Source organism: Janibacter sp. LM (assembly GCF_039631275.1).
GTDB classification, from domain to species: Bacteria; Actinomycetota; Actinomycetes; order Actinomycetales; family Dermatophilaceae; genus Janibacter; species Janibacter terrae.
Map to the genome: position 1 here is coordinate 54,567 of NZ_JBDIVG010000011.1, position 56,737 is coordinate 111,303.

Below are 56,737 nucleotides of genomic sequence, written 5' to 3' on the forward strand. Positions count from 1 at the left end.
GGCAGGTCGTAGCAGCTCGCGTTGTCGATGGTCCGCGGGTGGGCGGCACCCTCCGGGTAGTCGGGGCTGGAGTCGTCGAAGGTGACATTGGCCAGGTCCTCCGCGGAGTTGCCGAGGGCACCGACCATCGTGACGTCCTTGGAGTGCGCGTACCGCAGGGCCCGGGACATCGACTCGATGATCATGTCCTGCTCGGCGGCCTCCTCCGGCGTGTCCTCCGGGGCACCGCCCACGCAGTTGTACGCCCACGGGTCGACGTAGAAGCTCATGTTGACCACGTCGAGCCCTGCGTCGGCCGAGTAGGTGAGGGCGTTGACGGTCGGGCCGACGAAGAAGTAGCCCGAGTCCTGGCCGGCACGCGCGTTGACGATCGAGACGTCGGGGGCGACGCCCGAGACGCCGATGCCGTTCTTCGCGGCCGCGACGGTGCCGGCGACGTGCGTGCCGTGGCCACCGTTGTCGACGTCGGCCGGGTCGACACAGGACTCGACCTCGCAGGGACCGTCGACGTCGGGCATGTCTGTGGTGAAGTTGCGCGAGAGCTTGTGGTCGAAGTTCGGCGCGATGTCCGGGTGGCTCGCGTCGACGCCGGTGTCGATGATGCCGACCTTGACGCGGTTGTCGCCGGACTCGATCGCCTGCGCCTGCGGCGCCTGGATCATGTCCATGCCCCACAGCTTGTCGTCGAGCGGGTCCGGGCCGCCCTTGGCGTCGGCCTTGGTAGCCCCACCCTTGGCCTTGACCCGGTCGGGGCGCTCGACACCGTCCTTCTTCTTCGGCTGCGGTGAGCGACCGACGACGCCCTCGTCCGCGGCGCCGAAGACACCGCTCATGCCACGGGCCTTGGCCGCGAACCGGGTGTCGGTCGAGGTGAGCGTGACCATGCCGACGGCTTCGTTGACCGAGGTGATCTTCGCTCCCTTCGCCTTGAGACGGGCGGCGAGCGCCTTGGCGCTGCCGCCGCGGTCCGCCAGGACCACGTAGTGCTTGGCGGGGCCCGTGGTCGAGCTCACTCCACTGTCCACGGTGGGCGCAGCGGCGGCAGTGGTGGTCGCCGCCAATCCGGTCAGCCCGAGCGCGCAGGCGCCCAGGGCCGAGACCATGCGTGTGTGTCGCATGAATTTCCTCCCAGAGTTTGGTCCCGGACGTCAGCCGGGCATGCAGGCCACGATATGACGCGAGTCACACCGATGGGGCCGAAGCAGCGTCCCTTCTCGACCTACCGCCCGGCGGTGCGGCGAGCGGCACGCAGGGCGTGCGCCAGGATCCCGTCGAAGAGCCCCGCGACCTCACGCGCCCCGGAGCCGCGGAAGGCGTGGATCGGGGCGTAGGCGCCCTGGGCGCGCTGCACGGACGTGCGCTCGGGGATGTGCTGGGAGAGCACGAGAGGACCGAAGAGCGAGGTCAGCTCCTCGACGCGGTACTGGTGCTCGCCGATGTGCGCGCGCACGCGGTTGATGACGATGCCGAGCGGCTGCAGCCGCGGCGCGAGGGAGGTGCGCACCTCGTGCACGGCCCGCAGGGCCCGGTCGGCGGCCGCGATCGCGAAGACACCGGGCTCGGTGACGATCACGGCTCGGTCGGCCGCGGCGAGGCCGATGCGCGTCAGGCCACCCAGCGACGGGGGGCAGTCGACGATGACGAGGTCGTACTCGTCGTCGACCTTGTCGAGCACGGTGCGAAGGGAGGTCAGCCCACGGCTGGAGAGGTCGGTCCGGTCGAGCCGGGCCAGGTCCAGGCCGCCGACGACCACGTCGATCGGCGCCGCCGCGCCCTCGCTCCAGTGACTGCGCCGGGTGGCGGCGCGCAGGTTGCGACGGCGCGGCTCCTCGATGACCAGGGCGCTGCTCGAGGTGACCTCGTCCTCGATGTCGAGCCCGGCCGTCGAGTCCCCCTGCGGGTCGAGGTCGACGACGAGGGTGCGCAGCCCGGCCTCACGGGCGGCCGAGGTCATCCCGAGGGTCACGGACGTCTTGCCGACCCCGCCCTTGAGACTGCACACCGCGATGACCACCACGTCCGCATCCTAGGCGCGGCGCGGCCTCGGACTACTTGAGCTCCTTGCTCGAGTACCCGAGGATGCGCCGGGCGACGACGAGCAGCTGGATCTGCTGCGTCCCCTCGAAGATGTCGAGGATCTTGCAGTCGCGGGCCCACTTCTCGAGCAGCTCGGTCTCGGCGTACCCGGTGGCGCCCGCCAGCTCGACGCACGCGAGCGCGACGTCGACGCAGGTGCGGCCCGCCTTGGCCTTCGCCATGGAGGCCTCCATGGAGTTCGGCTTGCCGTTGTCCGCCATCCAGGCCGCACGCAGCGTCAGCAGGTAGGCGCTCTGGTAGTCGGCCTCCATCTCGATGAGATTCGCGGCCGCAGCGGACTGGACGTTGCCCGGGCGGTCCCAGTCGACCGCGACGCCGGCCTCCCGGAGGAGCTCGGTGGTCCGGTCGAGCGAGGCGCGGGTCAGGCCCAGGGCCATCGCCGCGACGAGCGGCCGGGTGTTGTCGAAGGTCTGCATCGCGCCGCCGAAGCCGCCCTCGATCCTGATCTCCGGGTCGCCGAGCAGGTCCTCGGCGGGCACCCGGCAGTCGTCGAGGACGAAGGCCGCGGTGTCGGAGGCCCGGATGCCGAGCTTGTGCTCGAGACGCACGAGCTGCAGCCCGGGGTTCTCCCGGCTGACGACGAAGGACTTGATCGCCGTCTTGCCGAGGCTGCGGTCGAGCGTCGCCCACACGACGACCAGCTCGGCGCGCTCGCCGGAGGTGACGAAGATCTTCTCGCCGTTGAGGACGTACTCGTCGCCGTCCTTGACCGCCGTGGTGCGGATGGCGCCGGAGTCGGAGCCGACGTCGGGCTCGGTGATCGCCATGGCGGCCCACTTGCCCGCGTAGCGCGCCTTCTGCTCGTCGTTGGCGACGGCCGCGATGGCAGCGTTGCCGAGGCCCTGGCGCGGGATCGACAGCGTCAGGCCGACGTCGCCGCGGCAGGTCTCCAGGATGGACAGGACGGAGGAGATGTTGGAGCCGTTGCGGTTGGCGGAGTCCTCACGCGTGCCGGCCCTGCGCCCGGAGCCGACGGCTGCGACGTCGCCCTCCTGGGCACCGCCGTCCTCGGCGCGGGTCGAGGAGGACGCACCGGCCCCCTGGCCGGCGCCACCGTCGGCCATGCCGTCGATGACGGCCGAGACGAGGTCGAGCTCGGCGGGGTACTCGTGCTCCGCTCGGTCGTACTTGCGCGAGATGGGCCAGAAGACCTCCTCGGCCATGCCGCGCGCCTGGGCGACGAGGGGGCGGAACTTCTTCGGAACCTCGAGGTCGATCATGATCGTGTCCTTCGTGTCAGGTCGGGATGAGGAAGGGGGGCGCGCTCAGACGAGCAGCGTGCCCTCGAGGACCCCGGCGCCCCGCAGGTCGCGGTACCAGCGCTCGTTGTCGAACTCCTTGACGAAGCCGTGGCCGCCGAGCAGCTGCACGCCGCTCGAGCCGATCCACGTGGCGTGGCGGCTGACGAGGCTGCGGGCCTGGGCGATCTCGGCGGAGGCGTCCTCACCGCGGTCGAGGCGGGCGGCGGCCTTCCAGACGACGAGGCGCAGGCCGGCCAGCTCGATGGCGATGTCGGAGACGGTGAAAGCGACTGCCTGGCGGTACCCGATGGGCTCGCCGAAGGCCTTGCGCTCCTTGACGTACCCGCTCACGTGGTCCAGGACCGCCTGCGAGGTGCCGACGGCGGCCGCGGCCCACGCCAGACGCGCCCGGCGCACGGCATCGGCGTGGTCCTCGGTGGTGCCGAGCAGGTCGGACCGCGGGACGCGTACGCCCTCCAGGAAGAGGCGCGCGGTAGTGGCGGCGCGGACACCCATGGCGGGGTCGTCCTGCGTCTGCACGCCCTCGGTGCCCGGCGTGACGATGACGAGACGGGGCTCGCCGTCGATCGCCGCGGAGACGACGAAGAGGTCTGCGGCGCTCGCCCCGGGCACGATCGCCTTGATGCCGTCGAGGACGATCTCGTCGCCCTCGACCCGACCGGTGGTCCGCAACGCGAAGGGGTCGAACAGCGGCTGCGGCTCGTGGAGGGCGAGGGCTGCGGTGGGCGGGTCCTCGCTGGTGAACTCGGGCAGGTAGGTGGCCTGCTGGTCGGCGTCGCCGTAGCTGGCGATGGCCGTCGCGACCGCGGCGGGGGCCATGATCGCGGTGGTGATGCCCATGTCCCCGCGGGCGAGCTCCTCCAGCACGATCGCGCCGGTCACGGCGGAGCGCTCCTCGGCGATGCCCTCGAGCTCGGCGGGGACACCGAGGAGGTGCAGGCCCATCTCGGCGGCCGCGGTGCGGACCTCGGCGGGGATGGTGCGCTCGGCGTCCGCCTGCGCCGCCGCCGGCCGGATGACCTCGTCCGCGAGCTCGCGCGCGACGCCCTGGATCATCCGCTGGTCCTCACTGGGCGTGAGGTCGAACAGGGCCCTGGGCTTGGCCGGCGCGACGCGCGCGGGGTCGCCCGCTCCCTGCCGCTCGGCGAAGGCCCGCCCGGCGGCGGTCTGGGCCTTGAACCCGGTGACGGCGCCCTTGTACAGGTACCGCTCGACCTTGGCGCGCACCTCCTTGTCCTTCAGGCCGGGGAGACCGCCGGCCTTGGCGATCAGGCGCAGGCCAAGTCGCTGGCCCTTGTCGGCCAAGGACATCGAGTCGGTGGAAGCCATCTGGGTGATTCCCCTTCGCGCAGGTCGTGGGTGGTGCGGGAAAGTGTGCGGTACCGACGGTACCTGCTACAGGTGGTATCGGTAAACCCGTGGGTCACTACGGGTCGAGGGCGCGTCGGGGGCGTGCGTGAGATCACCCCCCGCCCCGCAGGCCCTCCCCCTCTGCCCGGTCACAGGGCGGTAACCTGCCCGCAACCGGGAGAACCCGCGAGGGACCGCCCGAACACCAGAGCACGTGAGAGGGAAACACAGCATGGTCGACGTCGACGCCGCGCTTGACGCGTCAGGTCTCACCAACGAGGCCGTTCGCGAGTACGTGAAGCACTGGGCCGAGATCACCCAGCCGGACAGGATCGAGGTGGTCAGCGCCGCCGACGACGACCGGCTCATCGCCGAGGCCGTCGAGGCCGGCGAGCTGCTCCCCGCAGGCGAGGGCCGCTACTACTCCCGCTCCTACTCCAAGGACACCGCCCGCTCCGAGGAGCGGACGATCGTCGCGACGAACGACGAGAAGGACAAGGGCGTCTACAACAACTGGCGTCCCGCCTCGGAGATGAAGGCGAAGCTGACCGAGCTCATGCGCGGCCAGTCCAAGGGCAAGACGATGTACGTCCTGCCCTACCTCATGTCCCCCAAGGGCAACGTGCTCGCGCAGTGGGCCACCGGTGTCGAGCTCACCGACTCCCGCCCCGTCGTGCTCCACATGATCCGCATGTCGCGGGTCGGCCTCGAGCACGTCAACGACCTGCCGGTCCAGGACGACTTCGTCCGCGCCGTCCACGTCACCGGCGACCTCGAGAACCTCGGCCAGGGCACGCCCGACGACAAGCGCTACTTCGTGACCGTCGCCGACGAGCGCACGATCCTGCACTTCGGCTCCTCGTACGGCGGCAACGCGCTCCTGGGCAAGATCGCCCACGGGCTGCGCCAGGGCGCGTACGACGGGTGGGCGACGAAGAAGTTCCTCGCCGAGCAGTACATGCTCATCGGCATCTCCGACAAGCAGACCGGCAAGCGCTACCACATCACCGGTGGCTTCCCGAGCGCCTCGGGCAAGACCAACCTGGCGATGATGCTGCCCCCGGACGCACTCGGGGACCGCTACCAGGTCGACTTCTACGGCGACGACATCGCGTGGCTGTGGGTCGACGAGCAGACCGGCAAGCTCATGGGCATGAACCCGGAGTACGGCGTCTTCGGTGTCGCCAAGGACACCAACGAGACGACCAACCCGACCGCGCTGCACTCGGTCGACCCGGGCACGAAGGTCATCTTCACCAACATCGCGTACAACCCGAAGACCGAGGAGGTCTGGTGGGAGGGCCGCACGCCCGAGCCGCCGGCCGACGTCGACGGGTGGCTGGACTGGAAGGGCGAGGCGATCTCCGACCGCGAGCCGGGCGACACCTCGCCGTGGGCGCACCCCAACAGCCGCTTCACGACGACGCTGGCCAATGTCCCGAACGCCGCGCCTGACTTCGACGAGCCCGAGGGCGTCGAGATCGACGCCATCATCTTCGGTGGTCGCACGCGTGACCGCGAGCCGCTGATCCGCGCGATCACCGACCTCGCCGAGGGCGTGTACGACGGCCTGACGCTGGGTGCCGAGGCCACGGCCGCGGCCGAGGGCGTCGAGGGCCAGCTGCGCTACGACCCGATGTCCAACCGGCCCTTCATGGCCTACGGCGAGGGCGACTACGCGCGCCACTACCTCGACATCGTCGGTGCCGCCAAGAACCAGCCGCTCTTCGCGCACGTCAACTGGTTCCAGAAGGACCCGGAGGACGGTCACTACCTGTGGCCCGGCTACCGGGAGAACCTGCGTCCGCTCCTGTGGCTCATGGCTCTCAAGGACGGCGAGGTCAAGGGTCGCCAGACGCCGGTCGGCATCCTCCCGACGCAGGACGAGCTCGAGCTGCTCGGCCTCGACCTGCCGCAGGAGGACCTCGACCGCATCCTCGACATCGACGTGCCGCGCTGGCAGCAGGAGATGGGCTTCCGCGAGGCGCACCTCAAGGCCTTCGAGCGCCTGCCGGAGGAGATCTGGGAGGCCCACCGTCGCGTGGCCTCCGACCTGGACAACGCCCAGGGCTGATCCGCCCCACGCACCGACGAGGCCCCGCTCCCCTGACGAAGGGGGGCGGGGCCTCGTCGTGCACCGGGGACCGGAAACGAGTCAGGCCCTGCCGCGTTTCCGCTGGCAGGGCCTGTTCCGTCTGTCTCAACACAGAGTGCGCCCGAAGGGATTCGAACCCCTAACCTTCTGATCCGTAGTCAGATGCTCTATCCGTTGAGCTACGGGCGCTCTCCGCCGGGCTGTGCTCGGCGACAAGTGAAGAGAGTACCTGCTCGCTGCCGAGCAGCGAAATCGGCGCCACACGGCGCGCTGCTGGCCCCCTTCGTCCACAGCAGATGCACAGCGGACGCATGGCGGGCGTGTGGTCGAGCCCGGTTGGATGGGTCCATGACCGCCCGGACCGCGCCCTCGCTCACCCGACCCGACGGCTCACCCGTCCGGGTGCTCGTCGTCGACGACGAGGTCAACCTCACCGAGCTCATCGCCATGGCTCTGCGGTACGAAGGGTGGGACGTGCGGACCGCGGGCAGCGGCACCGAGGCGGTCCGCGCGGCCCGCGACTTCGGGCCGGACGCGGTCGTGCTCGACATGATGCTCCCGGACTTCGACGGCATGGAGGTCCTGCGGCGCATGCGCGCCGACGAGCCCGAGGTGCCGGTCCTCTTCCTCACGGCCCGCGACTCCGTCGAGGACCGCATCGCCGGGCTCACCGCGGGTGGGGACGACTACGTGACCAAGCCCTTCTCCCTCGAGGAGGTCGTCGCCCGCCTCCGGGCCCTCATGCGCCGCACGGCCGTGAGCACCGACGAGGGCTCGTCCCTGCTCGTCGTCGGTGACCTCACCCTCGACGAGGACAGCCGCGAGGTCGTGCGCGGCGGTGCCGAGATCGAGCTGACGGCGACCGAGTTCGAACTGCTGCGCTACCTCATGCGCAACCCTCGGCGGGTGCTGTCCAAGGCACAGATCCTCGACCGCGTGTGGGACTACGACTTCGGCGGGCAGGCCAACGTCGTCGAGCTGTACATCTCCTACCTGCGCAAGAAGGTCGACGCCGGGCGTGCGCCGATGATCCACACCAAGCGCGGCGCGGGCTACGTCATCAAGCCGGCGTCGTGACGCCCCTTCCGCTCGAGGCGCTGCGCCACCCTTCCGGCTGGACGCTGCGGGCCAAGCTCGTCGCCTCGGTCCTCCTGCTCTTCCTCGCGGTCACCGCCCTCACCGGGGCCCTCACGGGCCTCGCGGCCCGCCAGTACCTCACCCAGCAGGTCGACCAGGACCTGCGCGACGCGTCGGGACGCCTCGTCGGGGCGATCGACGGGACACAACCGCCGCTGCCCACCGGACCCAGCGGCGGGCCCCCCGCAGGCAGCGGAAACGCGGTGCTGCACCTCGTCCTGCGGGACGGCGCCGTCGTCGTCGACGAGCGCGGTGACGAGCTCAACTACGCCGTCAACACGCGCGGGGCCAACGACTCGCTCGACGCCGAGCAGGTGGCCCGGCTCAACGCCGCCGACCTCGGGGCGCGGCCGAGCACCGTGGACCTCGGCGGCGACATCGGCCCCTACCGTCTCGTGTCCGTGCGTACGCGCGACGGGTGGACCGCGGTCACGGGTGTGCCCGTCGGACCCATCGACACGACGGTCCGCGCGATGGTGCTCATGGTCGCCGGCTCGAGCCTCATCGGGCTCGTCGGCGTGTGGGTCGGCGGCACCTACCTCGTGCGCCGCAACCTCCAGCCCCTCGACCGGGTCGCCGGCACCGCCCGGCGGGTCTCCGAGCTCGAGCTCGACGCGGGCGACGTCTCGCTCGCCGAGCGCGTCCCCGACGTCGACCCCCGCACCGAGGTCGGGCAGGTCGGGCTGGCGCTCAACTCCATGCTCGACAACGTCGACGGTGCGCTGCGCGCCCGGCAGGAGTCGGAGACGCGGGCCCGCCAGTTCGTCGCCGACGCGAGCCACGAGCTCCGCACCCCGCTGGCCTCCATCCGCGGCTATGCCGAGCTCTCGCGGCGGGAGCCCGAACCGGTCCCCGAGGGCGTGGTCCACGCGCTGTCGCGGGTCGAGTCGGAGGCGCTGCGCATGCAGGCGCTCGTCGAGGACCTGCTGCTCCTCGCCCGCCTCGACACCGGGCGGCCGCTGGAGCGCGAGAGCGTCGACCTGACGATGCTCGCGCTCGACGTCACCGGGGACGCGCGCGCGGCCTCCCCAGCACACCGCTGGGAGCTCGACCTGCCGTCGGAGCCGGTGGAGATCGTCGGTGACCGGGACCGGCTCCACCAGGTCCTCGCCAACCTGCTCGCCAACGCGCGCACCCACACGCCGCAGGGGACGACGGTGCGGACCTCCCTTCGCCGTGAGGGGGACCGCGTGCTCGTCGCGATCGCCGACGACGGACCCGGGATCCCGGAGGACCTGCGCCCCGACGTCTTCGAGCGGTTCACCCGGGGCGACGACTCGCGCCAGCGGGCGTCCGGGAGCACCGGGCTGGGGCTGTCGATCGTGCGGGCGGTGACCCGCGCCCACGGTGGGTCGGTCGAGGTCGAGTCCCGCCCGGGCCGGACGGTCTTCACCGTCTCGCTGCCCGCAGGCTGAGGGTCAGGGGACGACGCAGCCCCCGCGCCGATGGGCCCGGGGGCTGCGTCTGCTGCGGAGGCGGAGGGATTTGAACCCTCGATGGGCGGTTAGCCCAAACCGCATTAGCAGTGCGGCGCCATAGACCGGACTAGGCGACGCCTCCAGACAACCCGGACAGAGTATCTGCCGGGCGGTCGGGCCTCCAACTCGGGTCCCGGTTCAGGCGCAGATGTCCTCGGACGCCGCCCGGGTCTCGACGGCGGTCGGGGCGGCCGGCGCGCGGACGGTCGCCTCCGGGATCGGTGCGTCGCCGAGGCGGTTCGGGACCTCGCGGGCGTGGCCGGAGCCGGCCCCGAGGACCACCTGGACGCTGCCGCGCTGCTGCCCGGGCTCCACCTTGAGCTTGGCGCCCGGGTACGCGGCGGCGACGGTGCGCGCGGACTCCGTGTCCCCCTTCGCGTGGCGGACGAGGACGCCCGTCGTCCCGGACGTCGGGGCGAGGTCCGCGACGGTCGCGGTGAAGCCCTGCACCTCGAGCGCGGCGACCTCCTGCCGGGCCAGCCCGGACGCCCCGGTGTCGTTGACGACGCTCACGGCCACGGACGAAGGGGGGACCGTGAGCGGACGCTGCTTCGTCGTCCTCTTCTCGGCGCCCGGCAGGGGGGTGTCGTCGCGGACCGCGGCCCACAGCTCGTCCGAGGCCTCCTCGCGCCACTGCACCCGGTTGGGATCGGCGGGGTACGGCTCGGTGGGCACGGTGACGAAGACGAGCTCGTCGGTGCCGAGGTCCTTGAGGCTGGTCGCGATGGACGTGAGGCGGGAAAGCCCGAGGCGGTCGTCTGCGGTCATGGACCGGGTCGCGGCATTCAGGAACCTGTAGAGACGGTCGGGGCGCAGCAGCAGCGAGGTGTCGGTGGCCTCCTGGGCCATCGAGGACATGAAGGCCTGCTGCCGCTTGATGCGCTGCAGGTCGGAGCCGTCGCCGAGGGACTTGCGCATGCGCACGTAGCCCAGCGCCTCCTTGCCCTCCAGGCGCTGGCGGCCGGCCTCGAGATGGATCTGGGCGTCGGGGTCGTCCACCGCCTCCGGCAGGCAGACCTCGACGCCGCCGAGTCCGTCGACCATCGACTGGAAGCCGCTGAAGTCGATGACCGCGACGTGGTCGACGTAGATCCCGGTGAGTCCCTCGAGGGTCTTGACCGTGCACGCCGGTCCGCCCTGGTTGAAGTTGTCGTTCCACCGGCGGACCTCGCCGTCGGCGACGGTCGATGCGGGGTCGTCGCAATCCGTGGGCGCCTTGGTCATCGAGTCGCGCGGGATCGAGATGACGTATGCGGACGAGCGGTCCGCGGAGATGTGCACGAGGAGGTTGGTGTCGGAGCGGGGGCCACCCTCGGCGGTCCCGACCCCGTACTCGGTCGTCCCGAGGCCCTCGCGCGTGTCCGAGCCGATGACGAGCAGGTTGATCGCGCTGTCGACGTCGGCGGGCCGCTGCGCGGACCCCTTGGCGATGTCGACCCGGGTGATGTTGTTGTTCAGCTGCAGGCCGACCGTGAGGCCACCGGCCGCCACCAGTGCGCCGACCGCTCCCGAGGCGACGAGCCCCCTGCGGCGGAAGGTTGCCCGACGAGCCTGGCGTGCCCGGCGCACCTGCGCGCGGGTGGGGTGGGGGCCGTGTCCGTCGGTGCTCATCGCAGCGCCACGATAGCGGCCCCGACGTGCGAAGGGCCCCCACCATCCGGTGAGGGCCCTTCGACGAAGCGGTGTTGTCACCGCATCAGGTCGTGCGTCATCGCGTCGATCAGACGGGGTGAACGCGCTCGGCCTGCGGGCCCTTGGGGCCCTGGGTGATCTCGAACTCGACGCGCTGCGCCTCGTCGAGCGACCGGTAGCCGGTCGTGTCGATCGCGGAGTAGTGAACGAACACGTCGGGGCCTCCGCCGTCCTGGGCGATGAAGCCAAAGCCCTTCTCAGCGTTGAACCACTTAACGGTGCCCTGTGCCATGAGGTGAAACTTCTTTCCTGTTGAACAATCCGGTCCCGCAGGTCGCGGTACCTTGTGCCAGCTGCAAAGCTCCCCTCGGCAGAGGTACACGCCTCTGGTAATACTGTGGGTCCGGCTGGCGGCCGCACCCAAATGCATCGTGCGAGAAGTTCTGTTGTGCAACTACGACATGGACGCTACCAGCAAAAGAGCGCAGGAGCATGTCCTCGGCCACAGGGCATCTGCACGAAGGGTCTCAGGAGCGGTGCCGGACCACCGCGTCGACGGCGTCCACGTACCCCTGGACGCCCCGCCCGACGATGACCTCGTCGGCCACGTCGCTGATGTAGGAGTGGCGGCGGAACTCCTCGCGCGCGTGGACGTCGGAGATGTGCACCTCGATGACCGGGGCCACGACCGCGGCGAGCGCGTCCCGGATCGCGACCGACGTGTGCGTCCAGCCGGCAGCGTTGAGCACGAGCCCGGTGCACGAGCGCCGGACCTCCTGGATCGCGTCGATGAGCACGCCCTCGTGGTTGGTCTGCCGGAAGTCGAGCTCCCAGCCCAGCTCCTCGCAGCGCGCGCGGCACAGGGCCTCGACGTCGGCGAGCGTCTGCGAGCCGTAGATCTCCGGCTCCCGCTCGCCCAGCAGGTTGAGGTTGGGTCCGTTGAGGACGACGAGGACGGGTCGGGCGCTCACGCGCGCAGCCTAGCCCCGGCCTCCTCACCCCATCGCGCAGACGTGGACGTCCCCGCGTGAGCCGAGCGCGCGGAGGGCGTGGGATTCGAACCCACGATGACGTTGCCGCCATAGCGGTTTTCAAGACCGCCGCACTAGGCCACTATGCGAGCCCTCCAGCCGCCGGGGACCCCGGCGAGCGAGACCACGGTAGGCCATGGGCCCAGTGGGTAGTGTCGGTGGTGAAGCCGACCAACAGATCGAAAGGACGTTAGATGTCGAAGATCTCCTTCCTCCTGGGAGCCGCCGTCGGATACGTGCTCGGTGCTCGCGCCGGCCGGGAGCGGTACGAGCAGATCCGCGCCGGGGCGAGCAGGGCGTGGCAGTCGCGGCCCGTGCAGAGCCAGGTGGCCACCGCCAAGCACACCGCCAGGACCAAGGCCGCCCCCGCGGCCCTCGACGCCGTGAGCTCCGCGGCCTCGGTCGCTGGCGACAAGATGCGCGAGGGCGCGGCCAAGATCACCGGCGACCCCCACCGTGATGTCGCGAGCAACCTCGAGGGCCCGTCGACCTACCCGCTCGGCGAGGGGCCGACGCCGTCCTGACGCACGTCCGGGCATGACGAAGGGGGGATCGCACCGGCCGGGTGCGATCCCCCCTTCGTCGTGCTGCGGAGGATCAGATGAAGATCGCCGGGTCCGCGTAGAACAGCTCCTCGGCGCTCGGCCCGCCGGCCTCCAGCTGGGGGAAGCGGTACTGCGCCGGGATGCCCGTCGCGACGGCCCCGGTCGGGACGTCCTTGACGACCACCGAGTTGGCGCCGACCTTGACGTTGCTGCCGACGTGGATGTCACCGAGGATCTTCGCGCCGGCGCCGACCATGACCTTGTCGCCGAGCGTCGGGTGGCGCTTGACCCGCTGGCCGGACGTGCCGCCCAGGGTCACCCCGTGGAAGAGCATGACGTCGTCACCGACGATCGCGGTCTCGCCGATGACGACACCCATCCCGTGGTCGATGAAGAAGCGTCGACCGATGTGCGCACCCGGGTGGATCTCGATCCCGGTCACCGATCGCGACACGTAGGCGAGGAGCCGGGCGGGCCACTTCCAGCCGGGTCGCAGCCACCAGCGGTGGGCGAGGCGGTGCAACCAGATCGCGTGCAGACCGGCAGAGGTGAGGAGCACGACCCACCGCGAGGTCGCGGCGGGGTCGCGCTCCATGGCCGCGACGAGATCCTCACGGATCGTGGCGCGGATCGGCAGGTGGGCGTCCACGGTCAGTCGACGAGACCCTCGAAGAGCGGGGTGGAGAGGTAGCGCTCGCCGAAGCTCGGGATGATGACGACGATCGTCTTGCCGGCGTTCTCCGGGCGGCGGGCCACCTGGTCGGCGGCCGCGAGGGCGGCACCGGAGGAGATGCCGACGAGCAGGCCCTCGTCGGTGGCCGCCTTGCGCGCCCAGTCGATCGCGGTGGGCGCGTCGATGTCGATGACCTCGTTGTAGATCTCGGTGTCGAGGATCTCCGGGACGAAGTTGGCGCCGAGGCCCTGGATCTTGTGCGGGCCGGGGGCGCCACCGTTGAGGATCGCGGACTCGGCCGGCTCGACGGCGATGATCTCGACGTCGGACTTCTTCGAGCGCAGGTAGCGGCCCGCGCCGGTGATGGTGCCGCCCGTGCCGATGCCGGAGATGAGGATGTCGACCTCACCGTCGGTGTCCTCCCAGATCTCCGGGCCTGTCGTCTTCTCGTGGATGGCGGGGTTGGCCGCGTTGGCGAACTGGCGGGCCTGGACCGCGCCGCGCTCGGCGGCGATCTCCTCGGCCTTCTCCACCGCGCCCTTCATGCCCTTGGGGCCCTCGGTGAGGACGAGCTCGGCACCGTAGGCGCGCAGGAGCGCGCGGCGCTCCTTGGACATCGTCTCGGGCATGGCCAGGACGACCTTGTAGCCGCGCGCCGCGCCGACCATCGCCAGGGCGATGCCCGTGTTGCCGGACGTCGCCTCGACGATCGTGCCGCCGGGCTTGAGCTCGCCGGAGGCCTCGGCCGCGTCGATGATCGCGGCGCCGATGCGGTCCTTGACCGAGCTGGCCGGGTTGTAGAACTCGAGCTTCGCGGCGACGGTGGCCTCGGACTCGATGATGCGGTTGATCCGCACCAGGGGGGTCCGGCCGACGAGCTTGGTGGCGTCTTCGTAGATGGGCAACGCGGGTCCTTCCATCGGATGGTCAGTGAGCCGCGGTGACCGCGGCTGCTCGTCCATAAAAACGAACGAGGTGTTATGGATATTCCAACATCGCGTTATCCATGGTCGCAAGGGGGTCTCAGGAAGGGGGTGCGCCCCCTTCCCGCCTCCGAGCCGGGGCCGCGCGAGGTGACGAGGGCCGCACGACCTCGAGGCTTTTGCGGACCGCGCGCGACCTAGACTCCCCCCATGTCTGCCCTCCAGATCGTCGCGATCATCCTCGGGGTCGGGGTCACCATCGTCGGATGGGGCCTGCTCGCTCGAGCCGTCAAGCACTTCTTGTCCGTCTTCAAGCTCGGAGCGCCGACTCCTGCCAAGGAGCGGACGAACCAGCCGGCCACACGCACGGCGACCCTGCTCCGGGAGTTCCTCGGCCACACCCGCATGGCGCGGCTGCCCGTCGTGGCGATCGCCCACTGGGTCACGATGATCTCCTTCGGCGTGCTCTTCCTGACGCTCGTCCAGGCGACGGTCCAGCTCTTCGACCCGCACTTCGTGCTGCCCCTCATCGGCTCGTTCTTCCTCTACGAGTGGATCACCGAGCTCTTCGCCGTGACGGGCATCGTCACGATCGTCATGCTGATGGTCATCCGGCAGAAGAACCACCCGCGCTCCGCCGACGGTGAGGACGGTCGCAGGTCTCGCTTCTTCGGCTCGACGTTCTGGCAGGCCTACTACGTCGAGCTGACGATCCTCGGCGTCGGCATCTGCATCGCGCTGCTGCGCGGCCTCGAGCGGGCGCTGCTGCTCAACACCGGCGAGACCGACCACGCGTCGCTGCTGCACTTCCCGCTCACCGGGTGGCTCGGGTCACTCTTCTCGGGGATGTCCGTCGGCGCCCTCGAGGCCGGCATCGTCGTCGTCGCGCTCATCAAGCTGCTCATCTCGTACGCGTGGATGATCACCATCTCGATCAACCCGACGATGGGCGTCGCGTGGCACCGCTTCCTCGCGTTCTTCAACATCTACTTCAAGCGCCACGCCGATGGCCGCACCTCGCTCGGTGAGCTGCAGCCGATGCTGGTCGAGGGCAAGCCCTTCTCCATGGAGGTCATGGAGGAGATGGAGGAGGAGACCACCCTCGGCGTGGGCAAGGTCGAGGACTTCACCTGGAAGGGCCTGCTGGACTTCTCCACCTGCACCGAGTGCGGGCGCTGCCAGAGCCAGTGCCCGGCGTGGAACACCGAGAAGCCCCTCTCCCCCAAGCTGCTGATGATGACGCTGCGCGACCACGCGCACGCCAAGGCGCCGTACCTGGCCGCCGCCAACGGCACCTCGGGCGTCCTCTCCTCCTCGGGTGGCGCCCGATCGCAGACCGCCCACGGCGCGGTCGCGCTGGCCGGCGCCCCGAGGCAGACCGACGGGTCCGTCGCCACCGCCGAGCCCGACGCGATCAACTGGGCCGAGATGGCCCTCGTCGGCCAGACCGGCTACGACGTCGACCACCCGCTGTCGGCGTACAACCCGCACGGCCCGGACGCCGTCATCGACGAGGACGTCCTGTGGTCCTGCACCACCTGCGGCGCCTGCGTCGAGCAGTGCCCTGTCGACATCGAGCACGTCGACCACATCGTCGACATGCGGCGCTACCAGAACCTCATCGAGTCGGCCTTCCCGAGCGAGCTCGGAGGCCTGTTCAAGAAGCTCGAGTCCAAGGGCAACCCGTGGGGCATGGGCGCCAAGGCGCGCCTGGACTGGGCGAAGGACCTCCCCTTCGCCGTCAAGGTGCTCGGCGAGGACGTCGAGTCCGCCGACGAGGTCGACTACCTCTTCTGGGTCGGCTGCGCCGGCGCCTACGAGGACCGGGCCAAGAAGACGACGCGTGCGGTGGCCGAGCTCTTCGACCACGCCGGCGTGGACTTCGCGGTCCTCGGCAACGGCGAGACCTGCACGGGCGACTCCGCTCGCCGCGCCGGCAACGAGGTGCTCTTCCAGATGCTCGCGGAGCAGAACGTCGAGACGCTCAACGAGGTCGGCGCGACGAAGATCGTCGTCACCTGCGCCCACTGCTTCAACACGATCAAGAACGAGTACCCGCAGCTCGGCGGCAAGTACGAGGTGCTGCACCACACGCAGCTGCTCAACCGCCTCGTCCGCGAGAAGAAGATCGTGCCGGTGAACCGCCCCGAGGGCCCGCGCAAGTCGAGCCTGAAGGACGTCGCCTCGTCGGCGCCGTCGGTGACCTACCACGACCCGTGCTACCTCGGTCGCCACAACAACGTCTACGCGCCGCCGCGTGAGCTCATCTCCGCCCTGCCGGGTGTCGAGCTCAAGGAGATGGAGCGTTCCAAGGAGAAGTCCTTCTGCTGCGGCGCCGGCGGTGCCCGCATGTGGATGGAGGAGCAGCTCGGCTCGCGCATCAACCTCAACCGCACCGAGGAAGCGATCGCGACCGGCGCCGACCGGATCGCCGTCGGCTGCCCCTTCTGCCGCGTGATGCTCAGCGACGGCCTGACGGCCAAGCAGTCGGAGGGCGCGTCCGAGGACATCGAGGTCGTCGACGTCGCGCAGATGCTGCTGGCGTCCATCAAGGAGGCCACCCCGGCCCAGGCCAAGTCCGGCACGACCGAGGCGCAGGAGCAGGCCGAGGCCGAGCCCAAGACCGCCGTCCCGGCTCCGGCCGAGGGCCAGGACGCGAAGGGGGCGACCCCGCAGGCCCCGAGCGAGGCCGAGACGGCCCAGACCGCCGAGGCGGTCGAGGAGGCCGGCGAGGACCCGAAGGCGGTCAGGGGCAACGAGACCGTGGCCGGCAAGAACGCCGCCCCCTCGTGGGAGACCGGCTCGCCAGCCGCCAAGAACGCCGCGCCCTCATGGGAGACCGGCGCCGCTGCCCCTGCGGCCGAGGAGCCCAAGGCCGAGGAGCCCAAGGCCGAGGAGCCCAAGGCCGAGGCCACCGCCGCCGACAAGAACGCCGCCCCTTCGTGGGAGACCGGCTCGGCAGCCGCCAAGAACGCAGCGCCCTCATGGGAGACCGGCGCCACTGCCCCGGCGGCCGAGGAGTCCACGGCCGAGGAGCCCAAGGCCGAGGCCACCGCCGCCGACAAGAACGCCGCCCCTTCGTGGGAGACCGGCTCGGCAGCCGCCAAGAACGCAGCGCCCTCATGGGAGACCGGCGCCACTGCCCCGGCGGCCGAGGAGTCCACGGCCGAGGAGCCCAAGGCCGAGGCCACCGCCGCCGACAAGAACGCCGCCCCTTCGTGGGAGACCGGCTCGGCAGCCGCCAAGAACGCAGCGCCCTCATGGGAGACCGGCGCCACTGCCCCGGCGGCCGAGGAGTCCACGGCCGAGGAGCCCAAGGCCGAGGCCACCGCCGCCGACAAGAACGCCGCCCCTTCGTGGGAGACCGGCTCGGCAGCCGCCAAGAACGCCGCCCCGTCATGGGAGACCGGCGCCGCTGCCCCGGCGGCCGAGGAGCCCACGGCCGAGGAGCCCACGGCCGAGGAGCCGGCGGCGACGGCCCCTGCTGCCGCCGACGACTCCGTCGCAGCCAAGAACGCCGCCCCCTCCTGGGAGACCGGCGCTCCAGCGGCACCGGCGACCGAGCCCGCAGCGGCTGAGGCTCCGGCCGAGCAGCCGCAGGCAGAGGTCACGGAGCCCGACGTCCAGGCCACCGAGGCACCGGCTCCGTCCGCCAGCGACAGCGACCTCGCCGCCAAGAACGCAGCTCCCTCGTGGGAGTCCGGCGGTCCGGCGGCGACCCCGGCGGCTGCGGCCACGGCCACCGAGACCACCGCGCCCGTCGCGGAGGAGGCCCCCGCCGAGGAGCCCAAGGCGGAAGAACCCAAGGCGGAAGAGCCGAAGTCCGAGGCACCGGCTCCGGCTGTCCCGGCCGCCAGCGACAGCGACCTCGCCGCCAAGAACGCAGCTCCCTCGTGGGAGACCAGCGCTCCGGCCGCCGCCCCGGAGACCCCGGAGGCCCCGCAGGCCGAGGCTCCCGTTGGCGAGACCGTCGAGGAGACCCCGGTCGCGGAAGCCACGGTCGACGAGACCGCACCTGCGCAGGACCAGGCCGAGGAGGCCCCCGCACCCACTGCGCCTGCATCGGATGACACGCACATGTCGGACCTGGCGAAGAAGAACGCCAACCCGTCCTGGGAGTGATTCCCGGACGACCCTGCGAAGGGGGCTGCGCACCACGGTGCGCAGCCCCCTTCGTCGTCGGCCCCTCCACTGTCGGCAAACCACCGGATGGACACACACCTCGGCACCCGGCCGCGGATGGCCGGGTGCGGGGCGAGGTCGCTAGACGTGCCAGGTCACGTGCGTGGCGGTGATGGTGGCCGTCAGGTCGTGGGTGTGCACATAGGTGTGGTGCGACTCGCAGAGCAGCGCCCCGTTGCTGATGTCACTGCCCCCACCGCGCGACCACCAGCGCACATGGTGCGCATCGCACCACTGCGGCGGGCGCGTGCACCCCGGGAAGGTGCACCCCTTGTCCCGCAACCAGATCGCCCGCTTCTGCGCCGCGGTGAACCACCGGGCGGCGCGTCCCAGGTCGAGGATCTCGCCCCGGGTGCCGAGCACGGCCGGGATGATGCTGCTGTCGCAAGCCATCCTGCGCACCACGGCCGGCGACAGCACCTGCCCGGAGGCGGTGAGCCCACCGCCGCGCAGCCCGTCGAGCAGGGTCTGCAGATCGACGGTCACGATCACCTGCCCCTTGTCACCACTGGGGCGGTCACCCGGTGCAGCGGTCGCCTGCCGCAACAGCTCCACGAGGGCGTCGGCCCGGCGCCGCGTGGCCGCTCGCTCGTCGCGTCGACCATCCGGTCCCGTGACCGGCCCGGAACGCGTAGCGATCGCGGCATCGACCACTGCTGCGCCCTCGCTGTCCAGCGTCACCCGGTACGTCGACAGACCAGCAGGCCCCTCGCTCTTGGTGAAGGTCCGCCCCGCGCGCGCCGCCCGTTCCTCGTCCTCGAGCTCCTTGCTCGGGCGGAGCATGCGACCGGCGAACGTGATCGCGGCGCCGAGCTCCTTCTCGGTCAGCCCGCGGACCCGCTCGTCGGCACGCCCGTCCGGACCGGCCGGTCGGACCTCGTCGCGCGCCCCGTGGAGGAGCGCCGCGAGATCGTGCTCCAGCGCCTCGGGATCAGCCACCGGCGCGACGGCGGTGTGAAAGCGCACCAGCTGGTCGGCCTTCGCCAGCGGGAGGTCCCCTGCCTCGAAGGCCGCCACGACCGCTGCAGCGGGTGGCTCCCCCACTCCGCTACCCGCCAGACCGGCGTCACCGGCCTCGGCCACCCGGACGACCCTCGCCGAGTGGCGCACGTCGGGGGCCGGGGCGGACCCCCCTTCGCATCGCGCGACCCAGTCCACCGGCGACCACGACGACTCGGCGGGCAGCCCGCGCCCGACGCCCTCGCGCACCAGCGTGACCTCGGCGACCTCCAGGAGCTGCCGCGCTCGACCGACCGCGGCGAGCGCCGCCTCGACCTCTCGATCGGCCAGAGGCCACGACTCGCCCGTGTCCTCGAGCGCACGCGCCGCTGAGAGGACTCCGTCGAGGAGTCCCGCTCGGACCGCCGCATCCTGCGCCATGAACCAACACTAGGTGCGACCACCGACAGCGTTCCGGACATGCGTCAGCCCCGGCCACTCGGCCGGGGCTGACGTCATGCGGGGCTCAGCTCAGAGCAGCGGGCCCGTGACCGTGAGGCCGAGCTCGGGGACCAGCACGAAGAGGGCGAAGAGCGCGAGCGCACCACCGGCGAGCGAGAGGGTCTTGTTGAACTGGACCTGCTCGTTCATGCGGGCCTCGCCCTCGGCCGTCCAGTACTTGTGCATGAGGAAGGCGATCGGCGCGACGGCCACGAGGATCATCAGCGACCCGAGGTCGCCCCACACGCCGAGGATGACCGAGAGGGACCCGACGAGCATGAGCACGCCGGAGACGATGACGCTGAGCTTGGCCGCGGGGACACCCACGGACTTGGCGTAGCCGGCCATCGCCTCGCTCTGGGTCAGGTGCCCGATGCCGGACGCGATGAAGATCGCGGCGAAGAGGATGCGGGCGATGAGGACGATGATGTCCATGGGTGGTGCCTCCGATTTTCGTTGTTGCTTGAACTATCAGAAAGTTGAAGCGTCAACGTCCTCGAAATGTTCCCCACACTGTTCGTGACCTACGTCACCAGACCCGCTGGTCTTCAGTCGAGGCCCTCCTCGGCGAGGAAGTCGGCGGCCACCCGGTCCGGGTCCTCCTTGTCGATGTCGGTCTTCTTGAGCATCTCCTGCAGCTTCTCGGTCGTGAGCTTCGCGGACACCTCGTCGAGGGTCTTCGCCACCTGGTCCTCGACCTCGCCGCGGACGAGCGGCACGACGTTCTGGGAGCCGAAGAGGTTCTTGGGGTCCTCGAGGACCACGAAGTCGTTCTCCACGATGGTCGGATCGGTCGTGAAGATGTTGGCTGCCTGGACCTGCCCGTTCTTCAGGGCGCCGTTGGTCGCCTGGCCCGGCTTGAGCGGCCGGAAGGACTTGAACTCGATGCCGTACTCGTCCTTGAGACCGGGGACGCCCTGGATGCGGGTCTTGAACTCCGACGGCGCGCCGAGGGTCATCTCGCCGGCGACCTCGGACAGGTCCTCGAGGGTCTTGAGGTCCTTGGACTCGGCCGTCTCCTTCGTGACGACGACGGCGTCCTTGTCCTCGGCGGCCGACTTCTCCAGCACGGTGAGGTCCTCGGGCAGCACCTCGGTGAGGGCGTCGTACGCCTTGTCCGGGTCGCTCTCGGAGAAGGTCTTGTCGTAGTACAGGGCGAGCGCACCGGTGTACTCGGGCATGACGTCGACCGAGCCCTCCTCGAGCGCCTTGAGGTAGACCTCGCGAGAGCCGATGCCGGTCTTGGTCGAGGCGTTGACGCCGTCGGCCTTGAGCGCGCCGGCGTAGATGTGCGCGAGCAGGGTCGACTCGGAGAAGTCGGCGGACCCGACCACGACGTCGCCACCGCTCTCGCCTGCGGCGTCGGAGCTCGAGGAGCTGGAGAGCGGGTCGCTGCCGCCCCCGCAGGCGGACAGGCCGAGCGCGCCGACCATGGTCAGGGCGAGCGCGGCGGTGCGCAGCGGACGGCGCGGGGTTCGGACGGGGGTCATGGGGTTCCTCCTGCGGGTGCGGTACGGGTGGGTGACGAGGATCGAAGGGGGCGGGATCGACCGGTGAGTCCCGGCGAGACCACGAGACGCTCGAGCAGCGCGAAGGGGGCGTCGAGGGCCAGCGCGAGCAGCGCCACGAGGATCGCGCCGCCCGCCGTGCTCGCGTAGTCCTGGACGGCGAGACCGTCGATGAGGAAGCGACCGAGACCGCCGAGCCCCACGTAGGCGGCGACGGTGGCGGTCGCGACGACCTGGAGCACGGCGGCGCGCAGGCCGGAGATGAGCAGCGGCAGCGCGATGGGCAGCTCGACCTGCCACAGCACCTGCCGACCGGTCATGCCGATGCCCTTGGCCGCGTCCCGCGCCGCCGGGGGCACGGCCTCGACACCCGCATAGGCGCCCGAGAGGATCGCCGGGATCGCGAGCAGCACGAGGACGATGACGCTCGGCACGAGGAAGGCGGCGTCTCCGGGCAGCCGCGGCAGGAGCACGAGCGTCAACGCGAAGAGCAGACCGAGCGTCGGCACCGCGCGCACCGCGTTGGCCGCGGTGACGAGCCACCGGCCGCGGCCCGTGTGCCCGATCCACAGGCCGACCGGGATCGCGATGGCCGCCGCGATGAGCAGCACGATGAGCGTGTAGCCGGTGTGCTCGAGGAGCCGCGCGCCGATGCCGTCGGCCCCGGACCAGGTGGCGCCGCTCGTCAGCCAGTCGAGGATCGAGGCGATCATGCGGAGCCCCCCTGCCCGGCCCGTCGCCACGGCGTGAGGACCCGTTCGAGGGCCCGGATCGCGAGGTCCAGCACGAGGGCGAGCAGCACGCAGCCGAGGATCCCGGCGGCGAGCTCGCCACCGATGGCGCGGTTGTACCCGTCGACGAGCAGGTCTCCGAGCTGGCTGACGCCGATGAGCGAGGCGATCGACACGATCGACACGTTGCTCACCGCCGCGACCCTCAGGCCGGCGGCGATGACGGGGACGGCGAGCGGCAGGTCGACACCGAAGAACCGCCGGACCGGCGTGTACCCCATCGCCGTGGCCGATCGGGCGACCTCCTCGGGCACCGACCCGAGCCCGTCGACGACCGAGCGCACGAGCAGCGCCACGGTGTAGATCGTCATCGCGACGACGACGTTGACCGGGTCGAGGATGCCGGTGCCGAGCACGAGGGGCATCAGGACGAAGAGCGCCAGCGAGGGCACCGTGTAGAGCAGCCCGGCGGAGACGATGACTGCCCCGCGGATGCGGCGGTGCCGGTTGGCCAGCCACCCGAGCGGAAGGGAGACCAGCAGCCCGACCACGAGCGGCACCCCGGCGAGCCACGTGTGCCGCAACGTCAACGACAGGATGTCGTCGAGGTGGTCGAGGATCCAGCTCATGCGACCGCACCCGGGTCGCGCGGCCGCTCCCGGGACTCGATGACCGAGAGGACCTCGGTCGCCCGGCAGGTGCCGACGAGCGCGCCGTCGCCGTCGACGACCACGCCGCGGCGGCTGGGCGAGGACAGGGCCGCGTCGAGCGCAGCACGGAGCGGCCCGTCGAGCCGGGCGAGCGTGCCACCGAGGGACAGCCCGTCCGCCTCGACGGTGGCGTGCCCGGTGAGGTCGGCCGGTCGGGCCCAGCCTTGCGGGTGCCGCTGCCCGTCCACGACGAGGACCCAGCCGTCGGGGCCGGCCGCGGCGGCGGCCTCTGCGACCGGCGCGCCCAGCACGATCGTCGTCTCGTCGTGCGCGGGGATCCGCGCGTGCTCGAAGCCCAGGGCCCGGTACCCGCGGTCCCGACCGAGGAAGTCGGCGACGAACCCGTCGGCAGGGTGGGCGAGCAGCTCCGCGGGGCGCGCGAGCTGGGCGATCCGACCGCCGACCTGGAGCACCGCGACGTGGTCGCCGAGCTTGATCGCCTCGTCGATGTCGTGGGTGACCATGACGATCGTCTTGCCGAGCTCTGCCTGCAGGCGCAGGAACTCGTCCTGCAGCTGCTCCCGCACGACCGGGTCGACCGCGGAGAAGGGCTCGTCCATGAGCATCACCGGCGGGTCCGCGGCGAGCGCGCGGGCGACGCCGACGCGCTGCTGCTGGCCGCCGGAGAGCTGGGTCGGGTAGCGCCGGCCGAGAGCCGGGTCGAGGCCGACGAGCTCGAGCAGCTCGCGAGCCCGCGAGATCGCCTCGCGCTTGCCGACCCCGAGGAGGAGCGGCACCGCCGCGACATTGCGCTCGATGGTGTGGTGCGGGAAGAGCCCACCGTGCTGGATGACGTACCCGATCCCGCGCCGCAGCTCGGCCGCGTCCATCGCGAGCACGTCCTGCCCGTCGATGGTGACTGACCCGGAGGTCGGCTCGATCATCCGGTTGATCATCCGCAGCGTGGTCGTCTTGCCGCAGCCCGAGGGACCGACCAGGACGGTGATGGCGCGGTCGGGCGCGGTGAGGCTGAGGTCGTCGACGGCGACCGTGCCGTCGGGGTACTGCTTCGTGACGCCGTCGAGCCTGATCATCGGGACTGCCTGTCCTCGGTCCACCGTGGTCTGGATCAACCTAACCCTCGAGCACCGACATCACCTCGCTGCGCGTGACCTCATCCACGTCCGCGTGCTCCCAGCGTGGCTGCCGGTCCTTGTCGACGAGCAGCGCCCGGACCCCCTCGACGAAGTCCGCCCGGGCGAGCAGCCCGCGGCTGATCCGGGTGTCCGCCTCGAGCACCTCGCGCACGGACCCCGCCGTGGCCGCCCTGCGGAGCGCCGCGAGCGTCACAGCCACCGACAGGGGTGAGCGAAGGGAGATCTCCTCGGCCGCCGCACGGGCAGCCGGGTCGGCGTGCTCGCGCAGGCGCGCCAGGATCACCGCGGCGTCGTCGCCGGCGTAGCACTCGTCGACCCAGCCGTGCGAGGAGGCGAGGTCGCCCCCCTTCGTCATGGCACCAGCGGGGACCGGCTCGATCGGCCCTCCCCCGGCGACGGCGGCGATGAGCTCGGGCAGGCGGGTGTGGTCGACGACCGCGTCGGCGAGGCCGACGTGCACGGCGTCGGCACCGGTGACCGTCGCGCCGGTGAGCGCCATGTGCGTCCCGACCTCACCCGGCGCGCGGGAGAGCAGGTAGGTCGCGGCGACGTCGGGGAAGAAGCCGATGATCGTCTCGGGCATGGCGATCCTCGAGCGTTCGGTCGTCCAGCGGGCGGTGGCGAACATGGACAGGCCCAGCCCACCGCCCATGACGATGCCGTCCATGACGGCGACGACCGGCTTGGGGTACTCGGCGATCTGCGCGTCGAGCGCGTACTCGTCGGCCCAGAAGTCCACTCCCCCGGACGTGCCCGTGAGGTGCGCCTCGCGGACCGCCCGCACGTCGCCACCGGCGCAGAACCCCCGCTCGCCGGCGCCCTCGAGGCTGATGGCCGTCACGGCGTCGTCATCCGCCCAGGCGGCGAGGCGCGTCTGCATCGCGACGACCATCTCGCGGGTGAGGGCGTTGATCGCCCGGGGGCGGTTGAGCAGCACCCGCCCCAGTGATCCGTCGACGGCGAAGAGCACCTCGTCGGTGCCGGTGGTCCCGGGGGTGAAGTCAGCCATGGTCGTCACCCAAGCACACGCGGCCACGCCGGCAGGCACGGGCCGAGCTACCCCTGACCGTCGATGCGGGCGAAGGGGGCTGCGGCCTCCAGCTCGAAGGCCAGCTCGAGGAGCAGCCGCTCCTGGCCCGCGCGGGCGGAGAACATGACGCCGATCGGGCGCCCGTCGTCCGTCCGGCCGAGCGGCAGCGAGATCGACGGCTGGCCGTTGGCGTTGTGGATCGGGGTGAACCCGACGTACTCGAGCAGGCGCCCCATGTGCGTGTCGAAGTCCAGGTCGCCGGAGAGGTACCCGATCCGCGGCGTGGTGTGGACCAGGGTCGGCGTGAGGACGACGTCCGCGTCCGCGGGGAAGAGCCGCGCCGACGCCGGACCGGTCAGCGCGAGGCGGGCGAGGTAGAGCGGCGCGCGGTGCAGGCGCCGCTTGGCGCGGGCGGCGAGGCCCCGGGTGAACATGTCGAGGCGCCCGGGGTCGAACCCTTCGCCGTAGAGCTTCGTCCCCCGCGCGGACGAGGCGAGGGCGAGCAGCGCCCAGTAGTCCTGGAAGTCGGTCCTGAAGAACTCCGGCACCGGCACCGGGGTGTCGGGGTCGACGTCGTGGCCGAGGCCGTCGAGCAGGCGGGCGACGCCTGCGACGGCATCGCGGGTCTGCGGGTCGGTCGCCGGGGCGAGCGGGGAGTCCAGCATCATCCCGACGCGCAGGCGGCGCGCGCCCGGCCCCTCGACGAGACCGACGGCGGGGAGCCGGCGTGCCGGCTGGTGGCTCTCGGCGGCCGCGAGGAAGGTCGCGGTGTCGCGGACGGTGCGCGTGAGCACGCCGTTGACGACGATGCCGACCGGCAGCTGGTCGGTCGTCGGGTCGCCGAGGAGGCGGCCGCGGGTGACCTTGAGTCCGACGAGGCCGCACACGGCCGCGGGGATGCGGATCGAGCCGCCACCGTCGTTGCCGTGGGCGATGGGCAGCGCGCCCGAGGCGACGAGCGCGGCCGCGCCACCGGAGGACCCACCCGAGGAGTAGCCGGTCGCCCAGGGGTTGCGGGTGACGCGACCGCCGGGGCGCTCGGTCGTCGCGGTCCAGCCGAAGGGAGGACAGGTCGTCGTCGCGACCGGGATGACGCCGGTGGAGAGGAGCTGGCGCACGAAGGCGCCGTCCGCGGTCCGCGGCGCGGTCGGCAGCGCGTCGGAGCCCTGGCTCATCGGCAGACCCGCGACGTTGACGTTGTCCTTGATGGCCGTCGGCACACCGGCGAAGGGAGCCCGCGTCCCCCGCGGCAGGTGGCCGGCCCGACGGCGGGCCCGCTCGAAGTCGTCCACCGTCGTCGCCCCGAGGACGGGGTCGACCTCCTGCACGCGCGCGATGGCCGCCTCGACGGCCTCGGTGGCGCTGATCTCTCCGTGGCGGATCGCCTCCGCGACGCCCGTCGCGTCCAGGCTCGCGAGCGCGTCGTCGGCGAAGGCGCTGACGCGCCGGGAGTCGTGCTCCTCACGGAGCTCGTCATGGGCGGGGACGCGGCTCTGGGTGCTCATCCCCCGAGGTTACTCACGAGTCACGTGAGGAGGTCGCGCAGCGAGGCCCCCACCGCTCCCTGAGGAGGTCGCGCAGCGAGGCCCCCACCGCTCCCGGAGGAGGTCGCGCAGCGAGGCCCCCACCGCCCCCGGAGGAGGTCGTGCAGCGAGGTTCCACCGCTCCCGGAGGAGGTCGCGCAGCGAGGCCCCCACCGCCCCCTGAGGAGGTCGCGCAGCGAGGCCCCCACCGCTCCCTGAGGAGGTCGCGCAGCGAGGCCCCCACCGCCCCCTGAGGAGGTCGTGCAGCGAGGTTCCACCGCTCCCTGAGGAGGTCGCGCAGCGAGGCCCCCACCGCTCCGTGAGGAGGTCGCGCAGCGAGGCCCCCACCGCCCCCTGAGGAGGGCGGGCAGCGAGGGTCCACCGCTCCCTGAGGAGGTCGCGCCGCGAGGCCCCCACCGCTCCCTGAGGAGGGCGCGCAGCGAGGCCCCCACCGCTCCGTGAGGAGGTCGCGCAGCGAGGCCCCCACCGCTCCCTGAGGAGGTCGCGCAGCGACCGTCTCGAAGGGTCAGATGTCCGTGCGGTGGAAGTTCGCGAAGGACCGGCTCGCCGTCGGCCCCCGCTGCCCCTGGTAGTGCGAGCCGTACGGGCCCGAGCCGTACGGGTGCTCCGCGGGCGAGGAGAGGCGGAAGAAGCACAGCTGGCCGATCTTCATCCCCGGCCACAGCCGGATGGGCAGGGTGGCCACGTTGCTGAGCTCGAGGGTCACGTGCCCGGAGAAGCCGGGGTCGACGAAGCCGGCCGTCGCGTGGGTCAGGAGGCCGAGGCGCCCGAGCGAGGACTTGCCCTCGACACGGGCGGCGAGGTCGTCGGGCAGCGTCACGGTCTCGTAGGTCGAGCCGAGCACGAACTCGCCGGGGTGCAGCACGAAGCCCTCGTCCGGCTCGACCTCGATCAGCCGGGTGAGGTCGGGCTGGTCGGCCGCCGGGTCGATGACCGGGTACTTGTGGTTGTCGAAGAGACGGAAGTACTTGTCCAGCCGCACGTCGACGCTGCTGGGCTGGACCATCGTCGGGTCCCAGGGGTCGAGGACGACCCGCCCGCCGTCGACCTCGGCGCGGATGTCCCTGTCGGAGAGCAGCATGGCCCGACCCTATAGAGGAACGACGACGGCAGCGCCGTCAGCGGTCTCGGACTGCGTCGGCGACCGCGCGCCGCGCAGGCCAGAACCCGAAGCAGTCGATGACCACCGACAGGAGGGGGAAGGTCACCGCGAGCAGCGCCGAGGCGAGCCAGACCTCGCCCTGGTACCCGGGGCCACCGAAGGGCACATCTCCTGACACCCGCGTGGCGAGGACGGCGTACAGGCCTGCCAGCACCAGTCCGATCACGGCCGCAAGGACGGCGGAGGCGAGGCCTCGCACGGGCTGTGCACCGGGCAGAGGCAGAGCCCCCTCGAAGACGTTGAGCACGACGATCGAGCCGAAGATGAAGGGGATGGCGACCCCGACGAGGAAGGTCGGCGGGTCCAGGCCCCCGACACCGGTCCCCAGCCACATCGCGAGGGCACTGACCACCAGGATGACCGCCGTCAGCGCTCCCGCGCGTCGCGCCCCACCCGCGAGCGCCGGGGTGCCGGCGAGCGGCCAGAGGTCCAGGTGCAGCAGGAGCAGCGCCACGGCCATGGTCGTGACGACGAAGGTCATCAGCGCCCAGGCGTCGAAGGGCCCACCGGGGTCGATGGCCGCGACGTAGGCGGGCCCGGCCTTGAAGGAGTCGTAGCTGGCCAGGGCCAGGTAGGCGGCGACGGCGACGAGGTAGGCGGCCAGCTGGAGCGCGAGGCCCGCCAGGACCTGGTGGCCCATCCGCCGGAAGGGCCACCCGTCCCACACCACCGCGAAGAGGAAGGTGAACGGCACCGCCATGATGACGATGTGGGCGACGTTGGGCGAAGGGGGTGTCCGCCCCTCCCCGAGCACGACGTTGACCACGACGGCCACGATGGCCGCGACCACGAGGGCGAGTCCGGTCAGTGCGAGGCCACGCCAGGGCTGCGCCAGGCGGGTGAGCGCCCGCGGGTGCTCTCCCCGCCAGAAGGGCCCGACAACGAAGAGCGTCGGCACCGCGCAGACGAGGTAGTAGGAGACCGAGTCACGGAAGGTCGGCCATTCGAGCGTCGCGATGAGGCCGAGGGAGACGATGACGACGCCCACCAGGACGAGGAGACCGAGGAAAGGCTGCCGCAGCGCGGGTCCCGACCCTCCGTTCGTGCGGGCGGTACCGGTCACGGGTTCGGGTGCTGGCATGGGGCGAAGGTAGGTCGCCCCCGACGTCCACGGGCTCGGTGTTCCTCGGACGGAAACTGCGGTCGGCGGTGTTCGGGATTGTTCGGAGTGGTCGCTCCGGGCGCCGCGTGTGCCGCATCCTCGATCACGGACGGTGAGGGACGCCGATCAGGCACTGCCAGTGACCTCCGGGGGGAGGATCCGTTCGCCGACGCGCGGCGAACGGACGACGTCCGGTGATGACCCGTCCGGAGGACGGGACGGGTCATCACCGCGCCACTCGGGGCCCGCGATCGCGTCGGCCGTCGTCAGCCCGATGAATCCCGAGACCAGCTTGTCGAGGACCGAGGTCAGCAGGTTCATCACGAGCACGGCCGCCGGCAGGCTGTGCAGGCCCAGCCGGACGCGCTCGGTGAGCTCGTCGCCGGAGTGACCGACCGACCCGCCGTAGACCACCAGCAGGGTCGGGGTCGCGACGAGCGTGCAGACGAGCGCCGCGACGAGGTTGAGCACGAAGAACCGGGGCATGGTCCGCGCCATGCCGAACCGGCGCGCGCCGTACCCCCACACCAAGGCGCCCGCGACGTTGACCAGCGTGAAGGCGGACGAGACCCCCGGTGGGGAGCCGGCCTCGCCGAGGACATTGGTGCTCACCCCCACGAGCGCGCCCCACCACGGCCCGAGAGCGAGCGCGGAGACGGCCGTGCCCATCATGTCGAGGTAGAGCGGCAGGTGCAGGGTGTCGACGAGGAGCCGACCCAGCAGGTTGAGCACGACGCATCCCACGAGGACCGCGACCAGCCGGCGCACCGGCAGGGGCAGCCGCGGTCGAGGGGCCGGCGGCTCATCGCCCTTCGCAGCCGCGGGCGCGGCCTCCGCCTCCGGCGCGGGCTCCGGCACGCCCTCCCCCGGCTCCGGCTCCTCCGGGGCGGGCTCGCGCACCGGCGCCGGCTCCACGCTCAGGTCGTGGTGGCGCTGCGTCCACGCCTCGACGTCGTCCTCCGTGCCGCCCAGTGCCCGGACGATGTCGCGCAGGAGGTTCACGTCGAGGCGGCGCCGACCGGACCGGAAGGCGTCGTACACGGTCGTCCGTCCGGGTCGCGCGCTGCCAGCAGGTATCCCGCGCTCGCCTCGTACGCGGTCGATGCGCAGGGCGATCTCTGCGTAGGAGGGGTTCCCTGCGTGATGGCGCAGCTCGCGCAGGTCCGCCGCCAGGGCGTCGAGCCCGCGGGGCGCTGCGTCGTCGCCGACGGGCTCGCCGTCGTCGCCCGGGGCCGCCTCAGTCACGGGGGTCAGGTTAGCCGTCGCAGGACAGGAGAAAAGGGAGAGAAGAGAGCCGGTGACGGGAATCGAACCCGCGTGTCCAGCTTGGGAAGCTGGCGCTCTACCATTGAGCTACACCGGCGCGCGAGGCGCAGCGGCCATGCTAACCCACCGATGCAGGGCTACGGACACCAGTCGTCCCTTCGAGACGTTTGCTGCGCAAGCTCCTCCGGGAGCGGTGGCCGGAGCGGCGGTCGGGTCCGCGCGGACCCGACCTCAGATGACGATCGTCCCGCCCTCGAAGGTGCACGACCACCGACCATCGGAGCGGCGGGTCGTGTCGGAGGTCGGGTAGCCGTAGGGGCCGGAGTGTCCCCCCTTCGCCACCCACGCGTCGAGCATCGCGGTGGTGACGAGGCGAGGCGTGCCCGACCCCAGGCGCCAGAGCTGGCCGCCGGCGAAACGTTGGCGGCTGCCGCGCAGGGTCTTGGCCGCGACGGCCACGGGCAGCACGAGCACGCCGCTCTCCGCGCCGTGCCGGCGCCAGGCCCTGGCGAACTCGCCGGAGACGTGCACCCCCCGGGCGCTGCCACGCTGGCTGATCGCGCCGCGCTGGAAGTGCTGCACCCACCCGGACGAGACCGTCCTGCGGTTGGACGTCGGGTAGCCCAGCTCGCCCGAGGTGCGGCCGGTGTCCTCCCAGATCGTCCAGGCCCCGGCGTACACCGCGTAGAGCGTGCCGAGCGAGGGCCCGGCGACCGCGCCCTTCTCGAACCGCTGGGTCAGTCCCCCGGACTTCGAGAGGTACTCCAGGCCCAACGGGTAGCCGAGGCGCCCCTTGACCGAGCCCTGGGAGACGAGCACGTCCACGACGCCCTTGCGGATCGGGATCGCCCGCTTGACCCGGGTCGAGTGGTAGATGCGACCGTTCGAGTACCGCACGTAGGTGCCGACACCGTCCCCGACGGAGCGCACGGGACCCATGGAGTGGCCGAGGTGGGAGCGCTGCTCCCCCATGGCGTAGTACCGCGAGGAGATCGCGCCCCACTTGGGCAGGAGCGAGGTCGAGTGCTCGGAGGTGCGGTTGTCGACGAGGGAGGTCGTCGTGCAGTTCTCCCACTGATAGGGCGGCGTGCAGCTGACGACGCGGCAGTGGACGCCGCCGCTGCACGAGACGTGCGTGTTGCACTGCCCGTAGCGGAAGGCGTTGCAGCAGATCCGGCGCTGGTCGCACGTCGCGCTCGAGCCGGTGCCGCAGCTGCAGGACCAGCAGCGGGAGTCGCAGATGTGGTCCCGGCAGCCGGTGGTGCACCGCGAGCAGGTCGCGTTGCAGTCGACGATGTACCGGTACCTGCCGCCGCACCACGAGGAGCCGGCGGCCTTCCACCAGCCGGCCGCGAAGCTGCCGGGCGGGCAGGCGTTCGCCCCCTTGTTGATCGTCGCGCAGAAGACCGTCCAGCCGGAGGAGGCCGTGCTGCCGGGGCCGCAGACGGTCGCGTAGGCCGAGACGGGGCGAAGGGCGTAGGCCTTGGGGTCGACGACGAGGGCCGACCCGGCGACCGCGGAGCCGACGAGGACGTCGCGCCGGGACACCTCCGGCAGGCGTCCGGCGATCGAGTCGACGAGGCGCGCGGTCCACGACCCCCTGCTCATCGGACCCCCTCCACGGTCCCGGCCCCGGAGACCCTGATGCCGGCGACGACCCGCGCGATGCGCGGCACGACCGCCATCCGGCGCGAGTGCGCCCCGGTGACGGCGTAGAGGCAGAAGCCGTGGCCCCCTTCGCTGAAGAACCACTGGCCGGCGCTGCGGCCGGGCACGTACCTGGCCAGCCGGTTGGCGGCGAACTGCGAGGGCGAGACGACCGGGCGCCCCTGCCGGGCGAAGAGCCCCGTCCCCGCGACCTCCGGACCGTGGTCGATGAGCGCGACGAAGCCGTCGTCCGGGCCGAGGACGTCGATGAGCTCGCCCCCGAAGTCCCCGAGGTCGGCCGGGAGCGGCCGCGAGGCCGCGTGGAGGATCGGGCGGGTGTGGTCACCGGCCCCCGACATAGCTGAGCGCAGGGGCACCTGCGGCCGCCGTCGCACCCGCACGTGCCACCCCGTGGGCACCTGCGCCGAGATCGTCACTGCCATGTGATGCGCGCCCCTTCAGACTCCGACCGCCGTGCCGGCGCACAGCAGCGCGGCCAGGGTCAGTGTGGTCCACGCCACCCTAGCGGCCGGGGCCTCCCAGCGGCCGAGTACGCCGAAGACGTCGTGCAGGTCCTGCGGCGAGTCCACGCGGCGCACCAGCGCGAGCGGGAGCGAGCGCACGAGCCCGAAGACAAGCCCGATGAGCGCGCCGGCCCACCACCGCCCGGCGAGGAGCTCGGCGAAGAAGACGGCGTAGGTCGTCGTGCTCGTGATGATCGTGACGAAGCCCAGCCCGAGCTGCACGCCGAAGCCCAGCCCGGTCACCCAGCCGCGGTAGCGCCCGATCCACTCGCGCTCGACCTGCCGCCGCCACGAGGGCACGCCGTGCCCACCCGAGCGCACGTCGAGCACGAGCCCCACGACCAGCAGCAGCGCGAACCCGCCGAGCACCGGCGCCGACCCCCGCGCGCCGTCGGGCACGAGGGAGCCCACGAGGCCCAGCAGCGCCCCCACGAGGCCGGCCGCGAGCACCGAGCCCACGAGGTACGCCGCGGCCGTGCGCGTCCAGCTCGCTCCACGTCCCCGCTCACCGAGCGGGGTGATGCTCGAGAGCATCGACTCGCCTCAAGGCGACCACGTGGCGCGGATGGCGGCGACGACCGCCATCGGCACGCCGAGGGCCAGCCCGAGGAGGACGGGCGTCATCTGGGGTCGGCGCCCCGCCCCGGCTCGCCCCCGCGCCCCGCCAGCGGCTCCGGCCGCAGGCTGGGGTGGTCCGGGCCGATCCCGGCCGCCAGCAGCTCGGCGTCGACCGACGCCGGGTGGTCCCGGTCGCCCCGGTCGACGAAACCCTCGTTCGCACCCGCCCGCTGCTCGTCGTCCGCCACGGCCTGGGCCATGAGGTCGCTCACCTGGGCCCATGTCGTCGCGGAGCCCTCCCCGAGCACGCGTCCACCCTCGACGTAGACGAAGTACGGGCTGCCCGGGATCTCGAAGTCGCCCCACGCGGTGCTGGAGCGCACGAGGTCGAGGTGGGGCGGGGCGACCTTGGCGAGGGCGGACGGAGACTCCTCGTCGTCCCCCTTCGTCACGATGAGCAAGCGGCCGCCGCCCGGGACGTCGACCGGCTGCCGGAACTCGGTCCAGAAGCTCGCGCACACGCTGCACCCGGTCGTCAGGAAGGCGAGCAGGGTGCGCCCGGAGAGGTCCTCGCGACGCTCGTCGCCGCCACCCAGGCGCGTCCCGACGAGCTCCGGGACCCCGGCGCCGTCGGCGCGGCCGCGCGCGACGACCCCCGTCTCGAGCTCGACGGGGACGGGCCCGGGCGAGCCGGTGGCCGCCTCCGCGGCGCGGTCCAGCTCGAGGCCGGCGCCGAGGTCGTGGAGCGACTTGAGGATGAGCGCGTGGCTGCGCAGGAGCCCGAGGACGAGCACCGACAGGAGCACGAGGACGACGAGCTCGCCGATGACGAGGGTGAGCAGGAGCGGGTTCACGGGGTCAGGCCTTCCGGGTCGAGCGGATCGCGGCAGCGGTCGTGGTGGGCAGGACGGCGATGACCTGCCAGGCGAGGAAGCCGACGAGGACGGCGAGCACCACGGTCACGGCGAGCCCGCCGATGCCCGCACTCCACCACGGGGCGGCGGGCGGGGCCACCGCGACCGCGAGCGCGGCGAGCGCGAGCAGCCCGGTGACGAGGGCGTGGCTGCGGGTCGGGGGCGTGTCCGCCCGGCCGAAGCACCCGCACGAGGCGAGCACTCCTCCCTTCGCCAGGGCGAGGAGGACGAACCCGGTGAAGCCGGCGTGCAGGAGGGCCACGGCGAGCGCGCTCCACCGTCCGGGCAGGACGAGGGCGGCCGCGCCGGCGACCACCTCGGCCGCGGCGAACCCACGGACGACGAAGGGGGGCACCCGCGCCCCGACGGAGCGCAGCGCGCGCACGAGGTCACCCGGGTCGAGGACCTTGGGCAGGCCGGCGAGGACGAGCAGGGCCCCCGCGGCCAGGAAGGCCGGACCGGCCCACGCCCAGACGAACATGCGGATCCCCCTCACGGGTCTCGGTTCCCGCGGCACGCTACCCGTTCGTGTGCGTCAGGTCACCGCGACCGCCGCTTGCCACAGCTCGCACCTCGGGTGAAGATGGATGAAAAGCCGAGGTAAGCGCTTGCTTACCCCACCCGAGCAGACCAGGAGTCACCCCCGATGGGTCACTACAAGAGCAACCTGCGCGACATCGAGTTCAACCTCTTCGAGGTCTTCGGTCGCGACGAGGTCCTGGGCCAGGGCCCCTACGAGGCGGTCGACGCCGACACCGCGCGCGAGATGCTCAAGGAGTACGCGCGTCTGGCCGAGAACGAGCTCGCCGAGTCCTTCGCCGACGCCGACCGCAACCCCCCGGTCTTCGACCCCGAGACCTCGTCCGTGGCGATGCCCGAGTCCTTCAAGAAGTCGTACAAGGCCTTCCAGGACGCTGGCTTCTGGTCGCTCGACCTGCCCGAGGAGCTCGACGGCACCGTCGCTCCCCCGTCGCTGCGCTGGGCGATGAACGAGCTCGTCCTCGGCGCCAACCCGGCCATCGGCATGTTCGGCGCGAGCTACTCCTTCGCCAAGCTGCTCTACCTGCTCGGCACCGACGAGCAGAAGAAGCTCGCGAAGTGGATTGCCGAGAAGGGCTGGCACTGCACCATGGTGCTCACCGAGCCCGACGCCGGCTCGGACGTCGGCGCCGGGCGGACCAAGGCCACCGACAACGGCGACGGCACGTGGAACATCGAGGGCGTCAAGCGCTTCATCACCTCGGCCGAGTCGGACATGACCGACAACGTCGTCCACTTCGTCCTCGCCCGCCCCGAGGGCGCCGGCCCGGGCACCAAGGGCCTGAGCCTCTTCATCCTCACCAAGTACGCCGTCGACCTCGAGACCGGCGAGTTGGGCGAGCGCAACGGCGTCTACGTCACCAACGTCGAGAAGAAGATGGGCCTGAAGGTCTCGACGACCTGCGAGGTGACCTTCGGCGAGAAGCACGCCGCCGTCGGCACCCTCTTCGGCGACGTCCACGACGGCATCGCCCAGATGTTCCGCGTCATCGAGAACGCCCGGATGATGGTCGGCACCAAGGCCATCGCCACCCTCTCCACCGGCTACCTCAACGCGCTCGAGTACGCCAAGGAGCGCGTCCAGGGCGCCGACCTGACGACGCCCGCCAAGGACGCGCCGCGTGTGACGATCACCCACCACCCGGACGTGCGCCGCAGCCTCATGCTGCAGAAGGCCTACGCCGAGGGCCTGCGGGCGCTCGTCACGCTCACGTCGAGCCAGCAGGACACCGTCGACGTCGAGCAGCTCGCGACGGGCGTCGAGGAGATCGCCGACGACTCCCCCGCCGCGATGGCCAACCGGGTCAACGACCTGCTGCTGCCGATCGTCAAGGGCCTGGGCTCCGAGCGGGCCTGGACCCTCCTCGGCACCGAGTCGCTGCAGACCTTCGGTGGCTCCGGCTTCCTGCAGGAGTACCCGATCGAGCAGTACGTCCGCGACGCGAAGATCGACACCCTCTACGAGGGCACCACGGCCATCCAGGGTCAGGACTTCTTCTTCCGCAAGATCGTGCGTGACAACGGCCAGGCGCTGGGTCACCTCGCGATGCAGATCCAGGAGTTCGCCCAGGACGTCGACGCGCAGGGCGGTGCGCTCAAGCACGAGCGCGAGCTGCTCGGCCAGGGCCTGGAAAACGTCCAGGGCATCCTCGGCGCGATGTTCCAGGCGCTCATGGCCTCCGACCCCAAGCAGGAGGGCTCGGACATCACCAACATCTACAAGGTCGGCCAGAACACCTCGCGTCTGCTGCTCGGCGCCGGCGACCTCGTCGTCGGCTGGCTGCTGCTGCGCCAGGCCGCCGTTGCCACCGAGGCCCTCGAGGCCGGCGCGGAGGGCAAGGACAAGGACTTCTACACGGGCAAGATCGCCGCGGCGAGCTTCTTCGCCAAGAACGTCCTGCCGCGCCTGGCCTCCGAGAGGGCCATCGCCGAGGCGACGGACAACAGCCTCATGGACGTGCCGGAGTCGGCCTTCTGACCGGATGGGCACATGACGAAGGGGGCGCCCCGCCAGCTGGCGGGGCGCCCCCTTCGGGCTGTGCCCGGTGCGTCAGAAGCGACGGTCGTCGTGCACGACCGTCTCGCGACGACTGCGGTTGAGCACGAGGCTGAGGATGATGGCGAGGACGCCCAGACCGATGGCGATCCAGCCGATGACCCCGAGGTCGAGGCCGACGACCGTCATGTCGCCGTTGTAGGCGAAGACGATGACCAGGCCGACGAGCAGGAGGAAGATCCCGGCTCCGATGTACATGTGGCGCTCCTTCTTGTCTCCGGCTCAGAGCCGGCTGTCGGTCTCTCTGACGTCGACCCGCGGGGCGGGGTCATGACGGCCACGCGGCTCACGAGGATCGGTGTGGACCGAGAGCTTGGTGGGGATGCTGCGCTTGCGGGGCGGACGGTCGAGGAGGAAGAAGGCGACCAGCATGACGAAACTGAACACGACGACGAAGATCCAGAACACGGCCTCACCACCCATCGCGCACCTCCCTCCTCGGCGTTTCGGTCCAGCGTAACGCGGGGAAGGGGGCACACTCGGGGTTGTGACCCCGCGAGTCACAGCAGCCACACTCGCCACACCCTTGGAGCTCCTCATGCACCCGACCCGCGCGATGTCCCTGACCGCCACGGCCGCCCTCGCCCTCTCGCTCGCCCCCACCGCCGCGAACGCCGGGACCGAGGCCTCGGCGGCCACGACCGCGGCCTCCGCCAAGCGTTCGTCGACGGTGACGATCACCGTCGAGCCGCTGTGGAGCGGCATCGGCGAAAAGCTCGTCGCCCGCGGCGAGGTCTACGAGACCGACACCTACCGACCGCTCGCCAACCGCTCCATCGTCTTCCAGGCGCGCAACGTCGGCTCCTCCACGTGGACGACCATCGCCCGTCCCGAGACCAGCTCGGACGGCGCCTTCCGCGTGGACCTCAAGCCCGACCGCTCCAAGACCTACCGCGCCGTCTACAAGGGCAACGCGTGGTACGACGGCGACCACAGCAACTGGGAGCGCCAGACCGCGACGCCGGGCACCAAGGTGCGCACGAGCGTGCGGCTCTACCAGACCTCCACCGGAGGCACCCAGGTCAGGGGGCGTCTCACCAAGCTGTGGTCGAGCTCGATCCGGCCGCTGCGCTCGGCCAACGTCTACATCCAGGCCCGCCAGGCCTACGGGACCTACTGGTTCGACGCCGGTCACACCAAGACCAACGGCCACGGCTACTACGCGTGGAGCACGTCGGTGAAGCCCAACGCCTGCTACCGCTACCGCGCCATCTACAAGGGCAACAGCACGTGGGCGGCCAAGAGCAACGAGGCCGAGTGGACCAGCTGCAGCTGACCCCACACCCCACGGCGCCGACCGGCCGAGCTCAGTCCTGACGACCGAGCTCGGCCAGTCGCGCGTTGTAGGCCTCGAGCTCGGCGTCGCCGTCACGGTCTGCCGTGCGGTCCCGGCGACGGGTCTCCTTGTCGTCGTTGCGCATCCACTGCCAGGCGACCGCGACGGCGAGCACGAGCGTGGGCGCCTCGCCGACGCCCCACGCGATGGCCCCACCGGTGCGCTGGTCGCCGAGCGGGTCGTCCATCCACGGCAGGTTGAGCCGGCCGAAGAAGTCCGGCGCGAGCAGCTCCGTGGACTGCGTGAGGATCACGCCGAAGAAGGCGTGGAAGCTGATCGTCGTGAAGAGGACGACGAGCAGCGCCAGGGGCGACCAGCGCCTGGGCCCCGGGTCGATGCCGATGAGCACCCAGGTGAACATGTACCCGGTCGCGAGGAAGTGCACCATCATCAGCACGTGGCCCGTGTGGGTGCTCATCGCCAGCTCGAAGAGCGGGCTGTAGTAGAAGATCGCCAGGCTGAAGAAGAAGAGCGCGGCCGCGACGGCCGGGTTGGCGAGCACCCGCAGGTAGGTCGAGTGGACGGTCGCGAGGACGAGCTCCCGGGGACCGAGGGTCTTGTCCCTGCGAGCCGGCAGCGCGCGCAGCGCCAAGGTGATCGGCGCCCCCGGCACCATGAGCAGCGGGGCGATCATCGCCACGCCCATGTGCTCGACCATGTGCCAGGAGAAGAGGAGCTTGCCGTAGACGGCCGGCCCCCCCGAGGTGAAGTAGACGAAGACGAGCCAGCCGGCCACCCAGCTGAGCGTGCGCAGCGTCGACCAGTGGTCACCGCGGGCGCGCAGCCGCAGGACCCAGCGCACGTAGACGAAGATCGCGATGGCCGCGACGGCCAGCCACAGCCAGTCCACCTGCCAGGCGGTGAGCCAGCTCGAGCCGGTCGGCGCCCCCGGGTCCGGGTAGCCGCTGAGGTCGTAGACGATCGCGTTCTCCGGAGCGGTGGGCGCGCTGCCGGGAGTCGGCGTGCGGCCCACCGCAACGCCCAGACCCATGGCAGCGGCCATGACGGCGACCTCGCCGACGGCCAGCCGGACGAAGGGGGCGACCCCCTCCGCGCCCGCCTCCAGGACGGCGATGGTCCGGCTGCGGTGCCACCAGCCCAGGGCGCCGAGCACGACGGCCGCGACGGTCTTGGCGACGAGGAGGACCCCGTAGCGCGACGCGAGCCCGCTGAGGTCACCGATGTTGATCCACGCGGCGAGCAGGCCCGAGCCGACGAGCAGGACGAAGCACCACGCCGCGATGCTCGAGTACCGACGGACCGTCACCGCGACGTGCGAGCCGAGCGAAGGGCGGACCACGAGGAGCGCGACGAGCCCGCCGACCCACACGGTCGCCGAGACGAGGTGGAAGGCGAGGGCGTTGACCCCGCTCATGTGGTCCAGGCTCGCCGACGAGTGCCCGGACAGGGCGAGGGGCAGCAGCGCCAGGACCGAGCCGCCGGCGCACCAGGCCAGGGCCCCCTTCGTCCTCGCCAGCGGGGCGGCGAGGGCCACGACGGCCACGAGGAGCGAGGAGATGACCGCCGTGCGGGTGCTGTCGAGGTCCCAGACGAAGGCGGTGAGCTGCGAGACGTAGGCCGGGTCGGTGAGGGGGATGCCGGCCAGCGAGGCGAAGTCGGTGAGCAGGCGCCCGACGCCCGCGAGGAACCAGACGATCGCCGCCACGCCCGCGAGCTGGGCGAGCGTCTCGCGCCGGGCCGTCCTCGTCGTCTCCGGCACGAGGAAGGCACCGACCACGAGGGCACCGACGGTGACCGCGGCGGCCGCGTCGTGGACGACCCGCAGCACCGGCAGCGACCAGCGCACGAAGGGACCGGGGTCGCCGAGCTCGAGCGGTGCCGCGCCGCCACCGAAAACCGTCGCGGCGAGGACCACCGCGACCGCCACGACCCCCAGGACCACCAGGGGGACGGGGGTGCTGCGGGGGGTGCTCGACGTGCTCGACATGCCCTCTAATCTAGGCAACGAGGGGGCCGGCGCCCGCATCGGTGCGCGGGGCCCCCTTCGTCGACCTGAGGAGGACCGGTGCCCACCACCCCACGCCAGCTGAGCCTGAGCGTCATCCGGATGCTGCGGATGCTGCACGCGACGCGTGCCCGCGCTCCACGCGTGCACCCCTCGGTCGAGCCGAGCCACCACTCCGTGCTCGTCGCGGTGCGCGACGCTCCGAGCCGCGTGGGCGACATCGCCGAGCGCAACCTCTCCGACGCCTCGACCGTGAGCCGGCAGGTGAGCCACCTCGTCGGCCTCGGGCTGCTGGAGAAGGTCCCGGACCCCGACGACGGCCGCGCCCAGCTCGTGGCCCTCACGCAGGAGGGCACGGCCCTGCTCGACGACCTCGTCGCCCGCCGCGAGGCCTGGTTCGGCGAGCTGCTCGCCGACTGGAGCGACGAGGACCTCGACGCCTTCATCGGGTACGTCGACCGGTTCTGCGACGCGGTCGCCGCGGACCAGCGACACCGTCCCTGAACCGCGCGGCGCAACCGGGCCCGTCCCCCCTGCGTCTGGGATGATGTCCGCGTCGCACCGCCACCCAGGGGGATCCACCATGTCGCACCGCCGCGCCGTCCTCACGGCCCTCGCACTCAGCACCTCCGTGGCGCTCGCCGCCGCCCCGGCGACCGCCGTGCCGGGGGACGTCACCGCTCCCCAGCCGGTCGAGCTCGACGTCATCTGCGACGGCATCGGCGCCGACACGGTGACCGTCACCGGTGACCTCGCCGACGGCGGCACCGCGAAGATCGAGCGCGGACCGCTCCGGGTCGTCGGCCGCCCGGGCTTCACCGGCACCGATGCCGACGGCGACCGGGTCGCGGTCGCGCCGAGCGGCACGGGCACCACCTGCACCGTGCAGGAGCCCACGCGCGACGAGGCGCTCGACGAGGTCCTCCCCCGAGCCCAGGCCGCCAAGGCTGCGCCCACGGGCGACGTGACCGGCGCGCTGACCTTCACCGTGACCGTCGACGACTCCGTCGCCAAGGCCACGCGGGGCGTCGACTCGACGACCGCCGCGCAGGCCGCGCTCCCCTTCGAGTCCGAGCTGCGTCGCTACCTCGGTTCCCGCCCGGGCGCCGTCGGCGTCGCCGTCCGCCTGCCCGGCACCGGCCGCTCGTGGACCTACACCAAGACCTCGTCGCGCAATGTGACTGCCAGCATCGTCAAGGTGCAGATCATGTCCGCCGTGATGATCAAGGCGCAGGAGGCCGGCCGCGGGCTCACCTCCTGGGAGAAGTCGAAGATCGTCCCGATGATCCGCTACAGCGACAACAACGCGACGACGGCCCTCTTCGACCACATCGGTGGCCGAGCCGGCCTCGACCGCGCGGGCTCACGGCTCGGCATGACCCAGACGTACGCCGACCCGTACAACCACTGGGGGCTGACGAGCACGACCGCCTTCGACCAGGCCCGGCTCATGGAGCACTACGCCCGCCCGTCGTCGGTCCTGAGCTACAGCAACCGGGTCTACGGCCTGAGCCAGATGCGCCAGGTCACCGCGAGTCAGGACTGGGGCGTGAGCGCCGGCCCGCCCGCCGGGACCGTCGCCCTGAAGAACGGCTGGTTGCCGCGCACCGACGGCTGGCACGTCAACAGCATCGGCTGGTCGAACTACGGCTCCGCCGACTACACGATCGGCGTCCTGACGCACGACGACCCGGGCTCGATGGGCACGCAGATCTCGACGATCGAGGGCGTCTCGCGCATCGTCTACAAGAACCGGCTCTCGCTGCTGCCGAGCACCCCGCCCGCGCAGCGGGGCCCACGCGGTGACCTGGACGGCGACGGCAGGGTCGACCTCATGGGCACCTCCGGCACCGGCCGGGTCTACGTCATGAAGGGCAACGGCAGCGACGACTTCGGCGGCAAGACCCTCGTGAAGTCCGCGCTCTCCGACGCCACCTGGTTCGGCCACGCCGGCGACGTCAACAGGGACGGTCGCTCCGACGTGCTCGTGCGCCGTGGCGACGGCCGGCTGCAGCTCATGTACGCGACGAGCACCGGTCAGCTCGGCGTGCTGAAGACGATCGCCACGGGCTGGGGCTCGTACACCGACATCGCCTCCGGTCTCGACGTCGACGGCAATGGCCGCCTCGACGTCGTCAACCGCAAGGTCGGCGGCTACGTCGACCACTACGAGCTGAGCGACTCCGGCACCCTCAAGCGGGTTCGCTCGATGGGTCGGCCGGCGCGCTACTACCCCAACGTCGAGCTCGTCCAGGACGTCGACGGCGACGGCCGCGACGACCTGCGCGGCATCGCCTCCGGCGGCCGGATGCGCACCTGGACCTCGCAGGGCACCTCGTGGAGCCAGACGGCCGCGACGAGCACCGGCTGGGACACGTACCGCACCGTGCTCGTCCCCGGTGACGTCAACGGCTCCTCGACCCACCAGGACGACATCGTCGCCGTCCTGCCCTCCGGTCGTGGACGGGTCTGGTACGGCGCGACGGGCGGCGGCCACACGAGCAGCTACCGCGTCCTCTCGGAGGGCCTGGGCAACCTGCCCTTCCTCTTCTGACCCGGCCCCCTCCCTTCCCTCCCGATGCTGCATTCCCCTAGGGCAATGCAGACCTGAACCCGCATTGCCCTAGGGGAATGCGGGTTCAGGTCTGCGGGCTCGGACCCGGGTCCTGCGGGGGGGGTCAGGCCCAGAGGAAGGCGGTGCCGGGGTCGTGCAGGAGGGCTCCGACATCGGCGAGGAGCTTGGAGCCGAGCTCGCCGTCGACGAACCGGTGGTCGAAGGAGAGCGCCAGCTGGGTCACCCAGCGCGGCTCGATCGACTCGCTGCCGTCCGCAGCCGTGACGACCCACGGCATGCGGCGGACCGCGCCGAAGGCGAGGATCGTCGCCTCGCCGGGGTTGAGGATCGGCGTGCCCGTGTCGACGCCGAAGACGCCGACGTTGGTGATGGTCGCCGTGCCGCCGCCGAGGTCCGCCGGCTGGGTGCGACCCTCGCGCGCCGTCGCGACGAGCCCGCCGAGCGCGGCGGCGAGGTCGTGCAGCGAGAGCGAGTCGGCAGCCTTGATGTTGGGCACGAGCAGTCCGCGCGGCGTCGCCGCGGCGATGCCCAGGTTCACGTCGGCGTGCAGGACGATCTCCTGCGCCGCCTCGTCCCAGCTCGCGTTGGCCTCGTGGTTGCGGCGCAGCGCCAGGCAGAAGGCCTTGGCGACGAGCAGCAGGGGCGTGACCTTGACGTCCTTGAAGGCCTTGTCCCGCTTCAGCCGCTCGACCATGTCCATCATCGCCGTGACGTCGACGGTGACGAACTCCGTCACGTGCGGTGCGGTGAAGGCCGAGGCCACCATCGCCTCGGCGGTCGCCTTGCGCACACCCTTGATCGGGACCCGGACGTCCTGACCCGGCGCTCGGCGGCCCACCTGGCCCACCGCTCCCTGAGGAGCTTGCGCAGCAACCGTCTCGACGGGGGCGGCCGACGCACCCGACGCCGCCGACTCGACGTCGGAACGGGTGACGATGCCCCCTTCGCCGGTGGGGGTCACCGACTGCAGGTCGACGCCGAGGTCCTTGGCGAGCTTGCGCACCGGTGGCTTGGCCAGGGCGCGGGTCTGCGCCCCGGTGAGCGGCGCCGGGGCCGCAGCCACGGGCGCCGCCGGTGGCTCGGGAGCCGGTGAAGGAGCCGCCTCCGCGGCAGGGGCGACGCCTCCCCGGCGGGCACGCCGACGGGTGCTGCCCGCCTTGGCGCCGTAGCCGACGAGGTTCGGCCCGGAGGCCTCCTCGGTCTCGCCCGGCGCGGCCGGGGCACTGGCCGGGGCCGCGCCGGCGACCTCGACCGAGATGATCGGGGCACCGACGTCGACGGTGTCGCCCTCGGCGACGAGGAGCTCGACGACGGTGCCCGCGAAGGGGATCGGGAGCTCGACGAGCGACTTGGCGGTCTCGACCTCGATGACGATGTCGTTGACGGCGACCTCGTCACCGACCTGGACCTTCCAGGTGGTGACCTCGGCCTCGGTGAGGCCCTCGCCGGGGTCGGGCAGGTTGAAGAGCTGGACGGCCACGGGGGTCCTCCTGGTCAGTGGGCGAGCGAGCGGTCGACGGCGTCGAGGACCCTGTCGAGGGTCGGGAGGAACTCATCCTCGAAGCGGCTGGGCGGGTACGGGATGTTGTACCCACCGACCCGGAGGACGGGCGCCTCGAGGTGGTAGAAGCACTCCTCCTGGATGCGCGCGACGATCTCCGCGCCCAGGCCGACGAAGGTGGACGCCTCGTGGACGACGACCGCCCGGCGAGTCTTCTTGACCGACTCGATGATCGTCGGCAGGTCGAGCGGGCTGAGGCTGCGCAGGTCGACGACCTCGAGGTCGCGGCCCTCCTCCTGCGCGGCCGCAGCCGCCTGGAGACAGGTCTTGACCATGGGGCCGTAGCAGAGCAGTGTCGCGTCGCTGCCCTCCCGGACCACTCGGGCGTCGTACAGACCGAGGTCCGGGGACCCCCCTTCGTCGATCTCGGTCTCGCCGCGCTCGTGGTAGCGACGCTTGGGCTCGAAGAAGATCACCGGGTCGTCGGTGCGGATCGCCTGCTGGATCATCCAGTACGCGTCCGCCGCGTTGCTGCAGGAGACGACGCGCAGGCCCGCGGTGTGCGCGAAGTAGGCCTCGTTGGACTCGCTGTGGTGCTCGACCGCGCCGATGCCGCCGCCGCAGGGGATGCGGATGACCATCGGCACCCGGAGGTGGCCGAGGGAGCGGGCGTGCATCTTGGCGACCTGGCTGACGATCTGGTCGAAGGCCGGGTAGACGAACCCGTCGAACTGGATCTCGACGACCGGGCGGTACCCGCGCAGGGCCAGGCCGACCGCGGTGCCGACGATGCCGGACTCGGCGAGCGGGGTGTCGAGGACGCGGTGCTCGCCGAAGTCCTTCTGCAGGCCCTCGGTGATGCGGAAGACGCCGCCGAGCTTGCCGACGTCCTCACCGAGGAGGACGACCTTGGGGTCCTCCTCCATGGCGCGGCGCAGACCGGCGTTGAGCCCCTTGGCCAGGGACAGGCGGGTGCCGGTCATGCCCGGCCTCCTTCCTCGGCGAAGCCGGCGTGGTAGGCGATGAACTCCTCGCGCTCCGCGTCGACGAGCGGGTGCGGCTCGGTGTACTGGTGGTCGAACATCGTCGACAGCTCAGGATCCGGCATCTCCTGGCACGCCGTGCGGATCCGGGTGGCGACCTCGTCGGCCTCCGCGTCGACGGCGGCGAAGAAGTCCGGGTCGGCGTGGCCGCGCTCGGCCATGAAGCCTCGCATGCGCTTGATCGGGTCCTTGTGCTTCCAGATCTCGACCTCGGCGTCGCTGCGGTACTTCGTCGGGTCGTCGGAGGTCGTGTGCGCACCCATGCGGTACGTGTACGCCTCGATCAGGGTCGGGCCCTGGCCGCTGCGGGCCTTGTCGAGCGCGTGCTTGGCGACCGCGTAGCTGGCGAGCGGGTCGTTGCCGTCGACGAGGACGCCGGGGAAGCCGAAGCCGCGGGCGCGCTGGTAGGGCGGGATGATGAACTGCTTGTCGTTGGGCTCGGAGATCGCCCACTGGTTGTTCTGCACGAAGAAGACCACCGGGGCGTTGCTCACGGCCGCGAAGACGAGGGCCTCGTTGAAGTCGCCCTGGCTCGTGCCGCCGTCGCCGGTGAAGGCCATGACCGCGCAGTCGCGCTCGGGGTCGCCGGTGCCCACCGCGCCGTCGGCCGTGATGCCCATCGCGTAGCCGACCGCGTGGAGCATCTGGTTGCCGATGACGATCGTGTACAGGTGGAAGTTGTTCTCGTTGGAGTCCCACCCGCCGTGGTTGACCCCGCGGAACATGCCGAAGAGGCTCACCGGGTCGACGCCGCGGCACCAGGCGACGCCGTGCTCGCGGTACCCCGGGAAGGCGTAGTCGTGGGGGCGCAGGGCGCGGCCGGCCCCGACCTGCGCGGCCTCCTGGCCGAAGAGGCTCGGCCACAGACCGAGCTCCCCCTGGCGCTGCAGCGCGAAGCCCTCGGCGTCGATGCGCCGCACGAGGACGAGGTCGCGGTAGATCGTGCGCGCGTCCTCGCTCGTCATGTCCTCGACGATCTGCGCGTACGGCTCGTTGGTCGCGTTGGTCGCGAGCCGGTTGCCGTCGGCGTCGACGAACTGGACCATCTCCGGGTTGTCGTCGGAGAAGTGGCCGGTGATCGCCGACGGGGGCTTCGGGCCGCTCTCCGGCGAGGGCTCGAAGGCCCCGGCCATCTGGGTACCGGCGCGGCCGGTGACCTCGTTGTCACTCACGGTTGGTGCTCCCTTCGGCCCGGCACGGGGGTCGCCCGCACCGCGGCTGTGCTGCGTGCGGCGGGTTGTGACCCGAGCCACAGATCTCTGGTGGGGGCCAACCTAGCGTCTCACCCACTCGACACCAAAAGCGCTGGCGCGGGCTCACCGGGGAGGGCGTTAGGGTGCCGCGCATGGACACCCCGCGGCTGCGCCCCGCCCTCGACCAGGTCCCTGCGTACGTGGCCGGGAAGCCGCCCGCCCCCCGCGAGGGCCTCACGGTCTACAAGGTGTCGTCCAACGAGAACCCCAACCCGCCGCTCCCCTCGGTCGTCAAGGTCATCGAGGAGGCGGCGACGCAGGTCAACCGCTACCCGGACATGGGCGTCACCGCCCTCACCGACGCGCTCGCCGCCCACCTCGCCGTGCCCCGCGAGCAGATCGCGACCGGCACCGGCTCCGTCGGCGTGCTCGCCCAGATCATCCAGTCGACGTGCGACCCGGGTGACGAGGTCGTGTACGCGTGGCGCTCCTTCGAGGCGTACCCGATCGTCGTCGCGATCGCCGGTGCGACGTCCGTCCAGGTCCCGCTGACCGCCGACCACCGCCACGACCTCGACGCCATGGCCGCCGCGATCACGGACCGCACACGGGTCGTGCTCGTCTGCACCCCCAACAACCCCACGGGCCCGTCGGTGCAGCACGCCGAGCTCGAGGACTTCATCGCCAAGGTCCCGAAGGACGTCCTCGTCGTCGTCGACGAGGCCTACCTCGAGTTCGTCGAGGGCGAAGGGGAGGTCGACGGCCTCGACCTGCGCCGGCGGCACGACAACGTCATGCTCCTGCGCACCTTCTCGAAGGCCTACGGCCTGGCGGGCCTGCGCGTCGGGTACGCGGTCGCGCCGGAGCCGGTGGCCGAGGCGCTGCGCAAGACCGCGACCCCCTTCGGCGTCAACCTCATCGCGCAGGCCGCGGCCATCGCCTCGCTCGAGGCCCAGCACGAGCTCGACGTGCGGGTCAAGGAGATCGTCGCCGAGCGCGGTCGGGTCCTGGACGCCCTGCGCGAGGCGGGCTGGGAGATGAGCGAGAGCCAGGCGAACTTCGTGTGGTTCCCGCTCGGCGCGCGGACGCCCGACTTCGTCGCGGCCTGCGGCGAGGCCGGGCTGTCGGTGCGCCCGTACGGCACCGACGGCGTACGGGTGACGATCGGCGAGCCCGAGGCCAACGACCGGCTCATCGAGGTGGCTCGGGCCTTCGGCCCCGCCTGATCCGGCCGGGAGGCTGCATTGCCCTAGGGGAATGCAGACGAACGGTCGGCGTGGGGTCCGGGCACGAAGGGGGGCTCACGCCGGCCCGGCCACCGCGACGGCGTCGCGGACGCGTCCGAGCAGGATCGAGGGATTGTCGAGATCGCCCCAGCCGATCCGCACGAAGACCCACCCCTCCGCCTCGAGCGCGGTCTGCCGCGCCAGCTGCGCCTGCATCACCTCGGGGCCGGTGTACTTGACCTCGCCGTCGAACTCGATGGCGACCTTGCGACCCCGCAGCGCGAAGTCGAGCCGGTACCAGCGACCCCCGGCCCGCACCCAGACCTGCGGGTCGTACTCCCAAGCGCCCAGGCGCAGGACGGCGGCGGTCAGCGTCTCCCCCGGCGACTCGTGCCGGGGGTCGACGTGGGCCAGGGCACGACGCGCCGCCGCGACACCTCGCGTCCCGGACCGCACCCGGAGGCCCTCCTCGAGGTCGGCTACCGTGCACAGCCCGTGGCGGACTGCATGGTCCGCCGCCACGAGCGCCCCCGACGGGCTGTTGGCGGCGGCCATGCCCACGATCGCCGTCGCCGGGTCGACGACCCGCACCCGGCCGCCCACCAGAGGCACGTCGATGAGTCGGCAGTCCGCCCCCTTCGCCGCGAACTCGCTGACGCGCACGCTGCGGCGGGTCCGGCCGTGACCAGCACCCAGGACCGCGATCTCGACGGTCGCGAGGTCGCACCGGGCGATCGGCATCCCGTGGAGGAGCACCGCGGAGACGCGGCAGGCCGCGGCGCCGTCCCCGAGGAGTCGCAGGTTGGCGGCCACGCGCAGGACGTGGCGCTCCTCGTCCGTCGCGTCCGGGCGGCACGAGTACCACCCCGGCGCCGGCCGCCAGATCAGCTCGCGGCGGACCAGTGCGGCCAGGTCGTGACCGGAGATCGCTGCGTCATGGGCCTGCGCGGTCGAGAAGAGCGCCAAGTCCTGGAAGGCGGAGATGTCGACGTGCCGCGGTCTGGTGGGGGCCATGGACCCACCGTGGCCGAATCCCGAGTCGCGCGCGGCGACTTGTCCACAGGCAGCCCCAGAGGGGTGCATTGCCCTAGGGGAATGCAGCCTCTGGGCGACCGCTCGTCTGCATTGCCCTAGGGGAATGCAGGGGTGCGGGGCCTCAGCGGTCGAGGTCCTCCTTGTCGGGGAGGACCCAGTTGAGGACCATCGAGACGATCGTGATGACGAGCGCGCCGACCACGGCGTCCCACCAGAAGTCGGTGATCTCGAAGCTCAGCCCGAGCGGCGAGGCGATCCACTCCGTCAGCTGCAGCAGGAAGGCGTTGACGACGAACGTGAACAGCCCGAGCGTGAGGATGATCGCGGGGAAGGCGATGACCTTGGCGATGGGCTTGACCACCGCGTTGACCAGGCCGAAGAGCAGCGCCACGAGGACGACCGTGGCGAACGTCGAGGCGAAGGTCGCCTCGTCCTCGGCGAGGACGATGCCGTCGATGAGCCAGGCGGCGACCCACAGCGCGACCGCGTTGACACCCGTGCGGATGAGGAAGTTGGTCATGCACACCAGCATGGCAGGTGGGTGACGATCCGCACACGGCGCCGACGAGGCCGTCGTGCGGGGTCCGTGGGCCATACTTGACCGGCCGGTAACCAAGCGTCCGGCAGGCACGGCACGGCACGGCACGGAGGAGAAAAGATGAGTGGCGACGGCCGCCCCGACCGCCCCACGCGGCGACACGACCTGTGGGACGAGGCAGAGTCCTCCCAGACCTCCCAGACCTCCCAGACCTCGCAGACCGCCCGGACCGCGGAGCCGCCCCGCTCCCGCCGGGAGCACCGCGCGACGACGAGGCGCTCCCGTCGCGGCTGGCTCGTCCCCCTCGCCATCGTCCTCGTGCTCGCCCTCTGCGGTGGCGGCGCCTTCGCCGCCCTGCGCGGCGGAGACGACGTCGCCGGCTGCGGCGGCACGACGATCACGGTCGCCGCGACCCCCGAGATCGCCGGCCCCCTCGAGGAGGCCCTGGCCACGGTGAGCGCCCGGGACGAGTGCGCGGAGTTCGAGGTGAGCTCCACCTCCGCGGCACAGGCCGCCAAGGACATCAGCGAGGGCAACGCCCCCGACGTGTGGATCCCGGACAGCTCGACCTGGATCGACGCCGTCGACTCCAGCCGGTCGCGCGGCCAGTGGCTCGAGGGCCAGTCGATCGCCTCCTCCCCCGTCGTGCTCGCCGCGGGCACCGAGCTCGACGACGAGGTCGGCCCGGTCTCGTCGTGGGGCACCCTGCTCAACACCGAGGGCAGCGTGCGCATGGCCAACCCCGATGTCGACACCGCGAGCCGACTGGCCTTCCACGCCAGCCGGATCGGCCAGCCCGGCCGCATCGGGCTGGACACCGGCAAGCGCCTGATCTTCATGTCGCGCTTCGCCGCGCCCTCGCTCGACAAGCTCTTCGCCGACTACCGGGCGGACACCAGGACGTCCGAACCCTTCCCCGCGTCCGAGCAGCAGATCGCCGCGTTCAACGACGAGAACCCGCAGGTCGCCCCCCTTCGCGCCGTGATGCCGAAGAAGGGGACGCTGACGCTCGACTACCCGTGGATCATCAACCCGGCGCTCACCGGTGATGCCCTCAGGACCGCCGACAGCGCGCGGACCCGCCTCGGCACGCTCGAGGTGCGCGAGGCGCTCACCGAGGCGGGCTTCCGCGACTCCAGCGGTCGGGGCGGCCCCCGGGTCGACGGCCGCGCCGCGGCAGAGCTCACCGAGCTCGAGCCGCTCGACCGCGACGAACGCCTGGCCGCCGTCGAGCAGTGGGACCTCATGCGCACCGACATGCGCATGCTCGCGGTCATCGACGTCTCCGGCTCGATGGAGTGGGACAGCCCCACCCCCGGCCTGACCCGCTGGGACGTCACCCAGGGTTCGCTGCAGAAGGGCGTCGACATCCTGCCTGCGGGCAGCCAGGTCGGCGGCTGGATGTTCAGCAGCGACCTGACCAGGACCGCCGACCACCGCGAGCTCGCGCCCATCCGTCGGCTCGACGCCACGGTCGGCTGGGGCACCCAGCGAGACACCCTGCGACGGCTCGTCGGCGACGGTGACGAGTACATCGGCGGGGACACCGCGCTGTACGACACGATCTGGGCGGCCCACCAGAAGATGGTCAAGGAGTACGACCCAGACTACGTCAACTCGATCGTCGTCTTCACCGACGGGGAGAACGACGACCCCAACGGTGGCCTGAGCCTGAAGCAGCTGCTGAGGAAGCTCGACGACTCCTACGACGCCGAGCGCCCCGTCCGCGTCATCACCATCGGCATGGGCGAGGCCAACCCCACGGCCCTGCAGAGGATCGCCGACGAGACCGGCGGCACGAGCTACATCGCCGAGACGCCGGGGGACATCGAGCGGGTCTTCGTCCAGGCGCTCCTGGCGCGTGACCGCAGCTGATCGGAGTCACGGCTGAGTGACGGTCGCGGCGGGGTGCTCCCCGTTGGGACCGGCACGATGGCACGATGTCCCGCACCGGGCACGTACCCAGTGCCCCCTCGTGCATCTGGAGGACCACCATGCGCCGTGCCCACGTCGCTCTCTTCACCACCCTCGCCCTCGGGACGGCTGCCCTGTCCGCGTGCGGTTCCGACACGCTCGAGGGCAGCGGGGGCGGGTCCGACTCCCCCACGTCGGCCGCCGAGGTCTCGGTGGACGAGGACGTCGCGTCGCTGGTGCCGGAGGACGTCAAGAGCAAGGGCACGCTCAAGGTCGGGTCCGACGCCTCGTACGCGCCCAACGAGTTCCTGGGTGACGACGGCAAGACCGTCGAGGGCATGGACGTCGACCTCTTCGACGCCGCCGCGGCGAAGATGGGCCTGAAGACCGAGTGGAGCAATGCCCCCTTCGACTCGCTGATCCTGGGCGTCACCTCCGAGAAGTACGACGTCGCGGTCAGCTCCTTCACGATCAACGACGAGCGGAAGAAGTCGGTCAACATGATCAGCTACTTCGACGCCGGCACGCAGTGGGTCACGACCAAGGGCAACCCGGCCGAGGTCGACCCCAAGGACCCGTGCGGCAAGACCGTCGGCGTCCAGAAGGGCACCGTCCAGCTCGACGAGCTCGAGGCGCTCAACAAGAAGTGCGACGACAAGATCAAGCTCGTCATCGAGCAGGAGCAGTCGAAGGTCACCGCGAGCCTCGTCTCCGGCAAGACCGAGGCGATGGCGGCCGACTCCCCGATCAGCCTCTACGCCGTCAAGCAGCAGGGTGACAAGCTCGAGGCGCTCGGCGAGACCTACGACTCCGCCCCCTACGGCATCGTCGTCCCCAAGGGCCAGGAGAAGTTCGGCGAGGCCATCGCCGCCGCCTTCGAGAGCATGAAGGAGGACGGCTCGTACGAGGAGATCCTCAAGAACTGGGGCAACGAGTCCGGCGGCATCGACGAGTTCGCCGTCAACCCCTGATGACCGCGGACCACAGCGTGAGAGTCCCCCCGACGCCCGGCGAAGGGGGGACCTCCGCCGCTCTCGACACGGGCCCGATCAAGGCCGTCCCCGTGCGCCACCCCGGGCGGTGGGTCGCCCTCGTGGTCATCGCGGTCGTCCTCGCGATGATCGTCTCCAGCTTCGTCACCAACGAGCGCTGGGACTGGCCCTTCGCCTTCCAGGTGATGAACTACAGCCCCGTCCTCGAGGGGCTGCTCAAGGGCACGATCCTCGCGACGATCGGCTCGATGATCATCGGGGTGAGCCTCGGGGTCGTCATCGGCGTCATGCGGTTGTCGGACAACCCGGTGCTGAAGCTCGTCGGGTTCGCGTACACGTGGTTCTTCCGCGGGATCCCGCGCCTGGTGCTCGTCGTGCTCTTCGGTACCGGCATCGGCTACCTGTACCCGCGCTTCGACATCGGCCCCTTCCCCTTCAGCCAGCAGCTGGCCGGGGCGCTCGGGCTGAGCAGCGACCTCACGATCCTCACGCTCAACGTCAACGACATCAGCAACACGCTCATCTGGGGCATCCTCGCGATGGGCCTGTCCGAGGCGGCCTACATGGCCGAGATCGCCCGCGCCGGCATCATGTCGGTCGACGAGGGGCAGCGCGAGGCCGCCGCCGCGCTCGGCATGAAGCCGAGCCTGTCGATGCGCCGGGTCATCCTGCCGCAGGCGATGCGGGTCATCATCCCGCCCACCGGCAACGAGACGATCGCGATGCTCAAGGACACCTCGCTGCTCATGGCGCTGCCCCTGAGCACCGAGCTGTTCTTCCAGGCGCAGGCCATCGGCAACCGGACCCTGAAGATCATGCCCACGCTCATGGCGGCCTGCATGTGGTACCTGGTCATCACCTCGGTCCTCATGGTCGGTCAGTACTTCCTCGAGCGTCGCTTCGGACGCGGCTACGGCAACACCGCCACGCAGACCTCGACGGACACGACGAGGACCCGCCTCATGGGTCTGACGATCGGAGGCGGCAAGTGAGCCAGCCACTCGTGCGCGCGGCGCAGGTCCGCAAGTCCTACGGCAGCAACGAGGTGCTCAAGGGCATCGACATGGACGTCGCGGCCGGTGAGGTCGTCTGCCTGCTCGGTCCGTCGGGCTCGGGCAAGACGACCTTCCTGCGGTGCATCAACCAGCTCGAGGACATCCAGGCCGGCCGGATCTGGGTCGACGGCGACCTCATGGGCTACCGCGACACCGGGACGCCGGACGCCTCCAGGCTGCACCGGCTCAAGGACAAGGAGATCGCCGCCCAGCGCCGGGAGATCGGCATGGTCTTCCAGCGGTTCAACCTCTTCCCCCACATGACGGCGATCGACAACGTCATGGAGGCCCCGGTCAAGGTGCAGAGGCGACCGCGGGCCGAGGTGCGCGCCGAGGCGCAGGACCTGCTCGACAAGGTCGGTCTCGCCGACAAGGCGCACGCCTACCCCAACCAGCTCTCGGGCGGGCAGCAGCAGCGCGTCGCGATCGCGCGGGCGCTGGCCATGAAGCCCAAGCTCATGCTCTTCGACGAGCCGACCTCCGCCCTCGACCCCGAGCTCGTCGGTGAGGTCCTCGAGGTCATGCGTGACCTCGCCGGGCTGGGCATGACGATGATCGTCGTCACCCACGAGATGGCCTTCGCCCGCGACGTCGCCGACCGGGTCGTCTTCATGGACGACGGCGTCGTCGTCGAGCAGGGCGTGCCGCGCGAGGTCATCAACAACCCGCAGCACGCCCGGACCCGGGACTTCCTCAAGCGCCTGCGGTCCGAGCACGAAAAGGTCGCCGAGGCGGCCGCCGAGCTCATCTGACGGCGGAGCGTAGGGTGACGCGGTGCGTCGCCTCCGGGGCCTGCTGGCCGACACCCGACCCCTCCAGGTCCCGGCGTACCGTCGTCTCTTCACCGCCCAGATCGTCACGGTCATCGGGGCGCAGCTGACGGTCGTCACGGTCCCGGCGCAGATCTACTCGATGACCGGGTCGAGCGCCTACGTCGGGCTGACCGGGCTCTTCGGGCTCGTGCCGCTCGTGGTCTTCGGGCTCTACGGCGGCTCGCTGGCCGACCACTTCGACCGGCGGCGGCTGCTCACGGTGACGACGTGGGGGCTGATCCTCACCTCCGCGGCGTTCTGGGTCCAGGCGGCCCTGGGCAACACCAACGTCTGGCTGCTGCTGTCGATCTTCTCCGTGCAGCAGGCCTTCTTCGGCGTCAACCAGCCGACCCGCTCGGCGGTGCTGCCGCGGATCCTGCCGGTCGAGCTGCTGCCGTCGGCCAACACCCTCAACATGACGGTCTTCACCGGCGGCGCGATCGCCGGGCCGCTCGTCGGCGGCGCGCTCATCCCCGTCCTGGGGTTCTCGTGGCTCTACCTCGTCGACACGCTCTTCCTCTTCGCCACGCTCCGCGCGGTGATCTCCCTCCCGCCGCTGCCGGTCGAGGTCGTCGCCGGCTCCTCCCCCGGCGTCCGCTCGGTCGTCGACGGGTTCGCCTACCTCGCGACGCAGCCGGTGCTGCTCATGTCCTTCGTCGTCGACCTCATCGCGATGGTCTTCGGCATGCCCCGCGCCCTCATCCCGGAGATGGCCCACGTCGACTTCGGCGGGCCGGCCGAAGGCGGTCTGGCCTTCGCCGTGCTCTTCGCGGCCATGCCGATCGGTGCCTTCCTCGGCGGCGTGATGTCGGGCTGGGTCTCCCGGGTGGAGCGGCAGGGGCTGGCGGTCACCGCCGCGATCCTCGTGTGGGGCGGCGCGATCATCGGCTTCGGTGTCGCCGTCGCGCTGGCCGACGGGCTCGTCGTGCCGTGGCTGGCGATCGCGTGCGTGTCCTTCGCCATCGGCGGCGCGGCCGACACGGCGTCCGCGGCCTTCCGCTCGACGATGCTGCAGACCTCCGCGACGGACGCGATGCGCGGACGCCTGCAGGGCGTCTTCGTCGTCGTCGTGGCCGGCGGGCCCCGCGTGGCCGACGTGCTGCACGGCCTTGTCGCCGGGGAGATCGGCACCGCGGCGACGACCATCGGTGGCGGCGTGCTCGTCATCGTGCTGACGCTCGTCGCCACCGCCGTCAGCCCGGCCTTCGTGCGGTACCGGGTGCCGCGGGCCTGACTGTTCGCTGACCGGGTCTTCATGGCCGGACCACGAAGGGGGAGGGTCTGGTTCACGCGGCCTGCCCGGTGGGTTCACGTCGCTGCGGGAGCGTGCTGCCATGACCCTCTCCCGTCGCCACGTCCTCGCCGGCGGTCTCGCCGCCGGCACCATCGCCACGACCTCCGCGGTTGCGTCCGCCGCCCCCGCCACCTCCCTCCTCGTCGCCACCGGACCGATCCGGGTCTCCCCCTTCGCCCTCGGGATCGCGTCCGGCGACCCGACCCCCTCGGGCGTCGTCCTGTGGACCCGCCTGGCGCTCGAGCCGCTCGCCGAGGACGGGAAGGGAGGCATGCCCAGCCGCGCGGTCGCCGTCCAGTGGGAGGTCGCGACCGACGAGGGGATGGGCCGCCCGGTCGCGCGCGGCACCGCCGTCGCCCGCCCCGAGGACGCGCACGCCGTGCACGTCGAGGTCGAGGGGCTGCGTCCCGGCCGCGAGTACTGGTACCGGTTCCGCGTCGACGGCCACCTGAGCCCCGTCGGCCGCACCCGGACCGCCCCGGCGCGGCACGAGCTGCCCTCGTCCCTGGCGATGTCCTTCGCGAGCTGCGCGCACTTCGAGGCGGGGTACTTCACCGCCTACCGCTACCTCGCCGACGACCAGCCGGACCTCGTCCTGCACCTCGGCGACTACCAGTACGAGGGCAAGGGCAACCCGACCGCGGTCCGCACGCACGCGGGCACCGAGACCGTGACCCTCGGCGGGTACCGGCTGCGGCACGCGCAGTACAAGGCCGACCCCGACCTGCAGACGGCGCACGCCGTCGCCCCCTGGCTCGTCGTCTGGGACGACCACGAGGTCGACAACAACTGGGCGGCCGGCATCCCGGAGAACCAGCGCGCCGACCAGTGGAACGACACCCCCGAGCGCTTCCTCGCCCGCCGGGCCAACGCCTTCAGGGCCTACTACGAGAACATGCCGCTGCGCCGCTCCTCCCTCCCGAACGGTCCGGACATGCGGATCTACCGGCGGATGCAGTGGGGTCAGCTGGCCAACTTCCACATGCTCGACACCCGCCAGTACCGCGACGACCAGGCCTGCGGGGACGGGTGGGACACCAACTGCGCGGAGGCGAGCGACCCGAGCCGCACGCTCACCGGCGACGCCCAGGAAGCCTGGCTGCGTGACGGCTTCTCCCGCAGCCGCGCCCGCTGGGACTTCCTCGGTCAGCAGGTCTTCTTCGCCCAGCGCGACGGCAAGGTCGAGCCGGAGCTGCTCCACACGAGCAACGACAGCTGGGACGGGTACACCGGTTCGCGCGACCGGGTGACCCAGGCCTGGGTCGACGCAGGGGTGCGCAACCCCGTCGTGCTCACCGGCGACGTGCACAAGCACTGGGCCGCGGACCTCAAGGCCGACTACGCCGACCCCGACAGCGCCGTCGTGGGGACCGAGCTCGTCACGACGTCCATCACCTCGGGCGGCGACGGCAACGGGGCGTGGTCGGACCCGATCATGGCGTGGAACCCGCACCTGAAGTTCTCCGGCAACCAGCGCGGGTACGTGCGCACGAGCATCACCCCCACCTCGATGCGCGCCGACTTCCGCTCGCTCGACAGGGTGACGACCCGCGGCTCCGCGGTGCGGACCCAGGCGAGCTTCGAGCTCGCGGACGGCCAGCGGGGGCTGCAGCGGGTGGGGTGACCCCCCTTCGCTCGACCCGACAAACCTCGCCTTCGCAAGAGTTTCAAACTCTTGCGAAGGCGAGGTTTCTCGGGTCACCCGAGAAACCTGGGACGGACGAGGTTTGGACCCGCCCCGCAACAGGCGTACCGTCTACGACGATCTGTAGTACTAGACGTCGTAGGAGATGCGATGGACGTGCTCGACCTCGCGCGGTGGCAGTTCGCGATCACCACCGTGTACCACTTCTTCTTCGTGCCGGTCACGATCGGCCTGTCGGCGATCGTGGCCTGGTACCACTCGCGGTGGATCCGCACGCGCGACGAGGGCCACCTGCGGATGGCGAAGTTCCTCGGCAAGCTCTTCACGATCAACTTCGCGCTCGGGCTCGTCACGGGCATCGTCCAGGAGTTCCAGTTC

General features: G+C 71.5%; 50 protein-coding genes and 4 tRNA genes (2 of these 54 only partly in view). 17 read left to right on the plus strand and 37 right to left on the minus strand.

Annotated elements, in window-relative coordinates; genetic code table 11:
* The 4 genes from ABC138_RS07305 to ABC138_RS07320 form a co-directional block, all read right to left on the minus strand.
* Positions 1-1,118: the 5' portion of a S8 family serine peptidase gene (locus ABC138_RS07305; protein ID WP_169702080.1), read on the minus strand. 607 nt of this gene lie to the left of the window's left edge; 1,118 of the gene's 1,725 nt are visible here — the first part of the coding sequence; the start codon lies at positions 1,116-1,118; its stop codon lies off the left edge, out of view.
* A gap of 101 nt (positions 1,119-1,219) precedes the next feature.
* A complete protein-coding gene (locus ABC138_RS07310; protein ID WP_068329492.1) occupies positions 1,220-2,017 on the minus strand; it encodes a ParA family protein in 798 nt (265 codons plus the stop codon).
* Between the two features lie 31 nt (positions 2,018-2,048).
* Positions 2,049-3,317: an acyl-CoA dehydrogenase family protein gene (locus ABC138_RS07315; RefSeq protein ID WP_068329490.1), complete on the minus strand. Its 1,269-nt coding sequence runs from the start codon at positions 3,315-3,317 to the stop codon at positions 2,049-2,051.
* Positions 3,318-3,362: 45 nt separating this feature from the next.
* On the minus strand, positions 3,363-4,688 hold the full coding sequence (locus ABC138_RS07320; protein WP_169702079.1) for an acyl-CoA dehydrogenase family protein: 1,326 nt from the start codon (positions 4,686-4,688) through the stop codon (positions 3,363-3,365).
* A gap of 253 nt (positions 4,689-4,941) precedes the next feature.
* Here ABC138_RS07320 and ABC138_RS07325 point away from each other — a divergent pair, with 253 nt between their 5' ends.
* The gene (locus ABC138_RS07325; RefSeq protein WP_068329487.1) at positions 4,942-6,783 is read left to right on the plus strand and encodes a phosphoenolpyruvate carboxykinase (GTP); all 1,842 of its coding nucleotides are present in this window, start codon (positions 4,942-4,944) and stop codon (positions 6,781-6,783) included.
* A 137-nt stretch (positions 6,784-6,920) separates the two neighbouring features.
* On the opposite strand, the gene ABC138_RS07330 is transcribed toward ABC138_RS07325, so the two are convergent.
* A tRNA-Arg gene (locus ABC138_RS07330) sits at positions 6,921-6,993 on the minus strand.
* Positions 6,994-7,152: 159 nt separating this feature from the next.
* On the opposite strand from ABC138_RS07330, the gene ABC138_RS07335 reads away from it, so the two are divergent.
* Both ABC138_RS07335 and ABC138_RS07340 read left to right on the plus strand, forming a co-directional pair.
* Positions 7,153-7,881 carry a response regulator transcription factor gene (locus tag ABC138_RS07335; RefSeq protein ID WP_068329444.1) on the plus strand — a complete coding sequence of 243 codons (729 nt, stop codon included), beginning with the start codon at positions 7,153-7,155 and terminating at the stop codon, positions 7,879-7,881.
* Positions 7,878-9,356 carry a HAMP domain-containing sensor histidine kinase gene (locus ABC138_RS07340; RefSeq protein WP_345913133.1) on the plus strand — a complete coding sequence of 493 codons (1,479 nt, stop codon included), beginning with the start codon at positions 7,878-7,880 and terminating at the stop codon, positions 9,354-9,356. The genes ABC138_RS07335 and ABC138_RS07340 overlap by 4 nt, the downstream gene beginning before the upstream one ends.
* A 55-nt stretch (positions 9,357-9,411) precedes the next feature.
* On the opposite strand, the gene ABC138_RS07345 is transcribed toward ABC138_RS07340, so the two are convergent.
* From ABC138_RS07345 to ABC138_RS07365, 5 genes are all read right to left on the minus strand, one after another.
* Positions 9,412-9,501 (minus strand) — tRNA-Ser (locus ABC138_RS07345).
* Positions 9,502-9,557: 56 nt separating this feature from the next.
* Positions 9,558-11,030, minus strand: coding sequence for an LCP family protein (locus tag ABC138_RS07350; RefSeq protein ID WP_082807777.1), 1,473 nt, complete (start codon positions 11,028-11,030; stop codon positions 9,558-9,560).
* A gap of 109 nt (positions 11,031-11,139) precedes the next feature.
* Positions 11,140-11,343, minus strand: coding sequence for a cold-shock protein (locus ABC138_RS07355; protein WP_068329438.1), 204 nt, complete (start codon positions 11,341-11,343; stop codon positions 11,140-11,142).
* A gap of 235 nt (positions 11,344-11,578) precedes the next feature.
* Complete coding sequence (aroQ, locus tag ABC138_RS07360; protein WP_068329430.1) at positions 11,579-12,022, minus strand: type II 3-dehydroquinate dehydratase; 444 nt, start codon at positions 12,020-12,022, stop codon at positions 11,579-11,581.
* Positions 12,023-12,092: 70 nt separating this feature from the next.
* A tRNA-Ser gene (locus tag ABC138_RS07365) sits at positions 12,093-12,179 on the minus strand.
* Positions 12,180-12,276: 97 nt separating this feature from the next.
* Here ABC138_RS07365 and ABC138_RS07370 point away from each other — a divergent pair.
* Positions 12,277-12,606, plus strand: coding sequence for a hypothetical protein (locus tag ABC138_RS07370; protein WP_082817179.1), 330 nt, complete (start codon positions 12,277-12,279; stop codon positions 12,604-12,606).
* Positions 12,607-12,679: 73 nt separating this feature from the next.
* Here the strand turns inward: ABC138_RS07370 and cysE are convergent, their stop codons facing one another.
* A complete protein-coding gene (gene cysE / locus ABC138_RS07375) occupies positions 12,680-13,276 on the minus strand; it encodes a serine O-acetyltransferase (RefSeq protein WP_068424260.1) in 597 nt (198 codons plus the stop codon).
* Between the two features lie 2 nt (positions 13,277-13,278).
* Positions 13,279-14,205, minus strand: coding sequence for a cysteine synthase A (cysK, locus tag ABC138_RS07380; RefSeq protein WP_068329422.1), 927 nt, complete (start codon positions 14,203-14,205; stop codon positions 13,279-13,281).
* A gap of 228 nt (positions 14,206-14,433) precedes the next feature.
* On the opposite strand from cysK, the gene ABC138_RS07385 reads away from it, so the two are divergent.
* Entirely contained in the window at positions 14,434-18,345 is a 3,912-nt protein-coding gene (locus ABC138_RS07385; protein WP_345913134.1) for a heterodisulfide reductase-related iron-sulfur binding cluster, read from the plus strand.
* A gap of 141 nt (positions 18,346-18,486) precedes the next feature.
* Here the strand turns inward: ABC138_RS07385 and ABC138_RS07390 are convergent, their stop codons facing one another.
* The 17 genes from ABC138_RS07390 to ABC138_RS07470 form a co-directional block, all read right to left on the minus strand.
* Positions 18,487-19,785, minus strand: a complete 1,299-nt coding sequence (locus ABC138_RS07390) for a DUF222 domain-containing protein (RefSeq protein ID WP_345913135.1) — start codon at positions 19,783-19,785, stop codon at positions 18,487-18,489.
* A gap of 90 nt (positions 19,786-19,875) precedes the next feature.
* On the minus strand, positions 19,876-20,280 hold the full coding sequence (locus ABC138_RS07395; RefSeq protein ID WP_068328981.1) for a DoxX family protein: 405 nt from the start codon (positions 20,278-20,280) through the stop codon (positions 19,876-19,878).
* A 113-nt stretch (positions 20,281-20,393) separates the two neighbouring features.
* Positions 20,394-21,335 (minus strand): ABC transporter substrate-binding protein, encoded by a 942-nt coding sequence (locus tag ABC138_RS07400; RefSeq protein ID WP_345913136.1) that lies wholly within the window; start codon positions 21,333-21,335, stop codon positions 20,394-20,396.
* On the minus strand, positions 21,332-22,066 hold the full coding sequence (locus ABC138_RS07405; RefSeq protein WP_338537509.1) for an ABC transporter permease subunit: 735 nt from the start codon (positions 22,064-22,066) through the stop codon (positions 21,332-21,334). The genes ABC138_RS07400 and ABC138_RS07405 overlap by 4 nt, the downstream gene beginning before the upstream one ends.
* Entirely contained in the window at positions 22,063-22,713 is a 651-nt protein-coding gene (locus tag ABC138_RS07410; protein WP_068328976.1) for an ABC transporter permease, read from the minus strand. Before ABC138_RS07410 ends, ABC138_RS07405 begins: the two co-directional genes overlap by 4 nt.
* Positions 22,710-23,828 carry an ATP-binding cassette domain-containing protein gene (locus ABC138_RS07415; RefSeq protein WP_345913137.1) on the minus strand — a complete coding sequence of 373 codons (1,119 nt, stop codon included), beginning with the start codon at positions 23,826-23,828 and terminating at the stop codon, positions 22,710-22,712. The genes ABC138_RS07410 and ABC138_RS07415 overlap by 4 nt, the downstream gene beginning before the upstream one ends.
* Before the next feature lie 40 nt (positions 23,829-23,868).
* Positions 23,869-24,900 (minus strand): 3-hydroxyisobutyryl-CoA hydrolase, encoded by a 1,032-nt coding sequence (locus tag ABC138_RS07420; RefSeq protein ID WP_068424249.1) that lies wholly within the window; start codon positions 24,898-24,900, stop codon positions 23,869-23,871.
* Between the two features lie 47 nt (positions 24,901-24,947).
* Positions 24,948-26,426 (minus strand): amidase, encoded by a 1,479-nt coding sequence (locus ABC138_RS07425; RefSeq protein ID WP_345913138.1) that lies wholly within the window; start codon positions 26,424-26,426, stop codon positions 24,948-24,950.
* 544 nt (positions 26,427-26,970) lie between these two features.
* The gene (gene dcd, locus ABC138_RS07430; RefSeq protein WP_345913139.1) at positions 26,971-27,546 is read right to left on the minus strand and encodes a dCTP deaminase; all 576 of its coding nucleotides are present in this window, start codon (positions 27,544-27,546) and stop codon (positions 26,971-26,973) included.
* 37 nt (positions 27,547-27,583) lie between these two features.
* Entirely contained in the window at positions 27,584-28,708 is a 1,125-nt protein-coding gene (locus tag ABC138_RS07435) for a hypothetical protein (protein ID WP_345913140.1), read from the minus strand.
* A 147-nt stretch (positions 28,709-28,855) separates the two neighbouring features.
* Complete coding sequence (locus ABC138_RS07440; RefSeq protein ID WP_345913141.1) at positions 28,856-29,974, minus strand: ECF transporter S component; 1,119 nt, start codon at positions 29,972-29,974, stop codon at positions 28,856-28,858.
* 47 nt (positions 29,975-30,021) lie between these two features.
* A tRNA-Gly gene (locus ABC138_RS07445) sits at positions 30,022-30,092 on the minus strand.
* 134 nt (positions 30,093-30,226) lie between these two features.
* Positions 30,227-31,603 (minus strand): hypothetical protein, encoded by a 1,377-nt coding sequence (locus ABC138_RS07450; protein WP_345913142.1) that lies wholly within the window; start codon positions 31,601-31,603, stop codon positions 30,227-30,229.
* On the minus strand, positions 31,600-32,085 hold the full coding sequence (locus tag ABC138_RS07455) for a hypothetical protein (protein WP_345913144.1): 486 nt from the start codon (positions 32,083-32,085) through the stop codon (positions 31,600-31,602). Before ABC138_RS07455 ends, ABC138_RS07450 begins: the two co-directional genes overlap by 4 nt.
* 15 nt (positions 32,086-32,100) lie before the next feature.
* Positions 32,101-32,700 carry a hypothetical protein gene (locus ABC138_RS07460; protein WP_345913145.1) on the minus strand — a complete coding sequence of 200 codons (600 nt, stop codon included), beginning with the start codon at positions 32,698-32,700 and terminating at the stop codon, positions 32,101-32,103.
* Between the two features lie 86 nt (positions 32,701-32,786).
* Positions 32,787-33,578, minus strand: coding sequence for a hypothetical protein (locus ABC138_RS07465; protein WP_345913146.1), 792 nt, complete (start codon positions 33,576-33,578; stop codon positions 32,787-32,789).
* 4 nt (positions 33,579-33,582) lie between these two features.
* Positions 33,583-34,119 (minus strand): MauE/DoxX family redox-associated membrane protein, encoded by a 537-nt coding sequence (locus ABC138_RS07470; protein WP_345913147.1) that lies wholly within the window; start codon positions 34,117-34,119, stop codon positions 33,583-33,585.
* Positions 34,120-34,284: 165 nt separating this feature from the next.
* On the opposite strand from ABC138_RS07470, the gene ABC138_RS07475 reads away from it, so the two are divergent.
* A complete protein-coding gene (locus tag ABC138_RS07475; protein ID WP_068328931.1) occupies positions 34,285-36,156 on the plus strand; it encodes an acyl-CoA dehydrogenase in 1,872 nt (623 codons plus the stop codon).
* Between the two features lie 72 nt (positions 36,157-36,228).
* Here ABC138_RS07475 and ABC138_RS07480 read toward each other — a convergent pair whose 3' ends face one another.
* Positions 36,229-36,432 (minus strand): DUF6458 family protein, encoded by a 204-nt coding sequence (locus ABC138_RS07480; RefSeq protein WP_068328924.1) that lies wholly within the window; start codon positions 36,430-36,432, stop codon positions 36,229-36,231.
* 24 nt (positions 36,433-36,456) lie between these two features.
* Positions 36,457-36,657 (minus strand): hypothetical protein, encoded by a 201-nt coding sequence (locus ABC138_RS07485; protein WP_345913148.1) that lies wholly within the window; start codon positions 36,655-36,657, stop codon positions 36,457-36,459.
* Positions 36,658-36,772: 115 nt separating this feature from the next.
* Here ABC138_RS07485 and ABC138_RS07490 point away from each other — a divergent pair, with 115 nt between their 5' ends.
* Positions 36,773-37,510 carry a hypothetical protein gene (locus ABC138_RS07490; RefSeq protein WP_338537503.1) on the plus strand — a complete coding sequence of 246 codons (738 nt, stop codon included), beginning with the start codon at positions 36,773-36,775 and terminating at the stop codon, positions 37,508-37,510.
* 31 nt (positions 37,511-37,541) lie between these two features.
* Here ABC138_RS07490 and ABC138_RS07495 read toward each other — a convergent pair whose 3' ends face one another.
* On the minus strand, positions 37,542-39,518 hold the full coding sequence (locus ABC138_RS07495) for a cytochrome c oxidase assembly protein (protein ID WP_338537502.1): 1,977 nt from the start codon (positions 39,516-39,518) through the stop codon (positions 37,542-37,544).
* 78 nt (positions 39,519-39,596) lie between these two features.
* Between ABC138_RS07495 and ABC138_RS07500 the strand changes: the two genes are divergently transcribed.
* Together ABC138_RS07500 and ABC138_RS07505 are read left to right on the plus strand one after the other, a co-directional pair.
* Entirely contained in the window at positions 39,597-40,040 is a 444-nt protein-coding gene (locus ABC138_RS07500) for a MarR family transcriptional regulator (RefSeq protein WP_068328915.1), read from the plus strand.
* A gap of 79 nt (positions 40,041-40,119) precedes the next feature.
* Positions 40,120-42,090: an FG-GAP-like repeat-containing protein gene (locus ABC138_RS07505; protein WP_338537501.1), complete on the plus strand. Its 1,971-nt coding sequence runs from the start codon at positions 40,120-40,122 to the stop codon at positions 42,088-42,090.
* Between the two features lie 124 nt (positions 42,091-42,214).
* On the opposite strand, the gene ABC138_RS07510 is transcribed toward ABC138_RS07505, so the two are convergent.
* Genes ABC138_RS07510 through pdhA form a run of 3 tightly spaced genes read right to left on the minus strand, consistent with a single transcriptional unit; the run spans position 42,215 to position 45,827 of the window.
* Positions 42,215-43,591, minus strand: coding sequence for a dihydrolipoamide acetyltransferase family protein (locus ABC138_RS07510; RefSeq protein ID WP_345913149.1), 1,377 nt, complete (start codon positions 43,589-43,591; stop codon positions 42,215-42,217).
* 14 nt (positions 43,592-43,605) lie between these two features.
* Positions 43,606-44,595: an alpha-ketoacid dehydrogenase subunit beta gene (locus ABC138_RS07515; protein WP_068424226.1), complete on the minus strand. Its 990-nt coding sequence runs from the start codon at positions 44,593-44,595 to the stop codon at positions 43,606-43,608.
* On the minus strand, positions 44,592-45,827 hold the full coding sequence (gene pdhA, locus ABC138_RS07520; RefSeq protein WP_345913150.1) for a pyruvate dehydrogenase (acetyl-transferring) E1 component subunit alpha: 1,236 nt from the start codon (positions 45,825-45,827) through the stop codon (positions 44,592-44,594). Before pdhA ends, ABC138_RS07515 begins: the two co-directional genes overlap by 4 nt.
* A gap of 173 nt (positions 45,828-46,000) precedes the next feature.
* Between pdhA and hisC the strand changes: the two genes are divergently transcribed.
* Positions 46,001-47,074: a histidinol-phosphate transaminase gene (gene hisC, locus ABC138_RS07525; protein WP_345913151.1), complete on the plus strand. Its 1,074-nt coding sequence runs from the start codon at positions 46,001-46,003 to the stop codon at positions 47,072-47,074.
* Between the two features lie 75 nt (positions 47,075-47,149).
* On the opposite strand, the gene ABC138_RS07530 is transcribed toward hisC, so the two are convergent.
* Together ABC138_RS07530 and ABC138_RS07535 are read right to left on the minus strand one after the other, a co-directional pair.
* Positions 47,150-48,088, minus strand: a complete 939-nt coding sequence (locus ABC138_RS07530; RefSeq protein ID WP_068328900.1) for a hypothetical protein — start codon at positions 48,086-48,088, stop codon at positions 47,150-47,152.
* A gap of 142 nt (positions 48,089-48,230) precedes the next feature.
* Entirely contained in the window at positions 48,231-48,629 is a 399-nt protein-coding gene (locus ABC138_RS07535) for a phage holin family protein (RefSeq protein ID WP_345913152.1), read from the minus strand.
* Positions 48,630-48,767: 138 nt separating this feature from the next.
* Between ABC138_RS07535 and ABC138_RS07540 the strand changes: the two genes are divergently transcribed.
* From ABC138_RS07540 to ABC138_RS07570, 7 genes are all read left to right on the plus strand, one after another.
* A complete protein-coding gene (locus tag ABC138_RS07540; protein ID WP_345913153.1) occupies positions 48,768-50,522 on the plus strand; it encodes a substrate-binding domain-containing protein in 1,755 nt (584 codons plus the stop codon).
* A 119-nt stretch (positions 50,523-50,641) separates the two neighbouring features.
* Complete coding sequence (locus ABC138_RS07545) at positions 50,642-51,532, plus strand: ABC transporter substrate-binding protein (RefSeq protein WP_068328894.1); 891 nt, start codon at positions 50,642-50,644, stop codon at positions 51,530-51,532.
* A 17-nt stretch (positions 51,533-51,549) separates the two neighbouring features.
* The gene (locus ABC138_RS07550; protein WP_345913154.1) at positions 51,550-52,545 is read left to right on the plus strand and encodes an amino acid ABC transporter permease; all 996 of its coding nucleotides are present in this window, start codon (positions 51,550-51,552) and stop codon (positions 52,543-52,545) included.
* Positions 52,542-53,360, plus strand: coding sequence for an amino acid ABC transporter ATP-binding protein (locus ABC138_RS07555; RefSeq protein WP_345913155.1), 819 nt, complete (start codon positions 52,542-52,544; stop codon positions 53,358-53,360). The genes ABC138_RS07550 and ABC138_RS07555 overlap by 4 nt, the downstream gene beginning before the upstream one ends.
* Before the next feature lie 22 nt (positions 53,361-53,382).
* Positions 53,383-54,654: an MFS transporter gene (locus ABC138_RS07560; RefSeq protein WP_345913156.1), complete on the plus strand. Its 1,272-nt coding sequence runs from the start codon at positions 53,383-53,385 to the stop codon at positions 54,652-54,654.
* A 100-nt stretch (positions 54,655-54,754) separates the two neighbouring features.
* Positions 54,755-56,338 carry an alkaline phosphatase D family protein gene (locus tag ABC138_RS07565; protein WP_345913157.1) on the plus strand — a complete coding sequence of 528 codons (1,584 nt, stop codon included), beginning with the start codon at positions 54,755-54,757 and terminating at the stop codon, positions 56,336-56,338.
* 171 nt (positions 56,339-56,509) lie between these two features.
* On the plus strand, positions 56,510-56,737 hold the beginning of the coding sequence (locus ABC138_RS07570) for a cytochrome ubiquinol oxidase subunit I (RefSeq protein WP_345913158.1). It continues 1,212 nt past the right edge of the window; the window shows 228 of its 1,440 coding nt (coding positions 1-228); the start codon lies at positions 56,510-56,512; its stop codon lies off the right edge, out of view.

Excerpts from the sequence above, each read along its gene's own strand:
- ABC138_RS07535 (WP_345913152.1), bottom strand. The coding sequence starts at position 48,629 with ATGACCAACTTCCTCATCCGCACGGGTGTCAACGCGGTCGCGCTGTGG.
- ABC138_RS07475 (WP_068328931.1), top strand. The coding sequence starts at position 34,285 with ATGGGTCACTACAAGAGCAACCTGCGCGACATCGAGTTCAACCTCTTC.
- ABC138_RS07480 (WP_068328924.1), bottom strand. The coding sequence starts at position 36,432 with ATGTACATCGGAGCCGGGATCTTCCTCCTGCTCGTCGGCCTGGTCATC.
- ABC138_RS07450 (WP_345913142.1), bottom strand. The coding sequence starts at position 31,603 with ATGAGCAGGGGGTCGTGGACCGCGCGCCTCGTCGACTCGATCGCCGGA.
- ABC138_RS07400 (WP_345913136.1), bottom strand. The coding sequence starts at position 21,335 with ATGACCCCCGTCCGAACCCCGCGCCGTCCGCTGCGCACCGCCGCGCTC.
- ABC138_RS07410 (WP_068328976.1), bottom strand. The coding sequence starts at position 22,713 with ATGAGCTGGATCCTCGACCACCTCGACGACATCCTGTCGTTGACGTTG.
- ABC138_RS07530 (WP_068328900.1), bottom strand. The coding sequence starts at position 48,088 with ATGGCCCCCACCAGACCGCGGCACGTCGACATCTCCGCCTTCCAGGAC.
- ABC138_RS07350 (WP_082807777.1), bottom strand. The coding sequence starts at position 11,030 with ATGAGCACCGACGGACACGGCCCCCACCCCACCCGCGCGCAGGTGCGC.
- ABC138_RS07540 (WP_345913153.1), top strand. The coding sequence starts at position 48,768 with ATGAGTGGCGACGGCCGCCCCGACCGCCCCACGCGGCGACACGACCTG.
- ABC138_RS07425 (WP_345913138.1), bottom strand. The coding sequence starts at position 26,426 with ATGAGCACCCAGAGCCGCGTCCCCGCCCATGACGAGCTCCGTGAGGAG.
- ABC138_RS07485 (WP_345913148.1), bottom strand. The coding sequence starts at position 36,657 with ATGGGTGGTGAGGCCGTGTTCTGGATCTTCGTCGTCGTGTTCAGTTTC.
- ABC138_RS07315 (WP_068329490.1), bottom strand. The coding sequence starts at position 3,317 with ATGATCGACCTCGAGGTTCCGAAGAAGTTCCGCCCCCTCGTCGCCCAG.
- ABC138_RS07405 (WP_338537509.1), bottom strand. The coding sequence starts at position 22,066 with ATGATCGCCTCGATCCTCGACTGGCTGACGAGCGGCGCCACCTGGTCC.
- ABC138_RS07395 (WP_068328981.1), bottom strand. The coding sequence starts at position 20,280 with ATGGACATCATCGTCCTCATCGCCCGCATCCTCTTCGCCGCGATCTTC.
- ABC138_RS07415 (WP_345913137.1), bottom strand. The coding sequence starts at position 23,828 with ATGATCAGGCTCGACGGCGTCACGAAGCAGTACCCCGACGGCACGGTC.
- ABC138_RS07460 (WP_345913145.1), bottom strand. The coding sequence starts at position 32,700 with ATGCTCTCGAGCATCACCCCGCTCGGTGAGCGGGGACGTGGAGCGAGC.
- ABC138_RS07565 (WP_345913157.1), top strand. The coding sequence starts at position 54,755 with ATGACCCTCTCCCGTCGCCACGTCCTCGCCGGCGGTCTCGCCGCCGGC.
- ABC138_RS07455 (WP_345913144.1), bottom strand. The coding sequence starts at position 32,085 with ATGGCAGTGACGATCTCGGCGCAGGTGCCCACGGGGTGGCACGTGCGG.
- hisC (WP_345913151.1), top strand. The coding sequence starts at position 46,001 with ATGGACACCCCGCGGCTGCGCCCCGCCCTCGACCAGGTCCCTGCGTAC.
- ABC138_RS07370 (WP_082817179.1), top strand. The coding sequence starts at position 12,277 with ATGTCGAAGATCTCCTTCCTCCTGGGAGCCGCCGTCGGATACGTGCTC.
- ABC138_RS07505 (WP_338537501.1), top strand. The coding sequence starts at position 40,120 with ATGTCGCACCGCCGCGCCGTCCTCACGGCCCTCGCACTCAGCACCTCC.
- ABC138_RS07385 (WP_345913134.1), top strand. The coding sequence starts at position 14,434 with ATGTCTGCCCTCCAGATCGTCGCGATCATCCTCGGGGTCGGGGTCACC.
- ABC138_RS07320 (WP_169702079.1), bottom strand. The coding sequence starts at position 4,688 with ATGGCTTCCACCGACTCGATGTCCTTGGCCGACAAGGGCCAGCGACTT.
- ABC138_RS07495 (WP_338537502.1), bottom strand. The coding sequence starts at position 39,518 with ATGTCGAGCACGTCGAGCACCCCCCGCAGCACCCCCGTCCCCCTGGTG.
- ABC138_RS07420 (WP_068424249.1), bottom strand. The coding sequence starts at position 24,900 with ATGGCTGACTTCACCCCCGGGACCACCGGCACCGACGAGGTGCTCTTC.
- ABC138_RS07390 (WP_345913135.1), bottom strand. The coding sequence starts at position 19,785 with ATGGCGCAGGATGCGGCGGTCCGAGCGGGACTCCTCGACGGAGTCCTC.
- ABC138_RS07515 (WP_068424226.1), bottom strand. The coding sequence starts at position 44,595 with ATGACCGGCACCCGCCTGTCCCTGGCCAAGGGGCTCAACGCCGGTCTG.
- ABC138_RS07325 (WP_068329487.1), top strand. The coding sequence starts at position 4,942 with ATGGTCGACGTCGACGCCGCGCTTGACGCGTCAGGTCTCACCAACGAG.
- ABC138_RS07355 (WP_068329438.1), bottom strand. The coding sequence starts at position 11,343 with ATGGCACAGGGCACCGTTAAGTGGTTCAACGCTGAGAAGGGCTTTGGC.
- ABC138_RS07545 (WP_068328894.1), top strand. The coding sequence starts at position 50,642 with ATGCGCCGTGCCCACGTCGCTCTCTTCACCACCCTCGCCCTCGGGACG.
- dcd (WP_345913139.1), bottom strand. The coding sequence starts at position 27,546 with ATGCTGCTCTCCGACAGGGACATCCGCGCCGAGGTCGACGGCGGGCGG.
- ABC138_RS07435 (WP_345913140.1), bottom strand. The coding sequence starts at position 28,708 with ATGCCAGCACCCGAACCCGTGACCGGTACCGCCCGCACGAACGGAGGG.
- ABC138_RS07490 (WP_338537503.1), top strand. The coding sequence starts at position 36,773 with ATGCACCCGACCCGCGCGATGTCCCTGACCGCCACGGCCGCCCTCGCC.
- ABC138_RS07470 (WP_345913147.1), bottom strand. The coding sequence starts at position 34,119 with ATGTTCGTCTGGGCGTGGGCCGGTCCGGCCTTCCTGGCCGCGGGGGCC.
- ABC138_RS07335 (WP_068329444.1), top strand. The coding sequence starts at position 7,153 with ATGACCGCCCGGACCGCGCCCTCGCTCACCCGACCCGACGGCTCACCC.